A 57671-nucleotide genomic window follows, 5' to 3' on the forward strand; every position below is an offset into this window, starting at 1 on the left:
CGGATGGAGCTTCAAGGGTAAATTCCATCCTCTCCTGCAACCCTAACCCGTATGAAGCGAAATGTTGGAAAGGACAGCTGTAGTACGACTCAACCCTCGAAACGCTCGACACGAATGATTTGCCGTAAAGACCTTCCGTCATCTGTGGCATAAGCCGCTCGGTCTCATTCCGGTTTTCCATCGGCTTTGTAATGTATTGGAGTACTGAAGACCAAAGCGGATCCTCTTCATAATAGGCAAGCACTGCGCGCCATTCAGCCGAAAGTTCCCGCGTATGTTCGGCTTCCTTCACTTTCATCGAAACATACGGCAGAGACGTACGCGGATGGACGATATAGGTTGCTTCTTCATCTTTATTCAACAGTTCGGACGGATCCGTCACCGCAAGCTCCATTTCAATTCCCGGCAACATTTGCTGGATCCTTGGAATGTAGAGCGACGGCAACAGTGATTTCTCTTCCTCATCTGCAATCGGGTAGGAAATGAACAGCTTTTCCCTCGCCGACGTGAACGCCCGGTATGCCATATACGATTCATCCATCAATTTCATCTTCGAGGATGGCGCAAGCTCAAGTCCATTCATCGTGAACCATTCCCTGTCCGAATCGGATAGGATTCCTTCCGCATCGATTCGCTGCGGCAGTACGCCATCGTTGACGCCGATGACGAATGCAACGTCGATCTCCATAAGACTAGAAAGCTCAATCGTCGTTACGGTCACTTGGTCGAGCGATGGCGGGATGCGCGTAAATTCTAGGGTATCGAATCCTTCATCCAAAATCCGGGCAGCCTCTTTCAATTCCAGCTGCTTGTCCCCGAACATAAGGACAAATTGGTCAAGGACATTGATCCACGAATTCCATGCCTGCTCATGCTCCGTTGCATTCAATAGCCGGCCAGCACGCTCTTCCTCCGCCCGCAAGTCGATGATCTTATCAAACACTTGCAATGACTCCATGAATAAAAACATCGCTTCAGCGACATCACGGCCATTTTTGGAACGTTTCAACCTACCTTCGAACGCGGCAAGCGGCTCACGGATCAAATCCCTGATCATATGCAGCTCTCGTTCCAACTGCAACTCCTCGTCGGTCTGTACGGTCGTATGCAATTCCAATCCGCGGTATCTTTTCACCTTCCAGCGTGCATCGTCAAACCACCGATTCCCATAGATGCCATTCGCAAGCACGTAATTCTCCAGTTGGTCCGCACGCTCACGCCAGATGAGCTTGTCCTCTTGGTGCGGGAAAAACAGATCGGTTTTGACCGCACGAAAAACCGTTTCATACGTCCAACCCGATGTCACAGCTTCCAGAACTGAACGCGAAAACTCGATGAGCGGATGATGCAGCATCGGCTTTTTACGGCTGATGAAAACAGGAATATCATATTGCGAAAAAATCGTTTCAATCAACTCATCGTATTTATCGGGCTGACGGTACAAAATCGAAATATCCTTATACCGCTCCCCGTTCATCACTTGCTCACGGATTTTCCTAGCAACAGCATGGATTTCCGCTCTGCGATCCGTTGCCTCAATCAGCGTAATTGCTCCTTCTGATGCCCTTTCCGGAGAGGGATAAAGTTCAAACCCCTTCTCGAAATGCCGAAGCTCCTCATTTGTAAACCGAAGCGTTTCCACGAGATGGATTTCCCCTTCAACTTCCACCGCTTCATTGCGCGCAATCTCCCGCAACTTCATCGCCGTCCGGACAGGGTTGAAAAACAATTCATGATCCGCATGACCCGTCAAATCAGACTCCATCGGCAACACGACCGTCACCCGGTGCCCATGCTTCATCAATTCCGTTATGATCTCATACTCCCGTGCTGTAAAACTTTCAAATCCATCTATATACACGTCGGCATCTTTTATAAGTTCCGAGAATTTAATTTGCGAAGCCAATAACGCAAGATGCCCTTCACTGTCCACATAAGCTGTCCCAAGGCGTTCTTCGATTTTCGTGAGGAGCAATGCTAAATCGCTCACCTTGTCCTGCAACGTACGAGGAGCATTTCCCGCGGACAAGCCCTCCTGCAAACCAGCCAATGCTTCGTGATCCAAGCAATACCTGCTAAACTCCTTCATCAGATCCCCGATCCTCTCGGTGAACCCTCTTTTATTCGCAGCCTGGCGGAACAATTTCAGCTCATCCCGATTCTCCTCCAACACGCTGCGCACAAGCATCCGGTAACCGAAACCGTCCACTTCCTTGCGAGTAATGCCGCCCGTCTCCTGCAACACTCGCCAAGCAAGCCGCTTGAACGTCGACACTTGCGCCCGGATGATCCCGTTTAAACCGAAATTCACCGATAAACTATGCTCCATCGAATACGACATCTGATCCGGCACAATCAAAATAACCGCCGGCCCAAGCGGATCCCGCTCAAGCTCCTCTGCAATCTCCCGCTCCATCAACGTCGTCTTCCCCGTCCCGGCCCGGCCGGTCACAAAACGCAAAGTCATCGTCCTTTCCCTCCAATCAAAATAAAAATCCCTATCACCCTACCTTTCATTGTACCGAAAGAATAGAAGGACAGGAACTATTTAAGCAACACCTTTTCCGAAAGCACTGCGGGGTCTCACTTGTCCCGCTCATCCCACAGGAGTCGCCGCTCTGCACTCCAATCAACAGGACTCACCTGTATATAAAGTGAAATTGAAAACAGCGATCCATTTTCGAATTGGAGCACTGTTTTTATTGTATAATTAACAGATCAGCGACGGTGCCTGTCACCGCTTTTCATGCTTCTCCTCATCCTGAAATATTGAACTCGATTCCTCTTCCACCCGCTTATCGAGCCGCTTCTCGAACCACTTGCCGACAACCCATAACAAAACGATAATCGAAATGACAATCGCCGTCCGTATCGGCTGCGTCAACAGCGCTTTCAAATCATATCCGATAAAACTAATTGTAAAAATCATGACGAATTTCCCCGCCATCAGAATAGCTAAATAACTTTTCTTCTTCATATTCGACAAACCCGCCACAAGATTCACAAGTGCAGAAGGCGTAAATGGAAAACATATCAATAGAAACAACGGACCAAAACCATTCCGCTCTACCCATCCAATGAGCTGCTGCACTTTCGCATGCCTCGTCAAAAAACGCAAAAAACGATTCCGTCCGTATTTCCGTATAATCAAAAATACGGCATAGGAACCCGCAACCGTCCCCGCCCACGACAAGATGAAGCCATACCAAAGCCCATAAGCTCCTGCATTTGCAAAAACAAACACAAAGAGTGGTAAAAAAGGCAAAAACGACTCTATGAAAGGCAGCAAAAGACCAAAAAAGGGCCCCAATGCCTTATACTGTTCAGCCAACTCAATAATTTTATCAACATCCAACCAATCACCCATTTGCAACACCCTCGCCATGTCAACAATTGTTCCACTAATAGAATAATACTACCAATATTCCCTTTTCCCTTATAGAATACCACCAAAACGCAAAGTTATAGTATAATTTTAGTCATACATATGAGAAAGATGTGACAATATGAGAAAACACCAGTTCATCTCCGGGCTAAAAGCCGGACTCAGTATCGCGATCGGCTACTTTCCAATCGCTCTTACATTCGGATTACTCGCCAAAACAACGGGACTTTCACTCATCGAAGCAACGGCCATGAGCATGTTCGTCTATGCTGGCGCTTCACAATATATTGCACTCAGCCTCATTAATTTCGGAGTCGACCCGGTCACCATCGTCATCAACACATTCATCGTCAACATCCGTCACTTCCTTATGACGGCTTCACTGAATGAAAAGATGCATCGCGCTCCGAAATGGGTCAAAGCAATCTACGCGTTTGGCATTACAGACGAATCATTTTCAGTGCTAGCGACGAGAAAGGAAGAAAAAATCACAACCGCCTTCGCCTTCGGTGTCGCAACCATCGCCTATAGCAGCTGGGTCATCTTCACCGCGGTCGGCCATGTCGTCGGCGCAAACTTGCCCGAATTCCTGCAAGTCGCCATGTCCATCGCGCTATACGCCATGTTCATCGGCCTGCTCGTACCTGCGATGAAAGGTAACCGTAAAGTCATCATGCTCGCTAGTCTGGCAGCTGGCATCCATTGCATCATCTATTTCGGCGAACTGCTATCGACCGGCTGGGCCATACTCGTCTCCACACTAGCATCCGCAATTATCGTCGAAATCATATACACGCGAAGCGGCAAAAACCCCTCGCAAATATTTAAAAACAAGGAGGCAAACTAATGGGACCCACATACTGGTGGATGCTTTTCGGGATGGCACTCGTCACGTACATCCCGAGAATGGTGCCACTCACTTTCCTTGACGGCAAAGAATTGCCTCCAATCATTAGCGGCATCCTCAGCAACATTCCTTATGCCGTGCTCGGAGCACTTATCTTCCCAGCCATCCTCTTCGTACAGGAAGGCAACATCCTATTCGGCATCATCGGCGCAGCAACCGCCTTCCTTATTGCATTTCTCGGCGGCGGCGTCATGCCCGTCGTCCTTGGTACAATCGGCGTACTCGCCATCTACAGCCTTTTCATGTAGGTCAATACCGTTTATTTTGTTAATCGCGGTAGGATTCATTAGGGCTTCGCCCATTCAAGAGACTTCCGCACTCATTCAAAAAGCCGCCCCATAACCGGAGCGGCTTTTCATTATTTATTCGTCAACTTCATGCCCTTGCTTCTTCGCCCTTTTCACCATTCGCGTCGCATACCAGAAACCGACCGTCAGCGAAAGCGCATCCGCCACATACAAGATCCAGTTATGTGTGTAGCCTGCGTAAACGGAAGCGGCAATGAGCGCAATCGTCAAAGTAAGCCCGACAATATGGTGGAAAGTGACCCGCGTAAAGAACACGACGAGTAATCCGGGAAGAAACAACGCTAAAATTAATTTAGTTTCCAACAAAGCGATATCCATTTTAACCCTAACCTTCCGAATGGTTTAGCGGACAACGAGCAGTCCTAACCGATGATGATCATGTCGATACAGCACCTGTTGCATGAGGCGTACTTCTCCGTCACGGCCGATCACTTGCAGACGACAATGTGCCGCATTCACTTGAATCGCGTCGTACAATTCTTTTTCATTCGACACTTGGATGCCATTTACAGTACGGATGCATTCACCCGGCAGCAAACCAAGTTTGTCGCCAGGAGACTCAGGCAAAATTCCTGCAATGATAACACCTGTTGGTTTCGGAGCTGCAGCAAAACCGCCTTTGCGTTCACGGACAGCAACGATGATGGAAAGCATCACCCTTCCAATAACTCCGACCAGCAAAGCGGCCCAGCCTAAGATCGGCATCCACCAAGCGAAAGCGCCGATAACAACAACGATTGCGCCTATCGTAATGACAGCTTGTCCGATTTTCGGGAACAAGACGTCAGGGAAGCTCGCTCTCGCAATTTGCGAGAAGCCGATAATGATCGGAACAGGCAAAAAGCTGAAAGTAGTAGCGCCCAATGTCAACTGAGGCCAATACGGCGTAAATGCCAACATGAAGTCACCCGGTACAAGAAAAACGATTGGCAACAGCCAAAGCCGTTTCGCTTTGAAGGCGGCTGCCCGTAACCCCCGGTTTGTATTCGTTAAGAAAGGTGAAGCATAGCGAGCGATGTGGCGGCGAATAAGGACTCCTTCTGCAATAAGGAAAAGTCCAGCGATGACAGGAACCGTCAATGCCAAGTCGCCGAACAAGTCAAGATCGGCTACAGTCCAACCACGAAATGCAAAATCCGGAACGAATTGCTGAAGTGCATATAAGCCGAAAAATGCGATTGCCGCAAAATAAATCGGTGACGTCGCTTGATAATAAAATGAAATCATCGCTAAAATGGCAGCCGCCGAGAATAAGACGATCCATCCGATATCGACCGTCAAGCCGATCCCCGACAGCAACACCGATAATATCAGAGCTGGCAACCACGATTCAGCAAGCAGCCTTTTCATCTCCGTCAAACCGGGATGCAGGCGGACTAGGAAACTGCGCCTTTCCCGTTTCACCCGGAAATACCCCAACCCGACCGCTACTACAATAGCAATCAACCAAACTGGATTCAGGAAAAATAGTGCAATCGCCTTTAACAGATCTAAAATTACTTGCTCACCCATCAACCCATCACCATCCCATCCCCGAAAACATGATTATTCTCTATTGTATCAAAAGAATAGTCTTCAGTGTGAGACAATCAATAAAAAAAGCAGGTGCCTGCCCCCTAAACAATTCCGAATTCTACGGGTGACAGGCACCAGAACGATTCTGAATTCAATGGGTGGCAGGCACCGCGTTTTTATTCACTCAGTAAGTGATGGATATAGCCAATTGCGACTTGAAGTTGGATGTCGTTTGCTTTGTCTTTGCGATAGCTCTCTACTTTCTCTTGGAGGGCAGTGAAGAATTTACGGTCCATGATGCTTTCTGCGGACACTCCTGCATCGACCCGGAATGCGTGGACAGCTAGTGCCGTCGATTCATCGAAATAGCCATCATCCCTATCGAGCGAATAGCCGAGCCCCGCCAACAGACGTTGCCCATAAGCGATATCTTCATGGTAATCGCCCGCCGCATAGACATCTGTCGAGAATCGAATATGTTCGGTGAACAACTTATCTTGGATCGATTCAAGGTCGACCTCAACACCTTTGCCATGAATCCACGTTTCTTTTGGCGTGAGCCATTTATGAGTCGACAGCTTCATTTCACCACCATTAGAAAGTTCCATCGTATCTTGCACGGTCCCTTTGCCGAAACTAACTTGACCGATGATGAATCCCCTGCGTAAATCTTTCAATGCCCCGCTAAGCACCTCGCTTGCAGAAGCGCTTCCTTTATCCTGTAGCAACACAACCGGCAATTTTTTCAGCTTCTCATCGAAGGTAAACTCTTCTGAAGGCTCTACGACAAGTGGTGTCAATTGCCCTTTTGCATCTTGCATATAAGCGTAAATCGTATCATCCTGCAATAAACTGCCCGCCACTTTCTCAACAGCACGCAAATACCCGCCCGGATTACCGCGGACATCAATAATAAGCGCTTCAGCACCTCCGCTGATCATCGCATCGGTCGCTTTTTTCCACTCAGCAGCTGTCTCATCGCCGAACATCGTCAAAGCTATGTAACCGAATTTCTTCCCCCGATTTTCCATCAATTCAGCTGAAACGGTTTTCACAGGAATGACGTCCCGCAACACTTTCAGTTCAAGGTGTTTATTCAGATCCGGCCTGTAAATCGTCATCTCCACAGCCGTCCCTTCCTTGCCGCGGATTTTCTTGACGACATCCTGAAGTGTCATCCCGCCAAGCGCCTCTCCGTTGATCCGGACGATTTCGTCATAAGGCAGCAATCCCGCTTTTTCCGCTGGTGACCCTTTAACGGGAGCGACAATAATATACTTTCCGCCTGATCGAGTAATCTCCGCCCCGATTCCCACCTTTTCACCGGCAAGCGACTCCCGATGTGAAGCAGCTTCTTCCTCGGATAAATACGTCGAATACGGATCGCCGATGACATCCGCCATCCCGCGCAAGGCACCTTCAATGAGCCTGTCCCCTTCGACCGGGTACACCGTATTTTCCTGGATGACTCCATAAGCTTCACTAATGACCGGAAACGCCTCTTTCATCGCCCGATCCGCACTCTTTCCCTTATCCGCCGAGCAACCGTCCAATACCAAAAACACACCTGTCGCTATTACTGCTAACAATGCGAACACAAAAAAACGGCTTCTGCGCATCGATACCTTCCCTCCTCCGTTCACTATATGAACAAAGTGGGTCTGTTACGACAACAGAAAACCGTCTTTTCTCAATCAAGATCTTGAACGAGCCCCTCCATCGTCGACTCATCCATCGGTCCGATGATTTTATGGGCAATCGTCCCATCCGTGTTTAGCATATATGTCGTCGGAATCTGAAATGCCTGATACGAATCCCCGACATCTCCCAATTCATCCAAGGGAATCGGGAATGTTAACTCGTATGCGTCAACAAATTCTTGGACAGCTTTCACTCCCTTATTCTCTCCAGTCGTCAAATTGACGGCGACAATTTCAACGTTATCATTCTCTGCAGAGTTCCGATAATAATTCTGCATATGAGGCATTTCCGCCTTGCACGGTGGACACCACGTCGCCCAGAAATTCAAAATGACCTTTTTCCCTTGCAAATCGGATAGCTTTAGCGTTTCACCATTCAATGTCGTCAATTCGAAATCAGGGGGCAAGTATCCCTGTTCCAGTCCGACTTCCCCCGTCTCCACTTCAGCTTCTGTTCCCGAATCAATTTGAACGCCTGAACTATCGATAGGTTCCGCCTTCTTCAAATTCGTGTTGACCATGATCGCCACCATTGAGCCAATTAGCAGCGCGGCGATTACATAACCGATCACTTTCTTATTCAATGCTGCTCCCCCGTTCCGTTTGGATATTCATTGATTGATTCCTGAAGATTGCTATAAAAAATAGACTGACTAAAATTGTTACGAAAAGCGATGGGTTCATAAGCCCTTTCGGCTGAATGGATGCGACAAAAATATGCGCCGCCATAAATAGCAAAGGAAATTGCGCAACCACGGATCTTCCGTTATACACCCACACTACAATTGCTAGACCGATGAAAATGACGGCTGTACCAATACGTACGAATAAGCTTCCTTCATTCAACACGGTCATCATCACTTGGAAAACCGTCTGCACGAGAACTGCACTTGTGAATAAAATCGCAAGCACTTCCATCCCCAGACGCCCCTTTTTCCAATCATACCATGTCTTGCCTATGACAAACACCATTCCAAGTATGAAACCGACAAACCCACCGTTGAAATACACAATCGCAAGCGGTGAATGAATGACCGTCGTAAAATCGGTAAGGATCACAGACAATTTCCATATAATAATCACATAAAAAACAACATCACCGTACCGTTCTGCAGGGACCTTTCCGAATTTCAACCGGACAGCAATATATGCGAGAATGAAAGCGACAATGAGCGCAATCCAAGTGGACGGCACCGTAAAACTGCCAATCAAAAATAAATTCGTTACAGGCATCCCGACAAAACTCCTTTATCTTATATACCACCTATGGTATAGGAAAAAGGCTTAAGTTGCGAGCATATTGATTTCATTTTAACGGATCAAAGGGAACTTTTTGTGAAGTGGGGTTATTTAATAAAACAAGATTATTGAAGAGTTCTCGTTAAACGGCCGCGGAGTTCTCGTTTGCCACGGATGAGTTCTCATTCTGGACGCCGGAGTTCTCGTTTCGCCAGAAAGAGTTCTCATTTCCGCTAGTGAAGTTCTCGTTTACCATCGAAGTGTTCTCATTCCTGCAGCCGGCGTTCTCGCTCTGCCCCAAAATGTTCTCATTTCTTACAAAGGTCCATTCTTTACGACAAAAGCCCATTCTTTCGCTGCCAAGGTCCATTCTTCTCTGCTCTCTATAGTTCCCACCGATATATACTCATTTCACTCCCAACACCAATCTCACCTCAAAAAAAATCCGCCCTTTAAAGGACGGATTTCATTTAAAATGATACGTATCTTAATGGGTTCACAGCGCTTGGACCTGAAGCAGTCCAGTTGCCGATGTGAATTTCAAAATGGAGATGGGGTCCGGTCGAATTGCCCGTGTTGCCTGAGGCAGCGATACGTGTTCCTTTGTCGACGACCTGTCCTGTGCTCACGCCTATCTTAGAAAGATGGCCGTACACACTTGTCAAAATTTGGCCGTCCGACGAGTGGGTGATCATAATGACATTCCCGTAGCCGCCCATCTGTCCCGCGTATGAAACGACTCCATCTGCAGCTGCCACGACAGGAGTTCCGATCGGCGCGGCGATATCAGTTCCGCGGTGTTGGCGCTTCGTCTTGAAGATTGGATGTGTTCGCCATCCGAAATGGGAAGATAAACGCCCATTTGCAGGTCTTGTCCAGAAGCCGTTTGACACTTTTGGCAAGTTGCCCGGATTCGCTGCGGCTGCCGCTTCCCTTGCCTTCCGTTTACGCTCTTCCTCTTGACGCGCAAGTTCAGCCATCCGTTTCTGTTCGGCGATGACTTTCTCTTCAAGCGCCGCTTCCACTTCAATCGTTTCGTGGTATTCTTCCTCTAATTCATCCTTTTCAACCTTCAGCTTTTCCTGCTCGGCTTCCAATTCGTCGACCAGACCGCTTTTCTCTTTTTTCTTGGAAAGGAGAGATTCTTTGAGACGATCAAGTTTTTCTTTGCTCTCTTCCAGTTCAGCCAGTTTCTTCTCAACTAGCGCTTTTTCGGTTTCAAGCTGCTCAATGTCTTCCTGTTGCTTTCGCATAATATCACGGTCTGCATCCATCAGCGTTGACACAGCTGAAAAACGGTCAATGAAATCCGCAAAGCTGTTGGCACCGAGAAGTACATCGATATAGCTGACATTTCCGCCCTTCACTTGCATGGCCCGCACACGTTCGCGGAGCACGACATCACGTTCTGCTATTTTCTTCTCAAGATCAGCAATCGATGCTTTCAACTCAGTGATTTCTTCATTTGTTTTATTGATTTTATCAATGACGCGATTAATGTTTGCGTTTGTTTCTTCAATCTCTTTATTCAAAGCAGAAATCTGGCCTAAAATCTTTTCAATTCTATTCTCATTCGTCTTAATTTCATTAGACTTCTGATCCATATTTGCTTTGATATTACGTTTTTTCTGTTCAGTTTGTTTTTGCTCTTTTTTCAAATCACTTAATGTGCTTGCCAAGACTCCTGTTTCACCGACAACTGTTGTCAGTAAGAAAACAATCGCAAAGCTTGCTAAAATCCATCTGCGCTTAATCAAATTCTTATTTCCCCCTTTAAGCTTATGCTGCAGGTTGATTCAATCACGATTCGGCTGAGTGTGGGACAGCAGCAAGGTCCCTATAACGATAATCCAGCCTACTAGACTCTAAGAAATTTGCGTACAGACATGAAACTGCCCCAAACTCCGATAAATACGCCCATGAACAACAGAAGCCCATTTACTTGCAGGATGAAAGGCGTCGTACTCAATAGTTGGAAGAGTTCGTTTTGCAGACGCGGCTCCCATTGTGAATACAACTCATAATACGAGATTGATATGACAGCCATCGGAATGATGGAGCCGAGAACACCAAGCCAAACACCTTCTAATATGAACGGAATCCGCACGAAACTATTAGTTGCTCCAACTAGTTTCATAATCTCAATTTCTCGACCTCTCGCAACAATTGTAAGACGGATCGTATTCGAGATTAAGAACATTGCCGTGAACAATAATGCTAATATGAGCCCCATGCCAATGTTTCTGCTCATTTTCAGCACATTGAACAGCTTCTCAATTTTCCCTTCACCATAAACGACTTGATCCGTATTGTCATATGTACCGATTTCTTTTGCAATTTCGGCCGTCTGGTGTGGATCTTTCGCTTTCACATAAAACGCGTCCCCTAATGGGTTGCTTTGTTTATAAAGATTCAGTTCATCCCCGAAGGACTTGATCATCTTGTCCAGTTCTTCGTCCTTTGTCGCATGGATGACTTCACTTACACCGGGAGTTTCCCGGACTTGCTTCTCTAATATTTTGATTGCCTCGGCATCTGCTGCCGGCTCTGTAATGACTTTGATTTCAACGTCATTCTCAAGATTATCCGCCAATTGGTTCAAGTTCATCATGATAACGATGAACACCCCGACGAGCAGAAGTGTGACCGTAACTGCACTGACAGAGGCGAACGTCATCCAGCTGTTCCGGCCGAGGCTTTTCAGGCTTTCTCTGAGATGCCGCCCCATCGTCCTAGCTTTCATAACCGTATACCCCTTCATATTCATCTCTCGTAATCATCCCGCCATCGACAACGATGACACGATGTCTGATCGTATTGACAATCTCTTTATTATGCGTGGCCATGACGATTGTCGTGCCGCGCGCATTGATCTGTTCAAAAATTTTCATGATTTCCCAAGATGTTTCTGGATCCAAATTACCAGTAGGCTCGTCCGCAATGACAACTTTCGGAACGTTGACGATGGAACGCGCAATGGATACCCGTTGCTGCTCTCCGCCCGATAATTCATTCGGGAACATCCTCGCTTTTTGCGTCAATCCGACAAGCGCCAATACATCATTTACTTTTTTCCGGATTTGCTTCGGTGATTCCTCGATTACTTCTAGCGCAAATGCGACATTCTCGTAAACATTCAATTTAGGAAGTAGTTTAAAGTCTTGGAAGACGACGCCAATTTGCCTTCTTAAATAAGGAACTCGCTTATTCCTCAAGGTTGCAAGATTAATGCCATTAATGAATATGTCACCTTTTGTCGGGGCTTCCTCTCGGTACATCATTTTGATGAACGTCGATTTCCCCGCTCCACTCGGTCCAACGACATAAACAAACTCGCCTCGACCGATTTCGACGTTGATGCCATTTGCGGCAACAACCCCATTCGGGTATTTCTTATAAACATCTTTCATCACAATCATGTAAAAACCACCTGAATAATATTGTTTTCCTTATTTTTTGCCGACAAACATATTATAACATGCATAGGCTTGCTAAGTATTACAGATATGTTTCATTTAGTTCGACATATTTTGCCATCGTTTCAAAGTGTAATCCTTCGGCAATAAAGAAGGATGGTTTTTCCAATGGCGGAGGGTGGTAAATGAAAAAAAGAACGCAACAGCCAGTTTCAGCCATTGCGTTCTTTTCATTCACTTTATTTCTTTTCAGACAACCATTTTGCGACTGCATCCAATTCTTCCCCTTGGATCAAACCGCCAGGCATGCCGTTCGAAGTACCGTTTTCAATGATATCGTGGATTTCATCTTCAGACAGCTCGGATCCGATGTTCGCCAATGCCGGAGCATTTCCACGTCCTTCAAGATTTCCACCATGACAAGTTGCGCAGCTTGATTGGAAAACTTTATCCGCGTCTACACCAGCAGTACTGCCGTCCGTGCCGCTGTCGCTCGCTTTGTCTCCGCCGCCGCACGCACCAAGTACAAGCGTTGCACCAAAGATAACTGCTAAAAGCTTGTTTTTCATTCTTTTTCCTCCTGTCATATAATGCTGTGCTACATCCCTTAGTATACCAAAGGATCGGGATCGTAAACTGTGGTGGGAGTCGTCCATTTTTATCAAATTGATGACAAATTGGAAAGTTTTACACCAACAATCCCTTATTCACCTTTATCCTTTACTATAGACGTAAACGCGGATTTCAAACCTCCAGATTTGGGATGGAAGGTAAATAAAAAAAAGCGCACCGAAGTGCACTCTTTTAAATCAATCAAGCAATGCGCGAACGCAAATACGCGTTGATAAATAGATCGATTTCTCCGTCCATGACCGCGCCAACGTTTCCTGTTTCTTCGTTCGTGCGGTGGTCTTTCACCATGGAATACGGATGGAACACATAAGAACGGATTTGGCTGCCCCAACCGATTTCTTTTTGTTCACCGCGGATTTCAAGGAGTCTTGCTTCTTCCTCTTCGACCTTGATTTGATAAATTTTCGCTTTCAACAAGTTGATGGCGCGTTCCCGGTTTTTAATTTGCGAACGTTCCGTTTGGCATGTAACGATTGCCCCTGTTGGAATATGTGTCATACGAACGGCGGAATCAGTCGTGTTGACGTGCTGTCCACCCGCACCGCTTGAACGGTACGTATCGATTTTGACATCTTCCATTTTCAAATCAATGTCAACATCTCCGTCAAACTCAGGCATTACTTCAATCGAAGAGAATGATGTATGACGACGGCCTGAAGAATCGAATGGAGAAATTCGGACAAGACGGTGAACGCCTTTTTCCGCTTTTAAATAGCCATAAGCATTATGCCCTTTGATTGAAAGCGTGACGGATTTTACTCCCGCCTCATCGCCAGCTTGGTAATCAAGCGTTTCGACTTTAAAGCCTTGTTGCTCAGCCCAACGCGTGTACATGCGAAGCAGCATGGATGCCCAATCTTGGGATTCTGTTCCGCCTGCGCCTGAGTGAATTTCAAGGACTGCATTGTTTTTATCGTATTCATCGCTTAAAAGCATTTGCAAGTCGAAGTCTTCCATTTTTTTCTTGAACTCTTTTAGCTCGCTGAACAATTCTTCCTGTAATTCCTCATCAGCCTCTTCACGAAGCAATTCCAATGTCATTACAAGATTTTCTTGAGTGTCGTTCAGTTCGTTGAATTCGCCGACTGTATCTTTTAATGCGTTTGATTCTGAAATGACTTTTTGCGCAGATTCCTGATTATCCCAGAAGCCTGGTTCGAGCATCACTTCGTCTAGTTCTTGTATACGTGCCTCTTTGTTTTCTAAGTCAAAGAGACCCCCTAAAGTCCGCTAATTTCTTAGCTGTTTTGTCGAGTTCGTTGCGAACATCGGATAATTCCATCATAGTTGTTTCCTCCTGAAAGTAAATTCAATTTGATACAGGATTCCCGCTACAGACAGATGCTTTCCGCGGGCACGGCTTCAGCCGCTTCCCTCGCTGCCTTTCGCACCAATCCTTTGTAATGAACATAAAACGAAACTTCCATCAGCAAACGCATCGGGCGTTTACTGATGGGAGTTAGTATCTCATGATTTTGCCTCAGCAATCAAGCTTTGCCGTGACAGTTTTTGTATTTTTTGCCGCTTCCGCATGGGCAAGGATCGTTACGACCGATGTTGACCGCGCGGCGCACTGGCTTTTTCGTTACTTTTTCTCCGTCCTCTTTCGGGTTGACGGCCTGACCTTTTGCAACTTCCTCACGCTCTAGGTTGTTGCGGATTTCAGCTTTCATGACATATTTCGATGCATCATTTTCTATAGATGCGACCATGTCTTCGAACATTGCAAAGCCTTCGGATTGGTACTCACGAAGCGGATCCGTCTGGCCGTACGCACGCAAGTGAATTCCGTGACGCAATTGGTCCATCGCGTCGATATGATCGGTCCACTTCGAATCGATTGCCCGGAGCAAGACGACTTTTTCGAATTCGCGCATCCGGTCTTCCGACATTTCAGCTTCCTTCTCATTATATCGTTCAATGACCGCATCGTGAATCAATGCCGTCAAATCTTCAGCAGATTTTCCATCCATATCTTCCGCAGTTAAACGGCCTTCCGGCAAAAGGTTTGCGCCTAGGAAATCTTCAAGGCCTTTCAAGTTCCATTCTGTATCCTTTTCGTCCGGTGCATGCATTGCAACTACTCGGTCGATGACATTCGTCAACATGCCTTCAAGCACTTCACGAATATTTTCGGACGCCAATACTTCATTACGTTCTTTGTAAATGATTTCACGCTGCTGGCGCAAGACATCATCGTATTGAAGCAAACGTTTCCGGGAATCAAAGTTATTCCCCTCAACGCGTTTTTGAGCAGATTCCACGGAACGAGACACCATTTTCGACTGAATTGGCGTTGTATCGTCCATTCCAAGCTTCGTCATCATGCCTTTCATTTGCTCGGAACCGAAACGGCGCATCAATTCATCCTCAAGAGAAAGGTAGAACTGTGTCACACCTGGATCCCCTTGACGGCCTGAACGTCCGCGCAGCTGATTATCGATACGACGGGATTCATGCCGCTCTGTACCGATGACCGCTAATCCGCCAACTTCTTGGACGCCTTCGCCAAGCTTGATGTCCGTACCACGGCCCGCCATGTTCGTCGCAATTGTAACGGCGCCTTTTTGACCCGCTTCCAAAATGATTTCCGCTTCACGGCCATGGTTTTTCGCATTCAAAACATTATGCGGAATGCCATACTTCTTCAGGAAGTTCGAAATGATTTCAGACGTTTCAATCGCAACCGTACCGACAAGAACAGGCTGTCCCAACTTATGACGATCCCGGATGTCTTCAGCAACCGCTTTATATTTTCCATCCATTGATGAATAAATCAAATCCGGACGATCATCCCGCGCAATCGGGCGATTCGTCGGAATGGCGATGACATTCATATTGTAAATATTACGGAACTCTTCCTCTTCCGTTTTCGCAGTACCTGTCATTCCGGAAAGCTTGTCATACATACGGAAGAAGTTCTGGAACGTGATCGTCGCGAGCGTCATCGTTTCATTCTGAACTTCCAAGCCTTCCTTCGCCTCAATCGCCTGATGCAAGCCATCGCTGTAACGGCGGCCTTTCATAAGACGGCCTGTGAATGAATCGACGATAATTACTTCGCCCTCTTGGACGACGTAATCGACATCGATATGCATACTTGCATGCGCCTTCAACGATTGGTTGATGGCATGGTTTAATGTCACATGCTTCAAATCGAACAGGTTATCGATGCCAAAAGCTTTCTCCGCCTTATCGACACCAGATTCCGTCAACACGACACCTTTCGTCGACTCATCGTAGGAATAGTCCTCTTCCTTTTTCAACGTCGTCGCAAAACGGTTCGCCAAACGGTAAAGCTCCGCTGATTTTGCGGCTTGTCCTGAAATGATCAACGGTGTACGCGCCTCATCGATCAAAATGGAGTCAACTTCGTCAATGACCGCATAATGGAGCGGCCGCTGCACTTTATGCTCATCATACAACACCATATTGTCACGTAAGTAGTCGAACCCTAACTCATTGTTCGTTGTATACGTAATGTCAGCAGCGTATGCTTCGCGCTTTTCTTCTTTCGACAGGTCGTTCAAGTTCAAACCGACCGTCAAGCCAAGGTATTCAAATAGCTCACCCATCTCATTCGCATCACGGCTCGCTAGGTATTCGTTCACCGTTACGACATGGACGCCTTTTCCTTCAAGCGCATTCAAGTAAACCGAGAGCGTCGACGTTAACGTCTTCCCTTCCCCAGTCTTCATCTCCGCGATATTCCCTTCATTCAACGCGGCAGCACCCATAATTTGTACACGGAACGGATACATGCCAAGAACACGCCGGGATGCTTCACGGACGACAGCAAATGCTTCCGACTGGATATCTTCAATTGATGCTCCGTTCGCAATCCGTTCTTGGAATTCACCTGTCTTCGCTTTCAGCTGTTCGTCGGAAAGCTGTTCCATCTCCGTTGCATATTCTTCAACTCTATCTGCAATATTCTCTAGTCGTTTCAAATCTCTCTTATTCGGATCAAACATTTTATTCAATACGCCTAGCATATAAGTCACATCCTCATTAAGTTCACCCTCCATTTTAACATTGTAAAAAGCACCGTGCAAATAGTCGGAGCCATTTAGAAGGGATTTATTTATATAATTAAATTAAAAACGCATAAAAGACGAAAAAGGCGTATCCTCCCCCACATTTATGCAAACGTAATACTTAATAAGACGTTTAAACGCTTTTAACGTTGCAAACGTCCAGTAACATGTGACCATTGAAAAACCCCTAGACTTCTCCAGGGGTTTGAAAGGACTTATTTAATTCGTTTCAATCAAACCGTACTTCCCGTCTTTACGCTTGTAAACGATGTTTGTACCGTCTGATTCAGAATCCGTGAAAATGTAGAAGTTATGGCCGAGCATGTTCATTTGGAGGATAGCTTCCTCCTGATCCATCGGCTTCAAGTTGAACTGCTTTGTTCGGACTACAGAGAACTCAGTTTCTTCTTGAATCATATCTTCATTGTTGTTCTTATCTTTTTCAACGGATTGCAGGAAGGCTGCGACGCCTTCGCGTTCACGGAATTTCCGGTTCACTCTCGTCTTGTATTTTCGAATTTGACGTTCCAGCTTATCACCGATCAAGTCGATGGCTGCGTACATGTCATCATGGCGTTCTTCGGCGCGGAGTGTCAAATTTTTCATCGGGATTGTAATTTCCACTTTTGTTTGTTTGTCATTATACACTTTCAAATTCACATTTGCAGTTGCAACCGGATCCTCAGCGAAATACCGTTCTACCTTTTGGATCCTCTTCTCGACATACTCACGAATTGCTGGAGTTACCTCAATGTTTTCCCCTCGGATGTTAAAGTCTAGCATAAGAACTCCTCCTTTAATTAACCGTTAATATATACTTCTACATATCCATTTCAATCTCCTTCTTTTATTTGAAGGAAAAATTAAAATCTTGTCGATTTGTGACGAAAATGCATCACAATGGAGTTTTTCAGCTTTTCTTCCCGTCCGTCGGGCCAATTTCAGTTCGCCTGCGCAGTTTCAGCTCATCGACAATCAATTTGGCGACGGAAGGATCTTCAACAAAATCAATACCATATTGGAACCCATCGACTGTATGCTTTTTCCATGCAATCTTTCCATCAATATCGATCGGCGTTTCAAATAAGGTGAATTCAAGCTTTAGATGTATAGAGCCACTCATTCCCTCTACAGGCAAATCGAAACTTGAAATTATTTTCGAGCCGCCAGGGCTAATATCCAACAACAGGCATTTGCCTGGATTGGATTCATTTGTGGACCCTTCCACCAATATTCGAAACGTTGCTTCAAGCGGTGTTCCAAACGAATGCCTGAAATATTCATGGCGCTTGTACAGCATTTCCTTCACCTCATTCTTCATACATTCCTTACATTTAGTATACCAAATGTAAGAATATTTATCGAACTTCAGCCAACTCTTTTGTCCGTCGAATCGTGCCGTCAAGCGTCGAGACGATTTGCTCATTATCGGCGACCGTTGCATGCACGGTCGCATTCACTTCTTCAAGCGATGCGCTTGATTGCGCCAGCAGATCCGCAAATGTTCCAGTCATATGACCGATGTCAGAAGTCTCTTCTGTAACAACCTTCATTTGCGAATCAAACAGTTCGAACTTCTGATGTAACCCGCCCAATGTTTCATGCATTCCCTCGATTTTCTTTTCTGCATCACTCGTCATTGCACCTTGTGCTTTCAATTTCCCGGTGCTCGCCGTCAATATTTGCTGCGATTGGCTGTTCATTTCATTCACATCCATCAAGTTGCTATTGATCTCCAGTAAAGTTTCGGCTGTCATATTCGCCAACTTTCGGATCTCCTCAGCAACGACCGCAAAGCCTTTCCCATGACTTCCAGCACGAGCCGCTTCGATCGACGCATTCAAGGCTAATAAATTCGTCTGCTCCGTAATTGCCGCAATCGATTTCGCCAAACCGTTTGTCCGTTCAATATTTTGTGTAAGCGACCCGAAAGAGCCATTCAGTTCGCCTAACAGCTGCTCGACTTCCTCCATACCAGATCGTACATTGCGCATCAGCCCAACAATTCCGTCCGACTCAGTGCGCAATTCTGCAGCTTCCACATACATCGACTTCGTCTCTTCCCGCATGTCGGCAACGTCCGTTTGCGCCCGTTCCGCGTTTTCGGCAATCATGCCAATATGTTCCGCCTCACGCTCAACGCCCGCCGCAATCGCGTTCATAATTTCAAGCAACTCTTTTTGCGAAGCAAGGTGCCGTTCCGCAGTGTGCCCAATTGACACTAAATCATCTGCCACTTGCTCGACATTGTCATTCAAACTACTGTGCTTCCGTTCCTCTTCCAACGCCTGCGCCTCTCGTTCTGCCGTGAAGCGATTCACCCGTGCCTCCAGTTTCTTCGTCTGCTTAATTTGGATCAGCAGCCCAATTCCCATGAGAAGCAGTGGCAGGATAATACTTCCTTTGCTTGAAGCAATCTGGTCTTGGTAAGGATAGTTCATCAAAAAGACGAGCATTACTACAACCGATAAGCCAAAACCGTACGACATAATACGCATCGACACATGAACACTTGCAATTCCAGCAATGAAAAAAGCGATTCCCGCAGTCGCAATGGAAGGATCCCCGACGATTCCGTTGAAAATAGCTGCTGCCGAGGTGAACCCGATTATTACCCAAGGAAATACTTTTTCAAAAACCGCGGATCTTTTCGATAATAAAAAGAAGAGGATGGACGACAATAAAGGGACCGTCATGCTGATCGTCTTTAACGCATCCTGCCCGGTCAAAAAATAAAAAATCGTGCCGATTAAGCTTGAAGCACCGAGCGTACTAAATAATATGAAATTCTTCTTCGCAAATTGCTCTTGCATCAACTTATCCACATTCTCTGTGTTCACTACCCATTCCCCCTTACCGATTCAGGTAATCAATTTCCCATGTTTTCAATGTATCATGAATAGTCAATTTGTTCCATGTAAAAAAATAGCCCCGAAGAACCTCGGGGCTAGGAGTAAAGCCAACCAGAAAACACCTGATTGACCGCTTATTGCTTTGTATCGTAAAATGTTCCATCCCGCGCTACTTTGCCATACGGGTTGACGTAATTTTTCATATGATCTTTCTTCGATTGAGTCGCGGTAATATCGGAACGAATAAGCTTCATGAAAGCGGAAAGTTCTTTTACGACCTGCTGTTCAAGCGCAACGAGCGCCTTCCCCAATTCTTCTTCTTCCGGTGTGAAGGGAGCAGCAATCTCTGTCTGCAGGGAATCCCGCTCGTCCAAAAGCCGAGTGATTTCCTCAATGACGGCATCCCGATGCTCTTCACCGGTACGGCTCGTTGCCGATAGTAATTGCTGCGCCGTTTCCTGCCACCGGATCATCGCCGGCCGGATCATATTTCGTCCGTATTCGCGTACTGCTTCGTGCGATTGATCTGAATCACTTGCTTCCACGTATCGCGAAACTCCGTAATAATTCCAGCCGCCTCATCATACAGCGCACTGTCATTTTTAATATTGCCTTCAAGCAGGCGATTATTGACAAAATCATAAAGGACCATCATATTTTCGGAAACTTCCACTGACATGTCCAACGTGACCATTAGTTCGGACACAATGGCCTGCGCCTTTTGCGTCGCCGTATTCTTCTCCTCGATATTCCCTTGCTCCATCGCCTTCTTCGCCTGTTGAATAAACTTCAAACAACCATTATATAACATAAGCGTCAACTCGCCTGGCGTCGACGTATTCACCGAATTGTTCTGGTACGTTGCGTATGGATTGTTTATTGCCATAGGTTGCATATCTCCTTTTAAGGGATTGTCATGAAAAACAGATTCCCTCTTACTTGCTATTTTTACTGCCCGCCAAGTGCACTCATAAGACTTGCGGACTGAGCATTTGCTCTCTGAATAGCGGTTTCCATTGCCGTGAATTGCTTCCAAAGTCGATTTTCGGTCATTTTTAAACGGTCTTCAAAACGCTCGATTTGTTTGTTCATTTCGTTCAACGTCTTACCAAGTGTAAAGGTGTCATTAACAGCGCCAACTTTACCAGCACGTTTTGCAATGGAACTTTGAGCTTCATCAACAGCCGTACGTAATTGTCGGGCCAGCCCATTATTTTTAGTAGGATCCGCATCTTTACTAGCATCATTTGCAAATAGTTCGTGAACTTTATTCGGATCTTCAGCAATTGCTTTTTTCAATTCATCCTCATTGATAACCAATTTACCATTTTCCAAATAGGCAGATGAGGTCGTAATTCCAATATCCTTCAGAGACATTCCGTTCACTGAACCCATCATCGCAGTTCGCATTTTTGTAAGCATTGTGGAAATTTCTGAGTCATTACGCAATGTACCACTTTTCGCCTTTTCTTCCCAAAGCTCAATCTCTTTCTCTTTCATATCCTTTTTCTGTTCAGCGGAAAGCGGTTGGAAGTCACGATATTTTGGTTCACGGATTTGTTTATTCAAATCTTCGATGAGTTTATTATATTCGTCAACATATTTCACGACTGAATCAAAGATTTTGTCGGTGTCGGGAGATGAGTTGAAAGTGATTGTTTTACCACTCTCTGTTACTTGTTTTAAGTTTATTTCAAAACCATTGATTTGGAATGTGTTTGAAGAACGCTCTGTTTTTAGTCCGTTATAAGTGAAGCTTGCATTTTGCCCATTTGAAGATTCTTTATTGATCTTTAATGCTTCTGCAAGGTCCCCTTCGATTTTCAAAGTTCCTGATCCGCTTTGTTTAGCTGAAATAGCAATACTACCCGTGAATTCATCGTAAAAGGCACTCAACCCTGTAGTTTGATTGATTTGTGTAATTGCCGCTCCAATTGAATCATCTAAAGAAAGCTTCACTTCTTGTGCTTTATCTGAACCAGGTACCGATACGTTTAAAGTAACAAAACCATCCGTTGATTTAATTCCTTCAAGCGCTGATAATTTTGTTGTATTCACTTCATCCGATGTTAATTTCTTACCGCCGATTGTAATTTCTCCGCCTTGCAAAGTAGCATTCTTCGCCAATTGATGAATTTCAAGGGTTCCTGAGAAATCACTTGTAGAAGTTAAATTCTTTATAGACACGTGATCCGGCGATGAAACACTTACATTCTTCGCCTGAAAATTCGTCGAAAGAATCATGTTGCTGAACGTACTCTGGCTAAAATCAAACAATTGACGGTTCACTGCTCGATAATCATCCAACTGCCATTCCAAATACTGCTTCTTCTGTGTAATCTTATCCAACGGGATACGATTTGCTGTCATCATATCCTTGATAATTTGTTCTGTATCCATGCCTGTCGCTAATCCACTAATTCGCATTGTTTTTACTACCTCCTCAGATTTTACGGTCGATGAGCAATCCGACAAACTCCTTCATTGCTGCATAAATATCCATAAGCTTTTTCGAAGGAATCTCTCGGACTACTTCGTCTGTTTTTGAGTCAACAATTGTCACATAGTATTCTTTCAGTTCATCGTGCATTTTGAAACGTAATTGTGTGTTGACGCTCTCCAGGAACTTATTCATACTATCGGTCATTTGTTGCGCCTTTTCAACCGGTAGTTGTTTTTCTTCGGCCGATTGTTGCTGGACATTTGCTGAAATCGCTTGTACTTCCGCTACCGTTCCCCCCGTGTCCGGCGCTGCGCTTTCTACCTTTGCTCCGACTTGCTGTGTGACAGTTCCTCCCCCAATTCGTCCAACCATACATCCCAAACCTCCCTGTAATTAAGAAATTCATTACCTTTAATATCGGCTGACTCCCGAAAAAGTTGAGTATGTAGTTTGGAAAATCGGCAATAAAAAAGCGTTACCTTCTCCACCCTCCCAATTATTTCCTTAGTTTCTCTATAAAGTGTAGTGTTTTTATGCCGAAAATAAACTAGTGATTTATTATACAACAAAGAGAGGGATGAACAGCTGTGTTCAAATCCATTAAAACAAAGATCATAACGACGGTCATTGCCCTATTCCTCATCGGTATATCTGCAATTACTGTCAGCAATAATTACCAGGTGAAAGTAAAAACCCAAGACAGCGTAATTCAATCGAGCGAAGCGCTAGTCAATGGGATGAGCAATGCTGTTGAAAACTTCTTCGGTCAATACGGAAAAGGGATTGAGTATTTAGCGTCGACGAATACTTTACGAAATGATGAAGCGTTCAATTCCAGTGAAATGCGCGATACGATGCAACAATTCCTTTCCATCTATTCAGAAGCATTTTCGATTTATTACGCATTACCGAACAAGGAATTTATAGCTTATCCGTCTATGAAGGTCGGGAGTGATTTTGATCCCACAATTCGGGATTGGTATAAAGACGCGACACAATCGACGGATCAAGTGATTTGGTCACAGCCATATGAAGATGCATCGAGCAATGAACTAGTCGTCACTGCCTCGAAAGCCGTTCTTTCAAATGGCATTGTCGTTGGGGTCGTCGGCTTTGATATTAAGCTTTCTGTTTTAAATGATATGATCGCCAACAATGAACTCGGTCATGAAGGCATCCCTTATGTGCTCGACAGTGAAGGAAATGTCATCGTGCATCCGACCTTGCGTGGTGAAAACGTTAAAGAGCGTCCAGATATGAAAGAAGTTTATACTTCCGAGTCAGGCGAAGTCCGATTCACCGACTTGGACACAGGTATTGATAGACTTAATATTTTCGCGACGATACCAGGGTTAGATTGGAAGGTCGGGGCAGTTTACGAAGAAAAGAATATTAATGCATTGGCGAGTGAATTGCGTACGTCCATGCTGATTGTTTCAGCCGTTATGGTTATAGCGATCATTATTGCACTTTATTTCATCATCAATCGAATTGTAAAGCCGATCCGTTCGATTAAAGATATGATGAATACTGTTTCACATGGAGATTTAACCGTTCGCACGGAAATTAAAACAAAGGACGAGATCGGGGACTTAGGACTGCATTTTAATACGATGATCGATCACACGAACGCCATTATAACGACGGTTCATGAGTCTGCCAAAAATGTCATGATGAATTCCGAATCATTAAGTGCAGTGGCGGAAGAAACGAGCGCATCCAGTACGGAAGTTGCTTTTGCCGTCGCTGAAATTGCAAAAGGTGCCTCGAAATCGGCAGAAGATGCTGAACTGGTATCGGAGAGAGCCGAGCGTTTAGGGTCGCAAATCGAAAAAATCATCGAAAAAGCAGAAGTGATGAATGACATCGCTAGAAATACAGGAGCGATGAATACGGAAGGTCGAGGCCGGATGAATGAAATGAAATCTTCCTTCACCAATTGGCAAACCGATTTGCAATCAATGGCGAATGTAATCGGCACGTTAAGTGAAAAAGTGAAAGCGATCGGCGGAGTAATGGAAACAATCACAGAAATCTCCGCGCAAACGAACTTGCTCGCGTTAAATGCAAGTATCGAAGCGGCTCGTGCCGGCGAACATGGGAAAGGCTTCGCCGTCGTAGCGGAAGAAGTTCGGAAACTCGCAGAACAATCCGCCCGGTCAACGGATGAAGTAAAAGCAACTGTCCAAGAACTCCAGATGGAATCTACCATCGTCACCGAGAATATGAACACGACAATCCAGAATTTCAACCATCAGAGCTCTGTCGTTCAGGAGACTGAAATGGCGTTTGGCACAATTTCCTCTCTTATGGATGACATGCAAATCGCCATTGAAGAAGTGACAGGCGAAATCGAACGGGTCGCTACGTATAAGGATGAAGTGGCGCAAACAATCCAAACGATGGCAGCTACATCAGAAGAAACTGCCGCGGCTTGCGAAGAAGTGAGTGCTTCGACCGACGAACAACTACACGCAATTCAATCGGTAGCGAATTCAGCTGAAATCTTGACGAGGCTTAGCGAAGAACTAAGCGCCGCTGTCGAGCATTTCAAGATTTAATCATACAAAAGCATGTGGAGAAGATTTTCTTCACATGCTTTTTTGTTTATTAAAACTAAATCACTTCCCGCAAGCATTTACAAACGACTCGAAGACCCGCAGCGACATTGCATCACCATTCTTCGCCAACTCCTCCGGATGCCATTGCACGCCAATGACAAATGTATGCTCCGTGCTTTCCACAGCCTCTATGATGCCATCATTCGCCGCTGCCGAAGCGATGAGCGGCCTCGCGACATCCTTCACAGCTTGATGGTGGAATGAATTCACCCGAATCAAATCCTTCCCCGCAATCGCTTGCAGCTTTGTCTTCGGCTCGACTTTCACATCATGCGCTGCGTAACGTCTCTTCGACAACTGCTTATGCTGCACTAACGGTTTTTCATACTGCGCGGTCATGTCTTGATAAACTCCACCGCCAAACACAACATTCAACAACTGCATGCCGCGGCAAATTCCTAAAAGCGGCTTATTCGCATTCAGCATCTGCCTTGCAAGCAGCAACTCTGCCGAATCCCGTTCTGGTGTCACCTTCCCAAGTTGCGGATGCGGATCCTCCCCGAAATGAACCGGATCCACATCCTCCCCACCCGTCAACACCAACCCGTCAAGCACACTCGCCACCCGTTGAACGTCTTCGTCAATCCCAGTCGGCACAATGAACGGCACTCCCCCGGCCCGAACAATCGCCTCAATATAAGAAGACCCAAGCGTTTGCGTCCCCGCATCATTTACATCCGTTGTCACCCCAATGATCGGCTTCAATCCATTTCCCCCTTTGTCAAAAATGGCGGGTAGCCTCCAAAGAAGACTGCCCGCCAAGGTTGTTACTTACTATTGTAATCATTTTATTTCGAATTGTAAATTAGGTTCTGAGGGGGCTCTGCGGGTATCGATCATTTCCCGAGTTATATTGTCATTTTATGACCTTTGACCTACAAGGAAATATAATTAAAATGAAAACACCTCCTGCTCAGTTTCACTCGGAAACCGGGTAGGAGGTGTTTTGTTTCATTACTAATTTGCAATCGCTTTCTTTAAAACTTTCACATCTAATGTTAGTGCGTCTACTTGGGCAATGACAGATTTAGTTGGAACAGCGGATTCTTTAAACGTTGCAAGTTGCTCTTTAATTTCAACGATACTCTCAATATTCGCAGCAACTTGTGCGGAAATGGAATCCAATTTTGTATCCACTTCGGCAAATTTACTTCTCGTAAACGCTTCAAGTTTGTCGAACCGCTCATACAATGGTTGAATTGCTTCGTGAATAACAGACTGCAACATTTCTTTCAATTCATTACTCAAGATAATCCTCCTTTCTTATAGTATCTATTTGTTCAATCTCAGTTGTTCGTTATTATTTATCATAACATTTTCTTCATCAAAAACGGATATACAATATAAGGTATAAATCTATTCATCACCAAACCGCAATCGATCCATCCGTCCGCGCTTCAGTCCCTCCTGATAGGACGCCCGTTTCCGGGTCACGCCAAATGATTTGGCCTCGCCCGAAAGAACCACCGTCCAAAGTCGGAACGATTTGATGCCCTAACCGAGTTAGCGCCTGGGCGATATGGTTCGGGAAGTTCGGTTCAACAGTCACTTTATTCCCTTCAATCCATTGCCAACGCGGTGCGTCAAGCGTCGCCTGTGGATTCAGATGATAGTCGACCGTGTTGACGACGACTTGAAAATGGCCTTGCGGCTGCATGAATCCACCCATGATGCCGAACGGACCGACCGCTTGTCCATCCTTCGTCAAGAATCCAGGGATGATGGTGTTGTATGTACGTTTGCCTGGCTTCAAGACGTTTGGGTGCGTTGGATCTAGCGAAAAGTCCACACCGCGGTTTTGCATCGCGATGCCTGTCCCAGGTACGACGACTCCAGACCCGAAGCCCATATAATTCGACTGGATGAATGAAACCATATTGCCCTCTTCATCCGCAGTCGCCAAATAGATTGTTCCGCTTCTTGGCAGCTCGTACGGCTCGGGAACTGTTGCACGCGCTTTAATTTCCGCCGCCCGCTTTTTCGCATATTCCTTCGACAGCAATTGTTCCACGTCAATCGGCATATCTTTTTCTTCTGTAATGAAAGCTTTTCCGTCAATGAAAGCAAGTTTCATCGCCTCGATCTGTTCATGCAGCGACTGCACGTCACCAGAAATTGCCGGATTCATTTCAGAGAAGATATTAAGCGCCATGAGCGTCACTAACCCTTGCCCGTTCGGCGGAATTTCCCATACGTCATAGCCTTTATAATTCGTGGAAATCGGATCAACCCATTCAGCTTTGTAGTTTTCAAGGTCGGATTTCCGTAAATAACCGTTGTTTTCCGCAACATGCGCAGCGATTCGATCCGCAAGTTCCCCTCTGTAGAAGGACTCTGCATTCGTATCACCAATTGCCCGCAATGTTTGCGCGTGTCCTGGAGACTTCCACATTTCTCCGATTTCAGGAGCCCGCCCGTCCGGGGCAAACGTTTTGAACCATTCCTCGAATTCAGCGGAATCGAGCGATTTGAATCGATTATAAGCGATTTTCCAATACTTCCCCAAAATCGGCGTGAGTGGATACCCTTCTTCTGCATAGCGGATCGCAGGCGCAAGCGAATCGCTCAACGGCAGATTCCCGAACCGTTTCGCTAGCTCCGCCCAAGCTGCCGGGACTCCTGGAACTGTAATCGGTGTGAAGCCGAAAGTCGGAATTTTCTCGTGCCCCGCCGCTTTCATCGCGTCTAGCGTCAATGCTTCCGGCGCAGGTCCTGATGCATTCAAGCCGTACAGCTTATCTTTCATCCAAACAATCGCGAACGCATCGCCGCCGATTCCATTCGTTGTCGGCTCGACGACGGTTAGTGCTGCGGCCGTCGCAATCGCTGCATCTACTGCATTTCCGCCCTTCTGCATCACTTCAATGCCCGCTTGAGACGCCAGTGGCTGCGATGTCGCCACCATTCCTTTTCGTGCGAATACAGTGTGGCGCGTTGTCGTTGATGGGTTGTATAAATAATCCATGAAAACTCCCCCGTTTTTATTCTATTATACGATACTTTCCGACAAGTGGATTAAAACTTTAGAATAATTGATTTTTATTTAGAAATAAAAAAAATCCGCCAGATACAGATTGCATCTTTGCGGAATTGATTTTGAGAATAGCTAGACTATAAAACTTTTTTCAAACGATGGACTTCTGCTTGGGTTGATAAAAGTGATGAGTTTAAAACTTCAAATTTTGCATCGATTGTTCCCACTTTATCCTCTAGTCGTTTAACATCTTCTTTTAAGACCTTGACATCAGCTTTCACTTCTTGAATATCTTCTTTCAACTCAGTTTTTGTTTCTTTCAACTGGTGAGATAGCTCCAAAATCGCTTGTAAGATCGCTTCTTGGCTTACGGATGAACTCATTTTCTTCAGCTCCCTCTTCTCAATTTACGGACGTCTTTTCTGTCTATCCATCATAACACGAAATCTGATGACAATCCTCTATAAATCGACAAAAAAGGACGGCTAAAAAAGCCGTCCCTTCTATGTGATCTTCTTATTTTAAAAAGTCTGGTTGTGCAAAAGCAGGGTTTGGATATTTATAGAAACCTTCGCCTGTTTCCCGGCCAAGCTTTCCTTTATCGATATATTCTTCTTTCAAGAGATCAGCTACTTTCTGGGCTTCCGGGTTACCGGTCGCTTGAGCTTTTGCTGATACGATATTGTAGGCAGTCGTTACGCCGACAACGTCCAAAATAGCGAATGGGCCTAAAGGTGCCCCTGTCCCGATCATCCATGTTTTGTCGATCGTTTCGACATCAGCGATTTCCCTTGCGAGCAACGTCTGTCCAGCATCCAAAAATGGCACTAGAAGTGAGTTCAAAATATAGCCTGGCTGCTCTTTATGCAATGGCAATGCTACCATGCCAATCGCTTTTGCAAATTCAATGACTTCGTTGAACACTGATTCGTCCGTTCCCGGATGTTTCATCACTTCAGCTGTGTTGTTTTTCCAAATTTCATTTGCAAAGTGAAGTGCTAAAAACTTCGCAGGACGTCCTGTTGCTTCAGCGAACTGACTTGGCAATAAAGTCGATGAGTTCGTAGCGAACACTGTTTTTTCAGGTGCAACTTGTCCTAATTTCTCGTAAAAATCGGTTTTAATGCTGACAACTTCAGGAATCGCTTCAATCACAAGATCCGCGTTTTCAACAGCCTTTGCAAGATCGCTATTGAATGAAATTCGTCCAAATGCCGAATCTACATCTGCGTCTGTCGCGCTCATATCCGCCTTATAAACCTCTTTCAACTTCGTAATTCGTTCTTTCGCCTTATTCAACGCCTCGTCATTAATATCATAAACCGAAACATTGAAGCCTTTAAATGCTGTCTGATAAGCGATTTGGCTGCCTAAAACGCCGCTTCCTGCCACCGTGACATTTTTGAATTCCATCATTATCTGCTCCTTTCAATCTATAACCAACGAACTATTATCATTATATAACAATAATAATTCCTCGACATCTATTTTGCCTACGACTATCCGTTATCATTCATTCCCTTTTTGTAAAGATGTAACCTTCCTTGCAGTGACATCCATTTCTTCAGCCACGGTTCGACTATCGACAGTCAAATTATCGATGATTTTGCTCATCTCCTGCAAATTAGCAGAGTTCTCTTCTATAATCGCCGCAAAATTGTTCGTGGCATCTTCAATTTCCGAAGACTGCCCAATCATTTGATTGGAAGAAGAGGCGAATTGGACAAGCCCTTCATCCAAATGTTCGAGTGTTGATGTGATCTTTAAAATCTGGTTTGAAACCTGTTCTGTCGTCAGCGTATTTTGCTCAATTTTCTCGCTGCTCTCCGCCATTTTTGTAAAGGCAGCGCGATTGCTTACATTCAACTCGGATAAATTAGCTGTAATTTTCTCCGTCGTCTCATTCGTCACCTCAGCCAATTTCCGGATTTCTTCAGCGACGACCGCGAATCCTTTGCCTGCTTCCCCAGCCCGAGCCGCTTCAATCGACGCATTAAGGGCAAGTAAGTTCGTTTGTTCTGTAATTCCTTTAATAAGAGCCGTAAATTCATTCGTCTCTTTCAATTTATCGGATAAAGAAAGATACGTTTCGTGTAAATCAGCAATGTTTTTCTTCAATATAGCCATGTCTGTGGACAAAACGTCAATTTGCCTGTTCCCTTCAACTGCCACGCCATTCGCTTCACTTGAGTCTCTTTTTAAGCCATTCGCCAACTCGAACAGGGAAGCGATGCCATCTCTCATGGAGACAGAGTTTTGGGCAATCGCTGAAATTTGATCCGCCTGTGACTGGCTGCCGTCCGCCATCTCATCGACAACGACTGACATATTGTTCTGCGAAGCCATATTTTGCTGAATGCGTTCATTCATGCCTGAAATGCTGTCGATAATTCCCGCTACATTCTTTTCCAAAATAGCTTTTTCATTCTCCTGCCTTTTTGCATCTTCAGCAAACTCTTGCGTATAAGCCGCAACTTGCCTGAATTGTCCGGTTGTCAATCGCATAATGACGATGAACATGAACCCGAGAAGTATGTATAGAAGGAGAACATAACTGAATAATGACCTTACCAACTCTTCAGAAGTCGTCAACTGATTGGTGAACAACAGGACATACCCATAAATATAACCAAAAAGGAACGTTGGTAACTTCAACTGAACCGCAGAAAAAATCGCCAAGAACAGGACAATCACTATCGTCTTCATAGTCCCGCCATATACGATATTTACAATCAAAGCCATTGTGTACACATGAAAAATAACCGCGTACGGATACCAATTCGGTTTCTTCAAAAACTTAGCGAAAAGGAAATAATAAACGACGACACCCAAAAAATCGATACCATATATAATCGTCTGTCCTACATCTTTCGTCACAGCAGCCAACAAAACCGCTGCAAATAATGTGATTCCCATCGTAATCACCATTAACCGGTTCTTTTTCATCAAATCTTTCAAAACCAACTGCTCAATCGTCTGCACCATATTGCCCCCTTATTACTAGTCTATATTCTTATATCGGTATAACTTATAACTTCTAAAGACACAGGTAATATGTAACGCAATTCGAACAAGAGGTTTTATTGACAGGAGTTAGGAGGCAAACAGATTAAAGATCAAAAAGGGGACTGCCCAGATCGTCGACATTCATCGACTTCTGACCAGCCCCCAAATCTAAAACCGCCATATTTAGTTCATGATAATAAAAAAGTTAGATGCGCGTCTGGTAGATAGGTTAAATGTATTTACAACGCTTTTTTCAGCTTAACGACTTCTGCCTGTGTATCAAGCAAGCCTTTCGTAAACACATCCATCTTGGCATCGATGGTTTCAAGGCGCTCATCCGTCTTCACCATCCACTCTTTGATGCTTGCCACGTCTTCTTTTAATGTTGCGACATCCGATTTCAATGTCCCCACGTCTGACTTCAATGTTTCTACATCCGATTTCAGTGTTGCGACATCTGACTTTAATGTTGCGACATCTGATTTCAACAGACAAATTTCATCTTTGACTTCTTTGATGTCAGCCTTCCATTCGTTCCTGCTCTCCTTTACCTGAGCGGATAATTCAAGGATGGCTTGTAAAATGACTTCTTGGGTAACAGCTTGGCTCATTGTTTTCCCCTCCCTATTTTTTGATTGTATATAAAATGAAGGTCATAAGGTGCGATTGTTAAACGACATATTTCTATCAATTCCTTCTCATTCTATCATAAAAACAGGTATCTTACGAAAGGAAATGGGTAGTCATTTTATGCCATTTCGACATACAACTCTTACTCTGACAACTTCTCCATTTTGACAACTGCCTTCGTTTCATTTAAATATGTAATCCGGTAAGTGCCGACTACTGTGACGCGTCGATTTCTGAAAAGTGACAGCTCGCCTGTTGTCGTATGGAGCCACACCCGATTTGTTAAAGAATAGCGGGCTCTGTCCCAATCAATGCTAACTACGGCAACCTCTGTCACCTGCCAATCCTGATTGGCATACGACTGCATGTCCCGAATCGATTTTCCAGTTTCATTCACACAAAAAATGAGCAATGGAACCGTAAGCGCGAGCATCAAGATGCCGACAATGGCAAAATTAAAAACCTTGGATTTCTTGAGCCGCTGCGGGTTGAGGAAGACAACGACAAAAGAGGCATACAGAAAAAACGCGCAAATGGCCAATATAGCGATGTAAATGAAAGAAATGCCGATAAAGTGCAGAACGAATGCCGCAAAAAGGCTCACAGGCAAATACGTCGAAATGAGTACGGTCAGACCAAGCATGATACAGGCACCGGACAGGAGAATCATACGAATGACGATCCTTTCCCGTTTACTGTCTTTTTCATCCCTCTTAAAAGGCGTTTTCGTTTTTTTTCTCCCCATCCGTCTTCCTCCCTTTTTTCCGTTGTTCTTCAAATACGAAAAAGAGAGAGGAAGGTTTCAATTTCCTGTTAAGCTGCCGCACTCGTTGCGCCTCCATAGAAAAAAGGTTGCCCCAGAAGTAAGTTATAAACTTACCTCCTGGACAACCTACACTAACGCTTTCCTGAAAATCAATTCCCCATCCGAATCATACTCGTGAATAAACTCAAATCCCAAATCTTCATAAAGACGAATCGCTCCAGTGTTCTCCGCATACACACTCAAATAGATTGGCTGCTCGCCGTATTCCGACAGCATCCGCCCAATCAGCAGCTCCGTGAAACGCCTACCATATCCTTGCCGCTGAAACCGCTCATCTATGAGTAGCCGATCCATCCATAAATTGCGTCCGCCTTGACTATCCAGCAGCGCACCATACATCGCAAAGCCAACTAACGAGCCATCCGCATACAATCCAACAGGCCGAAATTCCGGCCAATCCTTAGCGTCTTGCAGACATTCTACAGGCGACTCAATGAAACCGAGCTGATCTTCAGCCATTCGGAGAGCGAGCACCTCGTCCTTGTTTGTCTCATCTACTATTCTTATTTCGTATTCCATGCTTCTCCCTCTTTCATCCGTGTCAATTACAAAGTGGTAAATACATTTTCATCTCTAGATACACAGTACAAGTAGGTATCCTTTCAACAACCTGATCTACAGTAATTTTGAAATGGACTAATATTTCCGCAAAAACACTTCCTTACCAATATTAATATATTAACCAAATTAAGAACACTATTATTATTTATTCCTAGCTAAACATTTATCATAATGATCCGAAATGAAAAGTTGTATGTGAATTTACCTATAGAAAGAGAAGGTGCGTCCATGTTTAAGTCTATTAAAACCAAAATCATCGTTACAGTATCTGTCTTGTTCATTATCGGCATGACTGTCATGACTGCACTTTCAAGTCTTCATGTGAAGGATAAAACAAGGGAAAACCTAATCATGCAAAGTGAAGTGCTTGTACATGAAGTAGGCTCTTTTGTTGAAAACTTCATAGATCTACATGAGAAAGGAATCACTCAGCTGGCCAATTCCTCTCACTTAACAGATTTTGCAAATGCAGACGGAAAGCTTGATGAATACATAACCGGAGTGGAACAAGAATTCAATTCATTCCTAACTTTATACGATAATACGTCTATGCTTTATTTCGCGTTGCCGTCGAAAGAGATGCTAACTGTTCCAAACGCTGATTTGGGCAGTGACTATAATCCAACTGAATATGAATGGTACCAAGAAGCGGCCGCAAAACCCGACAAAGTTTATTGGACAGAACCGCATATAGATCGTGCGACAGGCGAGTACACGATAAGCGCTATAAAAGCGGTACAAAAAAATGGTGAGCTTGTCGGTGTATTAGGTCTTGATATCCGGATGGATGAATTGGCAGCAGCCATTTCAACTAAAGATATTGGCCATAAAGGATTTATTGCACTTTTTGATACAAAAGGTACAGCAATGGTGCATCCAGAATCGGCAGGGGAAAATATAATCAACTTGCCCTACGTAGCTGAAATGTATGATTATCAAAGCGGTAGCGAACGTGGCGAATTTCAATACACTGATGACGGCGTTTCAAGGGTCAATACATTTGCCACTGTGTCCAGCTTAGGATGGAAGGTCGCTGCGATATACGATACGAGGGAAATTGATCTGTTAGCCAACTCTATGCGATTTGGCATGATTATTATTGCTGGCGGTATTTTAGTATTACTTATTGCAGTTCTTTATCCGATCATCAACCGTACAGTAAAACCAATTAGCAAGCTTAAAATGCTTATGCAAGCAGTTTCTAATGGTGATTTGACTGTCAGATCGACCATTAAAACAAAAGATGAAATCGGTGAACTTGGAAACTACTTCAATAAGATGCTTGAAGACACAAATGCTATAATCTCTGTCGTCAATCAATCTGCAGAGGACGTACGCACACGTTCCGAAAGCTTAAGTGCAACCGCCGAGGAAACAAACGCCTCCAGCAATGAAGTGGCGCACGCTGTCGGGGAAATCGCGAATGGTGCATCCCGCTCTGCTGAAGATGCTGAAGCAGTTACGGAGCAAGCTGAATTATTAGGTAAGGAAATCAATGGAATTGAGGAGAAGGCTGCGCAAATGCAGGAGCTTGCCACAAGGGCAAGCGACATGAATTCCAGTGGACAAACGCAACTGAATGAGCTAAAACAATCTTTTGCGGGCTGGGAAATTGAAATGCGATCCATGGCTGACGTCATTGACAGCCTCGAAGAAAAAGTGAAAGCAATCGGTGGCGTTATGGAAGGGATTACCGAGATTTCATCCCAAACAAATCTTTTAGCACTAAATGCAAGCATTGAAGCAGCTCGTGCAGGAGAATACGGCAAAGGCTTTGCAGTCGTTGCAGAAGAAGTCCGTAAATTGGCTGAACAATCGGCCCGATCGACAGAAGAGGTAAAAACGACTGTCATTGAATTACAGGAAGGCGCTAAACAAGTTGCCAAGCAAATGATTGATACAAGGGAAAACTTCCGTATGCAAGGCAACGTCGTCAACGACACCGAAGCAACTTTTGATCAATTAACTGCAGTAATGTCCGATATGGAAACATCGATCAACTCCATCTACGAGGAGATTCAAAAAGTTGCCGTCTACAAAGACGAAGTGAGCAAAACAATCCAAACTATGGCAGCCACTTCACAAGAAACCGCAGCAGCATGCGAAGAAGTAAGTGCGTCTTCAGATGAACAGTTACGCGCAATTCAAACAGTAACGGAGGCTTCGGAAACGTTGACTGAACTGAGCGAGGAATTGAGCCAAGCGGTAAATCGATTTACATTTTGATCTATTGTTAAGTATACAAAAAGCGTTCAGAAAATCGATTCATCGACTTTCTGGACGCCTTTTTATTTTACGATTGGTGCGTCCAAATCACGAGTTGCCGCAGAAGTAAGTTATCAACTTACCTCCTGGACAACCTACAATAACGCCTTCTTGAAAATCAATTCCCCATCCGAGTCATACTCGTGTATAAACTCAAATCCCAAATCTTCATAAAGACGAATCGCTCCGCTGTTCTCCGCATAGACACTCAAATAGATAGGTTGCTCGCCGTATTCCCTTAGCATCCGCTCGATTAGCAGCTCCGTAAAACGCTGACCATACCCTTGCCGCTGAAACCGTGCATCTATCAGCAGACGGTCCATCCACAAATTATGTCCGCCCTCACTATCCAGCAGTGCGCCATACATCGCAAAGCCAACTAACCTTCCATTGGCATATAACCCGACAGGCCGAAATTCCGGCCATTCCTTAGCGTCTTGCAAACATTCTGCAGGTGACTCAATAAAACCTCGCTGCTCGTCAGCCATACGGAGAGCCAACACCGCTTCCCTATTTGTCTCATCTACTATTCTTATTTCGTACTCCATGCCTCTCCCTCAATTCATCTCAGGTCGAATAACAAACTCGACCATTTCTGATTTAGCTGTAATCGGGATACGCGGGCCTTTAAATTCGAATGCTAAGCCTGACAGATCATCCGGAAGCGGTGGGGAGATGATATAAGTGTTGGTCATATGCCCCTCTGACCCACTGCCCCCGATATTCCGGCAGTCGTATTCCGGCGTGATGGACAGCTCCAACGCATAATGACGGTGCATGTCTTCCTCAGTAGAACTTGCAGTCGCATCATAATCGACATGCAACGAAAGCTCACTTGCATTTTCGTATTGGCGGATGAACGTCACGGAGAAGATAGCATCTTCCCACTCCACCGACTTCATAACCGACACATGCTTTCTGAATTTCTTTGGCTACGGAATTGGGCGGAACCTCTCATCATCCATAAGCAAACTGAAAACTGCATGTAAATAATCCGAATAGAAATCATACTTTCTCGACCACTCCTGGATTAAAGAAGGTGACGGAAAGCCCGGATCACCGCCAGACAAGTCCTTCCGCTTCTTCAGCAACTCCACAAGTTGTTCGTCTATCGGTTTTATTTCATCGTGATAAAAATCGGTCGGTGGTTCGAATGGCAGTCTACGCATGTCGATCTCCTTTAGGTTTAATTTTTATAAGTTTATCTTACTTTGAGAATTGAATGAATTATGTGATGCGCTTGAAATACCCGATCTTGGATGATTATCGTAATCCTATATAGAGCTCTTTTTAATCTTTATTATCCAACACCGGATAGAATTCCCTATGCTTTTATCACCATGCATTCAATCGGAAAGTTTTGTAGAATACATTACATAAGGGGGATGCAATCGATGAAAAAGATCATATGCACAGCGGGAGTGGCACTATTCATTCTCCTCGCGGGCTGTACACAATCAAATACAGCCACTTACATTTTCGAAGGACAATCGATGGCACCGACCATTGCAGACGGCGACAAATTTGTCGAGGAAATCGGATATTATGAAAAAGAAGAAATTTCCCGGGGAGATATCGTCGTTTATTCACGTGACGGACAAAAGCACGCAAAGCGAGTCGTCGCATTGCCCGGCGAATCAATCCGCTTCGAGGACGGAGCGTTGATCATTGACGGAAAGCCGATCGAAGATGAGTCAATTCTAACAGACAAAACAGTTTCAACTGAAGAAGTTAATCTATTAGAGGATGAATACTTCATAGTCGGCGACGGCAGTGAAAACAGTAGGGATAGCCGGCATTTCGGTCCTGTGAAAAAGGACGATATTTCGGGGAAAGTGATAGAGATTGTGCCGCAGTCTTGAATGGTTGATTGATGTCTGGTTACCTGCAGTTATTTCAAACAACTGAGGGTTCTTTTATGCGCGAACCTCCCACTTGAGGTTCGCGTATTATTGTTTGACTTGATAATTCAAACACCCTAACCCGAAAATCCCCAATCTTCCCCCTTCGTCAAATCGAACACGAACTCCTCCACTCGCTTCGGCAATTGAGTCACCTGTTTCCCACGCCATTCATTACCTTGAGTCATATACTCATTTCTTTCCTTCTTTTCTTTCATTACGTTCTTTACGTTCTTGTTAAATGTTATCTGTCTGTTATACGTCTGTTGGCCATCTGTTGAATCGTCTGTTGCAAGCCTGTCACCTTGTTGATAGACGTCCCAATTTACAATAGTGATAAGCCGATTTTGGCGTGTTGATTCATTTGTCAAAAATCCGTATCTTTCAAACCGCTTCAGTGCTGTCCGGATTTTCTGCACGGTCACATCTTTTCCGCACTTTTGCACAAGCGAGGGCAGGGATGTGATCAGTTGTCCCGGTTGCAATACATACTGCGTCCCTTTCCAATCCCACTGCCTTTTATCGTAGGCCGCCATCATCACCAACGTCATGAGCAGCACCTTCTGTTCAGCCGTCGCCTCCGTCCAAATCGGCTTATCCATAATTGTCCGATGCATCTTCACCCAACCCTTTTCCATTCTCCATCACCTCATCAAGTTATTTTCGCGATCAGTCGCTTACTAACTATATAGAGTGGTCAACGGGAAAAGGATACAGGTAGGTGAAATTTTTATCGACTTATCTTAATCGAATCAATAAAAATCTATAATAAATAAACGGACAGCCTCCATAGAAGCTGTCCACATCACACCATTTTAATTCAAATTCTTCCGCACAAACTCCGTATCAATCGTCTCTCCGAATTCCTTTTCCAACTGCTCAAAGATCGGCATGAATCCCTTTTTGAGGATAGTAGAAATTTCCCCGTTTTTCTTCTTTTCAACTGCCTTCCCAAGCTTCGATACCTCAGCTTGCATAGAAGATGTCAGCTGGTGAAACGTCTTCCAATTCGACGGGCGTTCTTTGCTATTGCAAACTACTTTCAACATATCATTCAGCCATTCTACACCGCCTAGCAGCATTTCAAGTCTGCCCCACGTTTCATTTGTCGGAACTCGGTTGAAATCATTGGCAAGCGAGCCCATACCCGGGATTGTCCGTTGCAAATATTCCTCTGCTGACAGAAGGACATCATTCATGAATTCCTTTTCTGTCTTAATGACAATCTTAAGTTCCATGATTTCATCCAAGTTGCTCTCCAAAAACTCCTCATGCTCATCATAAACTTCCGTACCATCGGAAATAAAATGGCTGAAATAATACCCTTCCGTCACGCTCTCATTAATCCGTTCAATCACTTCATCTGCTGATGGCTTTTCTTTATACTCAATATGTTGTTCACCGATAATCAATTTCAAATTGCATCCTCCATTAAATCCAAATTTGCGTTGCTAATGGTTTTATCGGTTAGTATGGGCATTCGTTCATCTTTTACCATCGTCTCTTTTTATTAAATTGCTCCTTGACTTGGATCACAATTAAGATTTCACACACCCAATCAGATAATCACTTCAAAAATAAAATATATTGTCGAAATAATATACATAAACAGAATTCACTAAGGGAAGGAAATTACTATGGCCAAATCACTTAAAACAAAAATCATCTTCGCAGCTCTAATTCTATTTTTCGCGGGAATTTTACTCATGGCTTTCATGCTCAATGGCCAAGTGAAGAAACGTTCGTTGGAAAGCGTTATCGATTCCAGCGACGCTATTTCAAACCAGATGGTGTACTCACTGGAAAACTTCCTTGCGCAATATTCGAAAGGAATCGATGCACTTACCGATTCGGATGAAATCATGAACTTCACTGGTCCTAGAGGTTCACTTGTAAGTGAACCGGAGTTAGTGCAAAGACTAGAAAAATTCTTGGACGTCTATACCGATGCAGTAGCAGTCTATTATGCTCAACCTTCCAAGCAAACGGTCATCTATCCAGTGTCGGATTTGAGCGGCTTTGATCCGACGAGCCGTCCATGGTATGAAAATGCGACTGCAGAACCGGGCAAGGTACAATGGTCGTCACCCTACATCGATGAAGTGAGCGGCGATTTCATGATCACTGCTTCCATTGCTGTTGAGAAGAACGGTACGTTAGCCGGGGTGGCAGGGGTTGACATCATGTTGACTGCCATCACTGATATTATGAATTCGGCATATATTCCGCATGATGGGCATGCCACACTTTTTGATGAAAATGGTACAGCGATTGCTCACCCGACAATGGGCGGGGAAAACTTGATGGAGATCGCCTATGTCAAAAACATGTATAGTTCCGACAAGGGGAATAAGACATTCAAGGACGAAGACGGCAAAAAGATGATCAGCGTCCATTCGACAATCCCTGACTTTGGTTGGAAGGTCAGTACAGTGTATGAAGAGAAAAACCTTATGGAAATGTCCCGTCAGCTGCTAATTTCCATTTTCATCATTTCAGCTATCACACTAGCTGTCGTCGGAATCGGCCTGTACTTCCTCATTAGCAGGATGCTGAAACCGATTGCACGTCTTCGCAGCTTGATGGATGAAGTAGCAGAAGGCGATCTGACCGTCCAATCGGATATCCGCGCGAAAGATGAGATCGGACAGCTTGGGGAAAACTTCAACAAGATGATTACCAACATGCATGACATCATTTCAATTGTCAATCAATCCGCCGACAACGTCCGGACAAACTCTGAAAGTTTGAGTGCCGTGGCAGAGGAGACGAGTGCATCAAGTTCTGAAGTCGCACATGCTGTCAATGAAATCGCACATGGCGCTTCCAGATCCGCAGAAGATGCTGAAACGGTTACCGAAAAGGCTGATGAACTTGGCCGCCAGATCAATGACATTACGGAACGCGCCCTTACAATGAAGACAATCGCGGAGCAGACAGGCAAGATGAACACGAACGGCCAAACGCAGATGCACAATCTACAACAGACCTTCGAATCATCAGGCACAAATCTGGAGTCAATGAACTACGCCATTGGCACCCTCGGCGAAAAGGTTAAAGAAATTGGCGGAGTTATGGAAACGATCACTGGCATTTCCTCACAGACAAACCTGCTTGCACTAAATGCAAGTATTGAAGCGGCGCGCGCAGGCGAACACGGAAAAGGCTTTGCAGTCGTCGCAGAAGAAGTCCGGAAACTTGCGGAAATGTCCACACGTGCTACGGAAGAAGTTAAAGAGACCGTCTTACAGTTGCAAGAGGAATCCCGTCTCGTAACAACCCAGATGGACGAAACAATCGCTACATTCCGAGACCAAGAAAATGTTGTCGAAGAAACGAAAAAGACATTCTCTCAACTTTCCGATTTGATGAGAACGATGCAGACTTCAATCGATTCGATTTCTCAAGAAATCCAAAGCGTAGCCCGCCATAAAGACGAAGTATCAATGACGATCCAGACGATGGCAGCTACATCCCAAGAAACCGCAGCTGCATGTGAAGAAGTCAGTGCGTCGACAGATGAGCAACTCCGGGCAATCCAGTCCATCGCCGACGCAGCGGAAACACTTACAGACCTAAGCGAGAAACTGAATTTGGCAATTGATCGGTTTAAAATGTGAATTGAAAAATCCGGTCAACGATGGATGGCATCTATTTCATTTTATAAACAAAAAAATCATTTGCATTAATCTGGAGTTCTTTATAAAACACAGTAAGAACACAGTTACCAAAAGACCTTCTGCGGAAGCAGAAGGTCTTTTGGTATTGGAAAAGATATTGGCTTGTCTACAAATAAACAAGGCAACGAAGCCTTTAGCATATCATGATTTGCACCTTAACATGACAATTGGAAGCTCAGTAAGGACCCCATTGCTCCTTACACCCTGATACTTAGCTAATTCCACTTCGGCTGTATGAAATCCTAACCGTGCTCCTACTTTACTTGCTACAAATCCGGCCCAGTGACCACCTGTTCCTTCAGTAAGAACCTTGAAAAGATACTTAGCAGGATCTTCAGAATCCTTGTCAGGTTCAAATAACCAAAATTTCGATTGAGGTCCTGAAGCCCGGCTTTTCTCATCTCGTATCCAGAGCGAAACATCAATCAATTGTCTTCTCTCTTCCACTAAAGTCGCTAGTATAGCGAACATATGACACATTGTCACTCAGAATATAAAAACACCAATGTTCACCAACCTGATCAGTAGAACGTTTCAATTCAATTCAAATTCTTCCGCACAAACTCCGAATCAATCGTCTCCCCAAACTTCTTCTCCAACTGCTCAAAGATCGGGAAGAAGCCCTTTTTGAGGATAGTGGCAATTTCCCCATTCTTCTTCTTTTCAACTGCCTTCCCCAGTTTCGAAACCTCGGCTTGTAAAGAAGATGTCAGCTCGTGGAATGTCTTCCAATTCGTCGGACGCTCCTCACTATTGCTCACCACTTGCAGCATATCATTCAGCCAACCCGCACCGCCTACAAGCAATTCAAATCGATCCCATGTATCCCCTGTCGGAACACGATTGAACTCGTCGGCAAGCACGCGAACCTCGGGAATCGCCCGTTTCAAATACTCCTCAGCCGACAAGAGGACATCATTCATGAATTCCTTTTCCGTCTTAATAATCACGTGCAACTCTTCAATCTCGCCCAATTTCCGCTCCAAAAACTCCTCATGCTCATCGTAAATCTCTTTCCCGTCCGCAACAAAATGGCTGAAGTAAAGGCCTTTCGCCAAGTTCTCATTAATTCGCTCAATCACATCTTCCGCTGTCGGCTGCCCTGTATACTCAAATTGTTGTTCCCCGATAATCAATTTCAAAATAATTTCCTCCATCTATTTCAAGTTTGTGTTCTACCCTATATATCGGCTGGATTGTCCGTTATTCAAATGATGGCTTATCTATAGAAAATTGATACAATAGGAATATACGTTCCTTAGGAGGGGTTGGAATGTCATTTACGTATTCGATATGTGGGAAGCTGCTAGGGGATGGCTGTATTACAAAACAGGATGGAAGAAAACCACGGTTTCAATTTATGCATCGTGTTGAGGACGTTGGATGGACACAGCATTGCTATGAACAATTAAAGAGGGACATCCCTGTGAATCCCCCTGCCTATCGGAAAGTACTTGATACCCGACTGAAAAAAGGATTTTCAGAAAGCTATGTCGTCCAATCAAAAACGCACGAAGCCATTACCGCGCTATATAAGATTTGGTATCCGAACGGAAAGAAAGTTTTGCCGAAGCAATGGATTCAACAACATTTGGATGAACGTTCACTTGCCTGGTGGTACCAAGATGATGGCCACTTGAAAATTGTTAAAGGGATTGCAAGCAAGATTTATTTATCAACCGACGGTTTTACAAAAGAAGAAAATGAATTTCTGATGCAATGGTTATGAAGTAAGTGAAAATTGTAATTCAAGATGGATGAGAAAAATCATTTAATCTTATAAGACAAATTTCAAATCCACTATTTCCTCAACCTTGTTTAACCATGGATGCATAAATCTATGAATAGAAAGGCATTGCCTGTGCAACCACTAACCCCCATCGCGAAAAGAACGACTAACTATATTCCCGCAACGTATCAAATTGAAAAGCCCACAACTTAAATAAACAAAAAGCTCTCTACCCACTATCACTTTTTATAGATCCAGCAACAAACACAGGTTACAATGAACATATTTTTCGCATGTTTCTACCGTTACGCACGGTACAAAGAGAAGTAGACAGCTACCAATTTTTCATAAAAGAAGAGCATAGGTTAAATCTTACTAAAACCCGGCAACAGACTGGATTGACAATTAGTCAGTTAGTTGAGTATTGCTTTGAGAAAAACAATTCGCAAATCATATTATAGTTCTTTTGAGTACTCTAGCCGCAACGATTGACCAATGACTTTAAATGATGCCTACTATAATACTAATCAAGCTACCGCTTTACTTATTTTGTAATATAAACTATTCAACATCGAAAGAAACTTAAGGATATAAAATAGTGCACAATTCGAAAACAGTATACGCACAATTATACGACGTATATAACTTCTTTATTCGTCATTTTAATCCTCCCCTCTTTTTCCAGCTTCACTAAAGTTCTTGTTAGTTCATTTTTGGTTAAAAATTCATCGTCTTCAATCAACTTTTCCCAAAGTGTATCAATATGAATAGGCATCTGACCGAAATTAGATATTATTGTGTTAAGTAATGCATTGGGCCCCCAAGCAGTAACAGTTGCGGGGATATCATGATTTTCAATAATTGCTTCTACATCCTTCATTACTTCATCTTTAAAGAAATTGAAATCTTCCACCGACCTTAACTCACGGAGTTCTAAATCCCTCTTTTCTAAGATTTTTTTAAGTTCCATAAAGTGGTTGATTTTATTGTTATTATCCATCTCTATTTTATCCCTAATAACTTCAAGGCTTTCAAGAGATTTTGTAAATACAATCAAGTCGTTCTTTATAACACTCACTTTTCCGGAAATATCCTCCAACTGATTCGAACTATGCGATGATTGGATAAAGGAGAATATTATAGCTATAATTGCTAATACTATGGATAATATTGTACTTGCTAAAGATAATTTCGAGTTGATTTTTTCAGGTTCAAGTTGAAACCCCACAAAAAAAAATACGGCGATGATTATAACAATTAAAATCCAATATGTTAAATCCTTATCACTCGGGAATGATCCTTTATATAAAACACTATCATTATTTTTCTTGGAAATCTTATAAAAAAACAAAAGTAGAATTGTAACGGAAAAAGTTATGAGCAGAGAAAATTCTTTTTCCAAGAAAGTGACATTGATACCATCCATCAGTGACATTATATAAAAAGACAACGTTAAGATTATTAGCGTTAAAATGGCAATAACTACTTCATATATGTTTTCATTCACTATTAAAGCACCCCATAAATTAGGTATTGTGTATTCAAATCAATTCGATTCATAACCTCGTTATAAAATAAATACCATTCAACAATAGCATATTTAAAGGTAGCAGAACGATATTACTACCAAACCTATTTTGCAATCCGCTGTACTAAGCAAGGTTCTTACTAATAGAAGAAATCATTTTCACGATATATGATCCGATATAGGGAAGCAAGTTCGGAAACATTAATACCGTTACTGCAATTGCTAAATTTGACAAATTAAGAACCCTTTGAATCATTTATCATTAGGTGTTTGAATAATGCGCATTATGCTATAATAGTAGAAGCAGACAATATTAATAATAGGATGTGAAAATGTGAATTTATCTGATGAACTCCTTTCACCAATCCAAAGAAACATCTTATTCGCAAGCATTCTGGGTGATGGAACATTGACCAAGATTTCAAAGAGAAGCCGGAGAGTCAACAGCAATTACCGTGAAAACTTTGGACAAGCTCAATTGTCATATCGCCAATGGAAAGTTTCTTTTTTGCAGGAACTGCTCTACTTCAACACAGCTCAGAGTGAAATCTTGTCTAAATCACAACCGTTATTTACAGCCCTCGAAAAAGAATTTTATGATGCTAACAGGATTAAACGGATTCCGCCAGATTTACTAAAGACATGCACGATGCCGCATTTCTTAGCCATTCTTTATATGGATGATGGCTCCCTGTCAATTTCGAGCCGAGTAAATCATCGATTAAAGAAAATTTATCTTACTCCCCACATCTACTTGTATCTACAATCCTTTCAAAAAACCGATTTCCAAATTCTTCAAGATCATATTAAAAGCAATTATAAAGCCTGCCTTACGCTGAGCACGAGGAAATATGGGTCTGGTTATGTTTTGAAAACAACAGCAGTCAAGGATACCTTCGATTTTCTGAATGCAATCCAACCCGCTATTCTTTCATGCCCGTCTATGTATTATAAAACAAACTGGAGTTATAGGTTTAACTTGGAAGTGACAAAATGGACCGCCAAGTATCCGGATTACGAAGTGATTACGAGTTCAAGTGATCGAACTCGCGCATATTCGAATGACGAGATATCGCTTCTGATAAACTTGAAACTGATTGGCTATACAGATAAAGAAATTGCCAATATTTTACGAAGGAGTTATTGGTCTGTTGTTTATAAATGGAGAGAGATTAATAAAGGATCAATAACTCTGTTAAACTCCTACCCATCATGATTTATAACTTTCTGTATGTTTACCAAGTGTCTATTTAGGTTATGCCCTGTATTAGGAGGTGAATTGGATGGTTCGGGAAAATGCTCTCTTTCTTGAAAACACTTGCCGGCGAACACTTAATTATGAAGATAGAGGAGCACTCAATGGTTTAGTGGATGCTGATCAATTAAACAGAGTTGGTACAGGATACTACGTTCTGGCAGCAGCACTTGCACCCTACTTCAAAGAGGGAAATTCTAGAGATCGTGAACTGATTAACAATTTTTTAGATGAGTTTTACTCATTGTCAGATTCTGAATTGACGTATGGCGACTATAATGAGTTGTTAGGCAGGGCACACGGTAATTTAAGGGAACTCCTAAATACTCTAACTGCTTGAAAAACAAGCATTGCCCTCTGTTCAATAATAACTATTGGAATTCAAAAAACAAACGCGATCCGAATAACCCCGGACCGCGTTTTATTAACCAGATTAACGTAGCAATTGAAGTACGCCTTGAGGTTGTTGGTTGGCTTGCTTTGCCGCCATGTCTTTCGATCATGGAATAGACTATATCTTCACCCTCAAGTTTCCTTGTAGGGGCTGGGCACTTCGAATGTTACGATTCGTAACAGCCTACAGATTTCATCGTCGTAGTCTTTGACCTTAGACGGTATATCCTAGTCGTTGAACGTTCCCCACGGTTTCCCGACAGGGGCTTCGCTGCTGATTGTCCAATCTCTTCGTTTTTCAGGCCGTCGCGTTTACCGTTTCCAGTTGCGCTGTGGCAGAAGAGCTCTTAGGAGGTTCCAGCAATTCACCCAGTGATGCTCTTAACCGTTACCAGTTAAGACGCCCGTACAACATTACCGAAGAAGTTGAAGAACTCCCTGCGGACTTTGCTGTGCTTGAGCCAACATTGCTTGTGCTGCTTGAGTCAAGATGTTGTTCTTTGTGAACTCCATCATTTCTTTCGCCATCGTGCGAACATTAGCTTTCACTAAAGACTAGACTATATCTTCACCCTTCGATTGCTCGGTAGGGGTCGGGCACTTCGGATCGGCAAGGTACTCAGTCTTGCGTTTCCTATGGGTTTCATCATCATGAGCTTACGCTTGTAGATGGTATACCCTAGTCGTTGAACCTTCTCCACTCTTTCGAGACAGGAGCTTGGCTGCTGATTGCCCAATCTCTCTTCTTTTCAGCCCATCACGCTTACTGTTTCCAGTTACGTTGTGGGGAAGAAAGCTTAAGGGGTTTCCAGCAATTCACCCGATCGTACTCACTGACCGTTACCAGTCAGGACGACTGTGTCTGTTACTGCTTATGCAGCAGGTAAGACATAATCCACGTCGCGGATACGTGATTCCGCAGCAGTTAAGTTTTCGGAAGAAGTTCCGAGGTTGTTAATTGTGTGCTCTAGGCGGTTTTGTGTTGCACCTAGCTTTGAGCGTTCTGCTGAAACTGTTTCAATAGCTTCATTTATTGTTTTAACTGCCGCAGAAGCTTTGTCTTGAGAAGAAATATTAATACCTTTTGTTGGATCTACAACGTTTGTTTCAGTTGACACTGCAACAGTACCACCTGTTCCAACTGTAGCAGTATCAGTACCTGTTACACCAGCAGCAAATACTGCTGTCAGCCCATCTACGCTATTAATTGCATTCAAAACATCGTTCTTAGTTGCTGTAATAGCACCTGCTGCAGCATCTCCAACACCAAGACCAGATTCATCAGTACCTGCTGCTTGTGCTAAAGTAATAGTTAATGTGTTTGTATCTTTGTCATAAACAGCACCGTTTGATACAGCAGCATTTCCAGTAGCTGTATCAGGATTAGTTGCAGCAGCTGTATAAGCAATTGTTACAGCTTCACCTTTCTCATTAGTGATCAAGTAATCTGTATCAATCGCTGTATTAGTTAGTTCTTTACCAATTACTTTTAGAGCTTCAGCACCCATATCATTAATTTTCAAATCAATACTTTGACCCTCATTAGCACCAATATGGAATTTTCCTTCAAATCCATTTGCGCCTAAAAGATTCTTCGTGTTAAATTCTGTGTTTTCTGAGATACGTGTAATTTCTTGTGCGAGTTGATCTACTTCTTTTTGTAGCTCTTTTCTGTCAGTACCATTGTTTGTATCGTTGGCAGATTGAACAGCAAGTTCACGCATTCTTTGAAGAATTGCATGTGTTTCATTAAGTGCACCTTCAGCTGTTTGAATTAATGAAATACCATCCTGTGCATTCTTTTGTGCCATATCCAAACCACGGATTTGACCACGCATTTTTTCAGAGATAGCAAGACCTGCTGCGTCGTCTCCTGCACGGTTGATTTTAAGACCAGAAGATAGTTTTTCTAAGTTTTTAGATGCTTGTGTGTTGTTAGCACCTAGTTGGCGGTGTGTGTTAAGTGCCGCGATGTTGTGGTTAATTCTCATGATTGATTTCCTCCTTGAGTGTGTATGGGTTCACGTCCTTGTGACCCGATATAATTTTGTTGCTCGCGGAGTAAGAGCCGGCCGAACTCTTTCTGTCGCTTACAATATTAGTATCGGACAAGTTGGTAGGGTGTTTAGCGTTTTCTTAAAGTTTTTTTGGATTTTGGATTAATTTGAGGAAAGTATGGTTCGAAGAGTGAAAATGGATGCCTGTGAGTATTTCAAGGCATCCATTTTGAGGTTTTATTGTTCTTTCATTGTGAGTTGTGAAAAGAGTGAGGCATCTAGTGTTTGTGCCTCGGTATTTGTTTCAGTAATGGATTGCACTAGTTCGCCTCGAAGGATGTCTACATTTTTCGGGGCTTCTATGCCAATTCGGATTGTGTCGCCTTTCACTTCAAGGATACGAAGTTCGATGTCGTCACCGATTTTGATTGTTTCGTTCGTTTTACGAGAGAGGACAAGCATGTCATTTTGCCTCCTTCGGTTGACCGATTGTGTGGCGGGTTGTGAAGCGGTTATCATTTAAGATCATTTGTTTAGCTGTTCGGTTGTTCATTTGGAAAATGAGCGGTGCTTGCAGGTTAATTGTCGACGATTCGAATGGTTGCTTCAGCGTGAGAATACCGAGCACGAAGATATCCTCCGGTTTTTCGATGTTGAGCAGTTCAATTGTCGGTTCGTCGATGTCGAATGAGTAGTCTGCGACGAGTGTGTATGGGTTGGTGACGATGAATGCGACAGTCGGTGTATTGGATGATTGCAGTACTTGGAAGATGTCGTTGCCTTCGATTGGGAGAAGGACGAATTCTTTTTCGCCTTCGAAGCCTGGAATGCCTTTCGGGAAGCTCCAGAGTTGGTCGGATTGAATGTCGATTTGGCCATGGAATTTTGTTTGGATGTTCATGTATGTCGCTCCTTTTCAAAAAGTCTTGTATATAACAAAAAAAGAACGGGAATCCGTTCTCAAACTTACTCTATTCCATCCTTATTTACTATATCACTTGATCTATTAATTGTAATTGAATGCTTATCCTTCAACAATCTTGCTATGTTGAGTACTGGTAATAGCAATGTTGGGAATTCATTTGACTTGGCAGTTATATCGGAAATGATGCTTCTTAAATACGGGAATAAAATTGCTATTGCATTTGTCGATAGGTAATCTTCAAAAGTCATGTCGATGTCTTCATCAGAAGATTTTTTGTACGTAAATTGTCCGCAAATTTCAGCTTGAACGATAAAAGGAGCATTTAATTTGTTATCTCCGATTTTCGTTTTCAAATATACACTAGCATTGCCCTCATCCATAATGATAATTTCTGCATCAAAGTCTGTATTCAAATGAGGTTTGCTATCCATATCAAATTGCTTGTTCTTCATGTAAGATAATGATTCTATCGTATAATCTTCAAAAAAGAGTTCAGACATATTCACGCTGCTCCTGTTAAGTTCGTATTCGTATTTACTGCAATCACATAGTTTTCCATTCCTTCGAAAGAAGCATAGTAGCTATTCTTCGTAGTTTTTCGGTTATCACCAACAGTGATCTCGATTTGTTCCAATTTCTGACTCTTATTTGGTAGGAAGTGGTTTCCAAATGTAACATTCAAGAAACTAGAATAGTTAAAATGGTAGTCCATTTCATTAGCTTCTTGATCAGCAAAAAACTCTTTCGTAAAATTCTTCGAAAGATCATCATACGTTAGATAATCAGATGTATTATCCTCACGAACAAAGTGCATGCCCGGATTTTCAGCATTTAGTTCAATTTGCAATCCTAACTTTTCAGCTGCCAACATGATTTTGTTAATATCAAACAAGATAATCACCTCACTACACTTTTTTCCAGACTGTTGAAATCCAATATTGACTGATCGTAGACACACAATTGATTTCCTTTATTATTCATAATACCATATGACATTAAGTCGTCAAACATATACGGTTTAGACGAATTAGGAAAAAGGTAGCAACTTGCTTTATAACCTTTTTCAATAGCAAGTAAATCCATCACAATGCATCTAAAGTAATGCTCTTGCTCGTCTTTCGATAAATTGGTTTCTGGAACTTTGATTGCTACTTTTTGGGCTTTTAAAAATTCAATAAACCCTTGTAGTATTCCCTGTCCACTTTCCGTATTTAAGTCAAGCACTTCATTACTTGCCGCATTTCCGTTTATGTATACTATGCAAGGAACCGCTTTCTCTCTTCTAGAAATGGTCTTTGCCCACCATTCGGCTTTCTCCCTGTCATCCAAAAAGAAATAGATTCCGTTGCCTAACCAGTGATTCTTCCTTTGATTATAAACGAACTTTCTGTCTTCATAGATATCTTCAAATCTGTTGGTAGTTGTGCCATGAAAGCAGTGAAACGACCGATTGTAATGCATTATGTATGAACCTCCATAACGGTCTAGTTGTATAACCGATAGCCAAAGTAGTATATGAGTATCATACCAGATTATGAATCATTATGTTCAGAAAACGGGTGTTTTTCACCTGTACGCTCCCTTTTATATTCTCCAATCAATCTGTACAGATGGATATTGCTCCATCATACCTGTCACTTTACCTTGCGTATAGGTATGAATTGGCTTGTTAATTTGCACGTTCAGGACAGGTTTTTGTGGTGTTGCATTGATGTTGAGTGAGCCTGGTTGGAACGACATTTGGATTTTGGTTCGTTCTGCTACAAATCGGATGCCGAGTGATTTTGGCGGTGGATAGGCGTTTTGCTTGGATATTTCGATGATCGGGTTGCCGCCGTTTTCGATTTCCATGAGTTGCTGGCCTTCTTGAGCTCTGCGTGCGATGCCTTGCATGAGTTGCTGCATGCCGTATTGCGCGTTTTCGTCCCCTCTTCGGAGTGGCCCTTTCAAGTCGATGTCTGCGCGCACTTCGGTTGAGTCGAGGGATAATTGTGAACGAGTCGTTGACATTTCTAAAATGGCAGCAGGTTGTTCTTGGTGAATGGTCGCTTTTGGCTGCTCAATTTCTTGGATCGGTTTGTCGATTTGAAGGCCAAGAATGCCGGATGTTGTTTGAATTAGAAGTTGTGGGATATTCATTCGCTTCACCTTTTAGAAAAGCGTTTGGTATAGGACCAAACGCTTTGAGTTTATTATCTTAAGAAATCTACTAGAGATGGTTGTATGATCCTTGCGCCGACGGATAGGGCTGCACGGTGGACCGATTCTTGTGTGATCATTTCCGTGATGACTTTTTCGTAGTCGATGTCTTCGTTTTCGGACATCTGTTTTTTCGAAATGACTTCTTGGCTGTCGAGACGGTTTTCCATCATTTCAGCGCGGTTTTGTCGAGCGCCGATGTCTGCGCGCTCTTCTAGGACTAGATTTTGCTTGGTGTCTATTTCCGCTAAAAATCCACCTATCGTTTCCCCAGTAACTTTATTATCTTTGACATCTGTAATAATTTTACTCATCATGTCATCTATAGCACTAAATAGATCATGGCCTTTTGTATTCACTACAAGTTCGACGCCATCGAAAACCTCAATGGAAACGTCTTTTTTAATACCTGTATTGTCATTCTCATCCGTCAAAACACCGTCTTTATAGAGCGGCGAACCAGTATTCGTTCCTGAGAATAGATATTTGTCACCGACTTTTGTGTTAGCCAAGTCCTGTATTTGTTTTTGGAGCTGTTCGATTTCTTTAAGGATTTTCTCCCTATCCTCTTGCGTCTTCGTGTCATTCGCAGCATCTGTCGTAAGTTCTTGAAGGCGTTTTAACGCTTCTCCCACGTGGTCCAGTGCATCGTCTGACGTGTCTAACCAGTTGTGGACTTCTCCAAGGTTACGCTTGTATTGGTCCACTTTGTCAACTTGCATGCGGTAGGCCATGCCCTTCATCGCGACGACCGGGTCGTCAGAAGGACGGTTCACTTTGCTTCCTGTCACTAACTGGTCCTGTAGCTTGCCCATTTTATTGTAGCTAGTCGATAAATTTCGAAGCATATTGTTTGAAAGCATAGATTGTGTAACACGCATTTAATTTCTTCCTCCCTATTATCTGCCGCCAACGCCCATCCCATTGATGATTTTATCCAACGTTTCATCAATGACGGTAATCATTCTTGCGGATGCGTTGTAAGCTTGCTGGAACTGAATCATGTTTGTCATTTCTTCATCCAATGAAACCGAGCTGATGGAAGCACGGCGGTGTTCGACGGCTCCTAGTAGAGTTGCTGTGTTAAATGCTAGTTTTTCAGCTTGTTGCCCGTCGACGCCTAGTTGGCCGATGATACCTTGGAAGTATGACTGGACAGTAGCACCGTCAATAAGTTCTGTGAATTGCATTCCCGCTAGTTTTTTGGCTATATTTCCGTTACCTTCTTCTTTCCCGTTTTTTGAATCAGAAGCTGCAACAAGTGATGGATCTTTTTCAAAGTCTGCATTTATAGTAATTTTACCCGCTGTCAATTCATTATCTTTAAAAACAAAGAAATCATCCCGGCCTGGATCTCCGTTCAAATCACTGCCGCTCCCATGAATTTCGTTAAATTTATTTGCAAATGCCAAAGCCATTTCATCCAACTTAGCAAGCATGTCCGGATAAAGTCCCTCGGGCCCATTTGCACCTTCAACCCCATATGAATTCATAAGTGATTTCAATTTACCAACATCTAACAATTCATCATGTGGAATAGTTTGCGTTCCACCGCCAGGTAGTTCGACAGATAATCCCTCAACACCGTTTTTCGGGTTAAGCGTAGAAGGATTTGTTGTAAGTTTAGCAAATTGATTTCCGTTAACTAAAGACACAGTGGCGCCATTTTTCATTTTTAACGATACTGTCACAGACCCTTCTGCAATATGTAATGCACGTCCGCCCGAAGGTTCATAGTTAAGCTCTATTGGTAAGTATTGTGAAAGTTGATCTAATAGTACGTCACGTGAATCATATAAGTCGTTCGGTAAGTAGCCGTTCGGCTCGACTTCGGAGATTTGGCGGTTTAATTCCCCAATTTGCTGTAAGAGTGAATTAATATCTTTTGTGCCGACTTCTTGTTCTTTGCCGATATTATTTTGAATTTCCGTTAAGGAATTGTACATATAGTTAAATGAATCAGCGACTGCCTGTCCACGTTGGATGACAACTTTACGTGCACCGCCGTTATCTGGGTTAACCGCAAGGTCATTTAAAGACTGCCAGAACACACTTAGTGATTTTTGCATTCCGTAATTGGATGGTTCATTCAATATGTCTTCCATCTGTGAGATGGATTTCGATCTCGATTCCCAATACCCAAGCTTATTCGATTCCTGTCTATATTGCTGGTCGACGAACGAGTCGCGGATCCGTTGAATTGAACCTGCTTCGACACCTGTTCCAAGGAATCCAGGCATCGTCGGCGTGTTAAGACCGACGCCAGGGAATCCTGCTGTTGCTTGCATATTAACACGTTGCCGCGAGTAGCCAAGTGTGTTGGCGTTACTGATGTTGTGTCCAGTTGTATAGAGCGCGGATTGTTGGGTGTAGAGTCCGCGTTTGTTTGTTTCGAGTCCCATGAATGTGGAGCGCATGTTGTTCCTCCTTAGGCTTGTGAGTCGAAATTCGGTATGTCCTTCGTCTCTTTTCTGCCGGTGATTTCAGTTTTTGAGTAAGTGGCCGATTCCGGACGTGGGCGGACCATGTCCAGCGACAGATTCACGAATTGAAGGGATTGGTAGGTCAGTTTTTGGTTTAGGTCGTTTTGCCATTTCAATTCATGAATCGCATGCAGGAGACGGTCCTTCGCCTCCACAAGTTGTTTGTTGTCCGGTTCGGGAGCTGCTTCGATCAGATTGGCGATTGTCGGGTTCATCGGTACAGGACGTCCTTGTCCTTTGAGGTATGCGATAACCGCTTTTTGCCGGTCTTTGTCCATTTGGACGATGGCGGCAAGGTGAGCCTGCTCGTCTTTTAGCAGCTGGTCAATGCCGTTCATGTCGCCATTTTTAATGAGTGCCGTTTTTTCGTTTGCGATGCGCAGCAGGCTCTTATGCAGTTTTTCCAAGTTGTCGAGTATGGAAAGAATTGTTTCGATGGACATAGGGATCCCCTGCTTTCATCTTCGTTAGTTTTTATAGTACTTGATCAAGCTAGCAGCGAGTTTTTCCGGTTCTACTTTATAAGTACCGGCTTCGACTTGCGCTTTCAGCTGTTGTACGCGTTCGTTACGTTCAAGCGTCACTGGTGATGTTTCGGAAAGTTGCTTCGCCTGCTGTGAAATTTCAAGTTTGTCTGTTTTGACTTTAGGCTGTTCTTTCGCTTGTTCCGCTTTCAGTTGGTTTGTTCGGTACGGGTTGACTGGCGGGATGTTAATTTTATTTATTTTCATCGTCTCGCTCCTTTCGGTTGATGATGCCATTACTTTATATTTCGGCAGATTTGTGACAAGGTTTAGGGTCTTTTGTAGGAAAACATGGATTGTGCTTTTTGCAGGGGGAGTCCTGTCTATATTATTTCCTTAAAAGGGAAGAAAAAACCGACGTTGGATGTCGGTTTTTGGATTATGCGTGATTTTGCTGATATATGCGTGTTCGCACAGATTTATGCTTATCTGGCCGTAGTTATGCTTGATTCTTAGGGTTTATGCGTTTTTAGACGACTATTTCTTTTTTCGATCAGCCAAGTACGTTCCAGTATCGCTTTTCGTTACAGCTTCGCGAAATTCTTGGGCGGCTTCGAATTGACGTAGTCCGCTTTTGAGGTCGTCTGTGCAGCTAATGCAAAGCTTCCCTTGCGTCGTTAGCTTGCCGCAGTTGTCGCATGGGTAGCCGAGGTTCGGGAACAGTGCTGGCTGTAGGCGGCCTTTTCTCACCCATTTATGAAGCAATGTTTCAGTGACGCCCGTTACTTCGACGATTCTTTCGATTGTCGCGGCACGGTTTTCACGTCTTCTTAGGAAACGATATACTTCCTCGTACATTTCTTCTTCTCCGCGTGCGCATTTGGCGCATACTTCGCGGATGCCTGTGTAATTGAAAAAGTCCCCGCATGTGGGGCAATTTTTTAGTTCTGCCATGTTGGCTTCCTCCTATCGTTCTGCACGGATGAGCGTAACTGCCTTCACTCGTTCGGCGCCTGCTTCCTTCAAGGCGGATGCGGCGTGCCGGAGTGTCGTGCCTGTTGTGAAAATGTCATCGACGAGTATGTATGTCGTTTTTCGGATGATGCTTTCGGGTTTTATTGTGAATAAAGGGCGCATCGCTAGGCGTTCTTCCTTTGTTTTCTCCCCCATTACTTCGGTGTTCGTTTTTTCAAGCAAGTCTTCGAATGGGATCTTTGCCGCTTTCAACAATTCATCGATATGCGCAAAGGTCCGCTCGATTTTCTTTGCTGGATGCATTGGGATCGGAACGATGATTGCGTCTTTCCGTTTCAGTTCGCTCCGTAATTCATTCGCAAATATTCCCGCGAGCGCGACGTCTTGCAGAAATTTGTATTGGTGCAGATATTCGCGCATCGATTCGTTGTATGTGTAAATGGAAGTGACATGATCGATGATGTCACCTTCTTCTTTTATGTCGACACGTTCGAACGTTTTTGAACAGCTTTCGCAAATTAAAGTTGTTTTTTCGATGGCAATTAATGACTGCCATGTTGGATTGGAAGCAAGCTGCTGTTCACAGAGCAAGCACTGTTTCATGCATGGACGCCCCCTTTATTCAACTTTTGAATTTCAGCTTTCGCCTCATCCATTGCGTACGTGACGCCGTTATGAAAGAGGGTGAAATCGCCTGTCGGGTAATCGACGGAACGCCCGACCCGGCCGCCGATCTGGATGAGGGCGCCTTTGTCGAAGATTTGCTGTTCGGCGCCGACGACTGCGACTTGGACGTTTTGGATTGTAATGCCCCGTTCTAGAATTGTTGTTGTGAGCAGCCCGGGAAGTTCTTTATTGCGCAGCGCTTGGACATGCTCTTTGCGATCTGGATGCGACGCATGGACAGAGCGGATGCGTGGATCGAGCAGTTGGAATAAAGGCTCCGCTTCCTCCATTAAACCGATGTGATGGAAGAAGATGAGGAAAGGTTCTTTTCGTGCAAGTCGTTCTTTTGTCCATTTTAAAAGTTTTTCAGGTAGTTTTCCTTTTCTAATTTGCTTTTCATAGTTCCATAGCGGTTCATAAGACGGTTCAGGCAGTGGGTAGCCATGGTAGCGGCGGTTGATGATTGAGACGAAGCCTGTCCGTTTTATTGTTGTGAGCAGTTGATCCGACGGGGTTGCGGTGACGTAATGGACGGGCGCACCCGGTTTCACCGCTTTTTGGACGGCTCGTTGTAATGTCTCGTCCGCTTTATACGGGAATGCGTCTGCTTCGTCGACATAGACGGCATCAAATGCGTGCCGGAATCGGTACAGCTGATGGGTTGTGGCTAGGATAAGCTGGGACGCTTCCATCGTCGGCTGCGCGCCTCCGTATAGCGATTCGACTTTTGTTTCCGGGAATGCAGCTTTCAGGCGCGGTTCAAGTTCAAGTATGACGTCGACGCGTGGGGCTGCAACGCAGACGCGTTTCCCTTCGGTTATTAGCTTATGTATTGGCGGGAAAAGGATTTCGGTTTTCCCGGAACCGCAAACTGCATAGATGAGATGGGATTTTTGTTGTTCTTGGCTGTTGGTCAGTTCATCTGACGCTTTTTGCTGATGCGGTGTGAGTGTTCCTTGCCAGGCGAGGGTATGTTTTGTCGGGTATGTCGGTGGTTCGCCATTCCAAATAATGAGTTCAGTGCAGGACGAAACGCGCCCCATTTTTATGCATTGCCTGCAATAGGAACATGGCCCTTCACATTTTGCGCAATGGAATGTTGTGAAGCGTGATGGGTCTTCGTTTTCACAACGGTTGCAGACGTGTCGCTTTTGCTTCATGAAAGCTGGAGTTGTTTCAATCCCTTTGATTGTTTGGATATGTCCTGCATCGATATGGGCGTCAATTTCTTCGCGCAGAAAAGGGGTGTGCAGGCGCAGCCAAATGCGGCCGTTCAGGAAGTCCCTGATCGCCGGATTGAATGGTTTTGCCATGTATCACACCCCCAGTTTGTTTTTGGAAAATGCTATGGTCGCGGTGAAGCTGCTATTTACTAGATAAGAGATTGACGCGCTGAATGCCTTTGACAATATAGAGAAATGATTGAGCCGGTTTGTGATTTATTGAGCCGTTCTTGAATTAAATGAGCCGTTGGGCAATTAAATGAGCCGTTCTCGAATTAAACTAGCCGTTGCACGATTTAATGAGCCGTTCTTGAATTAAACGAGCCGTTGCGCGATTTAATGAGCCGTTGTCCGATTAAATGAGCCGTTCTCGAATTAAATGAGCCCCCGCATCATGCTCACCGCTTCACCCATCCAAGCCCCATTGATCCTTCGCCTAGATGCGTGCCGATGACTGGGCCGAAGTGGCTGATTGTGAAGTCGATGTCAGGTAGGCGTTCTGATAGTTCTTGCCGCCATGCTTCCGCTTCTTCTGGGCGGTTTGCATGGATGATTGCTGCTTCCAGTGGCAACTTTTCCGCGTCCTCCGCTAGCATGTCCGCGATTCGTTTCATCGCTTTTTTGCGTGTGCGGATCTTTTCGAATGGGACGATCACTTTATTGTGGAAATGAAGGATTGGCTTCACTTGGAGTAGGCCTCCAATCAATGCTTGTGCGCTCGACAATCTACCGCCGCGCTGCAAATGTGCGAGGTCGTCCGCCATGAAGTAGGCGCGCATCGTCTTTTTCATTTCATTGAGCTCTGCCATGATTTCGTCGGGCGTTGCACCCTCTTTTGCCATTTTTGCGGCGCGGATGACGTAAAATCCTTGGATATAGCATGAAAGTTCCGAGTCGAAAGCGCGCACATCGATGCCTTCTGTCATTTCACCTGC

61 protein-coding genes and 1 pseudogene (2 of these 62 cut by a window edge) are annotated in these 57671 nt (G+C 44.1%); 9 read left to right on the forward strand and 53 right to left on the reverse strand.

The window, feature by feature from the left end; all coding sequences use genetic code 11:
* Positions 1–2467: the 5' portion of a helicase-exonuclease AddAB subunit AddB gene (gene addB, locus SLU01_RS06285; RefSeq protein ID WP_147056415.1), read on the reverse strand. Its footprint begins 1031 nt before the window's first position; 2467 of the gene's 3498 nt are visible here — the first part of the coding sequence; its start codon is at positions 2465–2467; its stop codon lies off the left edge, out of view.
* Positions 2468–2734: 267 nt separating this feature from the next.
* A complete protein-coding gene (locus tag SLU01_RS06290; RefSeq protein WP_147056627.1) occupies positions 2735–3367 on the reverse strand; it encodes a TVP38/TMEM64 family protein in 633 nt (210 codons plus the stop codon).
* A 139-nt stretch (positions 3368–3506) separates the two neighbouring features.
* Between SLU01_RS06290 and SLU01_RS06295 the strand changes: the two genes are divergently transcribed.
* Positions 3507–4232, forward strand: a complete 726-nt coding sequence (locus SLU01_RS06295) for an AzlC family ABC transporter permease (protein ID WP_147056417.1) — start codon at positions 3507–3509, stop codon at positions 4230–4232.
* The gene (locus SLU01_RS06300) at positions 4232–4540 is read left to right on the forward strand and encodes an AzlD domain-containing protein (protein ID WP_147056418.1); all 309 of its coding nucleotides are present in this window, start codon (positions 4232–4234) and stop codon (positions 4538–4540) included. The genes SLU01_RS06295 and SLU01_RS06300 overlap by 1 nt, the downstream gene beginning before the upstream one ends.
* Before the next feature lie 114 nt (positions 4541–4654).
* On the opposite strand, the gene SLU01_RS06305 is transcribed toward SLU01_RS06300, so the two are convergent.
* The 18 genes from SLU01_RS06305 to flaG form a co-directional block, all read right to left on the reverse strand.
* Complete coding sequence (locus SLU01_RS06305) at positions 4655–4918, reverse strand: CsbA family protein (RefSeq protein ID WP_147056420.1); 264 nt, start codon at positions 4916–4918, stop codon at positions 4655–4657.
* Between the two features lie 24 nt (positions 4919–4942).
* Positions 4943–6112 carry a PDZ domain-containing protein gene (locus SLU01_RS06310; RefSeq protein WP_147056422.1) on the reverse strand — a complete coding sequence of 390 codons (1170 nt, stop codon included), beginning with the start codon at positions 6110–6112 and terminating at the stop codon, positions 4943–4945.
* Between the two features lie 179 nt (positions 6113–6291).
* Positions 6292–7734 (reverse strand): S41 family peptidase, encoded by a 1443-nt coding sequence (locus SLU01_RS06315; protein WP_147056424.1) that lies wholly within the window; start codon positions 7732–7734, stop codon positions 6292–6294.
* Positions 7735–7805: 71 nt separating this feature from the next.
* Positions 7806–8399: a peroxiredoxin family protein gene (locus SLU01_RS06320; RefSeq protein ID WP_147056426.1), complete on the reverse strand. Its 594-nt coding sequence runs from the start codon at positions 8397–8399 to the stop codon at positions 7806–7808.
* Complete coding sequence (locus SLU01_RS06325; RefSeq protein WP_147056428.1) at positions 8392–9048, reverse strand: hypothetical protein; 657 nt, start codon at positions 9046–9048, stop codon at positions 8392–8394. Before SLU01_RS06325 ends, SLU01_RS06320 begins: the two co-directional genes overlap by 8 nt.
* A 476-nt stretch (positions 9049–9524) precedes the next feature.
* A complete protein-coding gene (locus tag SLU01_RS06330) occupies positions 9525–10811 on the reverse strand; it encodes a murein hydrolase activator EnvC family protein (RefSeq protein WP_246110902.1) in 1287 nt (428 codons plus the stop codon).
* Positions 10812–10912: 101 nt separating this feature from the next.
* Positions 10913–11797, reverse strand: a complete 885-nt coding sequence (gene ftsX / locus SLU01_RS06335) for a permease-like cell division protein FtsX (protein WP_147056430.1) — start codon at positions 11795–11797, stop codon at positions 10913–10915.
* Positions 11787–12473 carry a cell division ATP-binding protein FtsE gene (gene ftsE / locus SLU01_RS06340; RefSeq protein ID WP_147056432.1) on the reverse strand — a complete coding sequence of 229 codons (687 nt, stop codon included), beginning with the start codon at positions 12471–12473 and terminating at the stop codon, positions 11787–11789. Before ftsE ends, ftsX begins: the two co-directional genes overlap by 11 nt.
* Before the next feature lie 236 nt (positions 12474–12709).
* Positions 12710–13039, reverse strand: coding sequence for a cytochrome c551 (gene cccB, locus SLU01_RS06350; RefSeq protein WP_147056436.1), 330 nt, complete (start codon positions 13037–13039; stop codon positions 12710–12712).
* Between the two features lie 244 nt (positions 13040–13283).
* Positions 13284–14385 (reverse strand): peptide chain release factor 2 gene (gene prfB, locus SLU01_RS06355; RefSeq protein WP_147056631.1). Its coding sequence is split into 2 segments (ribosomal slippage): positions 13284–14312 and positions 14314–14385, totalling 1101 coding nucleotides; the frame shifts between segments, so codons are not numbered across the junction.
* A gap of 205 nt (positions 14386–14590) precedes the next feature.
* Positions 14591–17098, reverse strand: a complete 2508-nt coding sequence (gene secA / locus SLU01_RS06360; protein ID WP_147056438.1) for a preprotein translocase subunit SecA — start codon at positions 17096–17098, stop codon at positions 14591–14593.
* A gap of 261 nt (positions 17099–17359) precedes the next feature.
* Positions 17360–17923 (reverse strand): ribosome hibernation-promoting factor, HPF/YfiA family, encoded by a 564-nt coding sequence (gene hpf / locus SLU01_RS06365; protein WP_147056440.1) that lies wholly within the window; start codon positions 17921–17923, stop codon positions 17360–17362.
* 127 nt (positions 17924–18050) lie between these two features.
* Positions 18051–18440, reverse strand: a complete 390-nt coding sequence (locus SLU01_RS06370; RefSeq protein WP_170232612.1) for a PilZ domain-containing protein — start codon at positions 18438–18440, stop codon at positions 18051–18053.
* A gap of 58 nt (positions 18441–18498) precedes the next feature.
* Complete coding sequence (locus tag SLU01_RS06375; protein ID WP_147056444.1) at positions 18499–19980, reverse strand: methyl-accepting chemotaxis protein; 1482 nt, start codon at positions 19978–19980, stop codon at positions 18499–18501.
* A gap of 146 nt (positions 19981–20126) precedes the next feature.
* On the reverse strand, positions 20127–20537 hold the full coding sequence (gene fliT, locus SLU01_RS06380; protein WP_147056446.1) for a flagellar protein FliT: 411 nt from the start codon (positions 20535–20537) through the stop codon (positions 20127–20129).
* Entirely contained in the window at positions 20477–20878 is a 402-nt protein-coding gene (gene fliS / locus SLU01_RS06385; RefSeq protein ID WP_147056448.1) for a flagellar export chaperone FliS, read from the reverse strand. Before fliS ends, fliT begins: the two co-directional genes overlap by 61 nt.
* A 62-nt stretch (positions 20879–20940) precedes the next feature.
* Complete coding sequence (locus SLU01_RS06390; RefSeq protein WP_147056449.1) at positions 20941–22419, reverse strand: flagellar hook-associated protein 2; 1479 nt, start codon at positions 22417–22419, stop codon at positions 20941–20943.
* Positions 22420–22435: 16 nt separating this feature from the next.
* Complete coding sequence (flaG, locus tag SLU01_RS06395; protein ID WP_147056450.1) at positions 22436–22807, reverse strand: flagellar protein FlaG; 372 nt, start codon at positions 22805–22807, stop codon at positions 22436–22438.
* A 215-nt stretch (positions 22808–23022) separates the two neighbouring features.
* Here flaG and SLU01_RS06400 point away from each other — a divergent pair, with 215 nt between their 5' ends.
* Entirely contained in the window at positions 23023–24996 is a 1974-nt protein-coding gene (locus SLU01_RS06400) for a methyl-accepting chemotaxis protein (protein WP_147056451.1), read from the forward strand.
* Positions 24997–25056: 60 nt separating this feature from the next.
* Here the strand turns inward: SLU01_RS06400 and SLU01_RS06405 are convergent, their stop codons facing one another.
* From SLU01_RS06405 to SLU01_RS06445, 9 genes are all read right to left on the reverse strand, one after another.
* The gene (locus SLU01_RS06405; protein ID WP_147056452.1) at positions 25057–25761 is read right to left on the reverse strand and encodes a gamma-glutamyl-gamma-aminobutyrate hydrolase family protein; all 705 of its coding nucleotides are present in this window, start codon (positions 25759–25761) and stop codon (positions 25057–25059) included.
* Between the two features lie 252 nt (positions 25762–26013).
* On the reverse strand, positions 26014–26304 hold the full coding sequence (locus SLU01_RS06410) for a hypothetical protein (RefSeq protein ID WP_147056455.1): 291 nt from the start codon (positions 26302–26304) through the stop codon (positions 26014–26016).
* A gap of 115 nt (positions 26305–26419) precedes the next feature.
* Positions 26420–28021 (reverse strand): gamma-glutamyltransferase family protein, encoded by a 1602-nt coding sequence (locus SLU01_RS06415; protein ID WP_147056457.1) that lies wholly within the window; start codon positions 28019–28021, stop codon positions 26420–26422.
* A gap of 146 nt (positions 28022–28167) precedes the next feature.
* Entirely contained in the window at positions 28168–28413 is a 246-nt protein-coding gene (locus SLU01_RS06420; protein WP_147056459.1) for a hypothetical protein, read from the reverse strand.
* Between the two features lie 133 nt (positions 28414–28546).
* Complete coding sequence (locus SLU01_RS06425; protein WP_147056461.1) at positions 28547–29443, reverse strand: 3-hydroxyacyl-CoA dehydrogenase; 897 nt, start codon at positions 29441–29443, stop codon at positions 28547–28549.
* A 96-nt stretch (positions 29444–29539) separates the two neighbouring features.
* Positions 29540–31015 carry a methyl-accepting chemotaxis protein gene (locus tag SLU01_RS06430; protein WP_147056463.1) on the reverse strand — a complete coding sequence of 492 codons (1476 nt, stop codon included), beginning with the start codon at positions 31013–31015 and terminating at the stop codon, positions 29540–29542.
* Positions 31016–31275: 260 nt separating this feature from the next.
* Positions 31276–31647 (reverse strand): CCDC90 family protein, encoded by a 372-nt coding sequence (locus SLU01_RS06435; RefSeq protein ID WP_147056465.1) that lies wholly within the window; start codon positions 31645–31647, stop codon positions 31276–31278.
* A gap of 161 nt (positions 31648–31808) precedes the next feature.
* Complete coding sequence (locus tag SLU01_RS06440) at positions 31809–32411, reverse strand: hypothetical protein (RefSeq protein WP_147056467.1); 603 nt, start codon at positions 32409–32411, stop codon at positions 31809–31811.
* Positions 32412–32558: 147 nt separating this feature from the next.
* Entirely contained in the window at positions 32559–33011 is a 453-nt protein-coding gene (locus SLU01_RS06445; RefSeq protein ID WP_147056468.1) for a GNAT family N-acetyltransferase, read from the reverse strand.
* A gap of 270 nt (positions 33012–33281) precedes the next feature.
* On the opposite strand from SLU01_RS06445, the gene SLU01_RS06450 reads away from it, so the two are divergent.
* Positions 33282–35279 (forward strand): methyl-accepting chemotaxis protein, encoded by a 1998-nt coding sequence (locus SLU01_RS06450; RefSeq protein WP_170232613.1) that lies wholly within the window; start codon positions 33282–33284, stop codon positions 35277–35279.
* A gap of 134 nt (positions 35280–35413) precedes the next feature.
* On the opposite strand, the gene SLU01_RS06455 is transcribed toward SLU01_RS06450, so the two are convergent.
* The 3 genes from SLU01_RS06455 to SLU01_RS06465 are packed head-to-tail and all read right to left on the reverse strand — an operon-like array spanning position 35414 to position 36487.
* Positions 35414–35866 carry a GNAT family N-acetyltransferase gene (locus SLU01_RS06455; protein WP_147056472.1) on the reverse strand — a complete coding sequence of 151 codons (453 nt, stop codon included), beginning with the start codon at positions 35864–35866 and terminating at the stop codon, positions 35414–35416.
* A 9-nt stretch (positions 35867–35875) separates the two neighbouring features.
* Positions 35876–36220, reverse strand: coding sequence for a hypothetical protein (locus SLU01_RS06460; RefSeq protein ID WP_147056473.1), 345 nt, complete (start codon positions 36218–36220; stop codon positions 35876–35878).
* 30 nt (positions 36221–36250) lie between these two features.
* Positions 36251–36487: a hypothetical protein gene (locus SLU01_RS06465; protein WP_147056475.1), complete on the reverse strand. Its 237-nt coding sequence runs from the start codon at positions 36485–36487 to the stop codon at positions 36251–36253.
* 225 nt (positions 36488–36712) lie between these two features.
* On the opposite strand from SLU01_RS06465, the gene lepB reads away from it, so the two are divergent.
* Positions 36713–37180: a signal peptidase I gene (gene lepB / locus SLU01_RS06470; protein WP_170232614.1), complete on the forward strand. Its 468-nt coding sequence runs from the start codon at positions 36713–36715 to the stop codon at positions 37178–37180.
* A 116-nt stretch (positions 37181–37296) separates the two neighbouring features.
* Here the strand turns inward: lepB and SLU01_RS06475 are convergent, their stop codons facing one another.
* A complete protein-coding gene (locus tag SLU01_RS06475) occupies positions 37297–37857 on the reverse strand; it encodes a hypothetical protein (RefSeq protein ID WP_147056479.1) in 561 nt (186 codons plus the stop codon).
* A gap of 177 nt (positions 37858–38034) precedes the next feature.
* Positions 38035–38637: a DUF8042 domain-containing protein gene (locus SLU01_RS06480; RefSeq protein ID WP_147056481.1), complete on the reverse strand. Its 603-nt coding sequence runs from the start codon at positions 38635–38637 to the stop codon at positions 38035–38037.
* Positions 38638–38856: 219 nt separating this feature from the next.
* On the opposite strand from SLU01_RS06480, the gene SLU01_RS06485 reads away from it, so the two are divergent.
* Positions 38857–40839, forward strand: a complete 1983-nt coding sequence (locus SLU01_RS06485) for a methyl-accepting chemotaxis protein (protein WP_147056483.1) — start codon at positions 38857–38859, stop codon at positions 40837–40839.
* A gap of 201 nt (positions 40840–41040) precedes the next feature.
* On the opposite strand, the gene SLU01_RS06490 is transcribed toward SLU01_RS06485, so the two are convergent.
* Together SLU01_RS06490 and SLU01_RS06495 are read right to left on the reverse strand one after the other, a co-directional pair.
* A complete protein-coding gene (locus SLU01_RS06490; protein WP_147056485.1) occupies positions 41041–41328 on the reverse strand; it encodes a hypothetical protein in 288 nt (95 codons plus the stop codon).
* A gap of 110 nt (positions 41329–41438) precedes the next feature.
* Positions 41439–42041 (reverse strand): DUF8042 domain-containing protein, encoded by a 603-nt coding sequence (locus SLU01_RS06495; RefSeq protein ID WP_147056487.1) that lies wholly within the window; start codon positions 42039–42041, stop codon positions 41439–41441.
* A gap of 131 nt (positions 42042–42172) precedes the next feature.
* Between SLU01_RS06495 and SLU01_RS06500 the strand changes: the two genes are divergently transcribed.
* Entirely contained in the window at positions 42173–42628 is a 456-nt protein-coding gene (locus tag SLU01_RS06500) for a hypothetical protein (protein ID WP_147056490.1), read from the forward strand.
* A gap of 628 nt (positions 42629–43256) precedes the next feature.
* Here the strand turns inward: SLU01_RS06500 and SLU01_RS06505 are convergent.
* The gene (locus SLU01_RS06505; protein WP_147056492.1) at positions 43257–44135 is read right to left on the reverse strand and encodes a hypothetical protein; all 879 of its coding nucleotides are present in this window, start codon (positions 44133–44135) and stop codon (positions 43257–43259) included.
* Positions 44136–44490: 355 nt separating this feature from the next.
* On the opposite strand from SLU01_RS06505, the gene SLU01_RS06510 reads away from it, so the two are divergent.
* Both SLU01_RS06510 and SLU01_RS06515 read left to right on the forward strand, forming a co-directional pair.
* Positions 44491–45372, forward strand: a complete 882-nt coding sequence (locus SLU01_RS06510) for a DNA endonuclease (RefSeq protein ID WP_170232615.1) — start codon at positions 44491–44493, stop codon at positions 45370–45372.
* Positions 45373–45439: 67 nt separating this feature from the next.
* Positions 45440–45751 (forward strand): hypothetical protein, encoded by a 312-nt coding sequence (locus SLU01_RS06515; RefSeq protein ID WP_147056493.1) that lies wholly within the window; start codon positions 45440–45442, stop codon positions 45749–45751.
* 467 nt (positions 45752–46218) lie between these two features.
* On the opposite strand, the pseudogene SLU01_RS06520 reads toward SLU01_RS06515, so the two are convergent.
* The 16 genes and pseudogenes from SLU01_RS06520 to fakB form a co-directional block, all read right to left on the reverse strand.
* Positions 46219–46332: pseudogene (locus tag SLU01_RS06520) on the reverse strand (flagellin); the annotation flags it as partial.
* Between the two features lie 344 nt (positions 46333–46676).
* Positions 46677–47795 carry a flagellin N-terminal helical domain-containing protein gene (locus SLU01_RS06525; RefSeq protein ID WP_147056495.1) on the reverse strand — a complete coding sequence of 373 codons (1119 nt, stop codon included), beginning with the start codon at positions 47793–47795 and terminating at the stop codon, positions 46677–46679.
* A 243-nt stretch (positions 47796–48038) separates the two neighbouring features.
* On the reverse strand, positions 48039–48263 hold the full coding sequence (gene csrA / locus SLU01_RS06530; RefSeq protein WP_147056497.1) for a carbon storage regulator CsrA: 225 nt from the start codon (positions 48261–48263) through the stop codon (positions 48039–48041).
* A 1-nt stretch (position 48264) separates the two neighbouring features.
* On the reverse strand, positions 48265–48702 hold the full coding sequence (gene fliW / locus SLU01_RS06535) for a flagellar assembly protein FliW (RefSeq protein WP_147056499.1): 438 nt from the start codon (positions 48700–48702) through the stop codon (positions 48265–48267).
* A gap of 65 nt (positions 48703–48767) precedes the next feature.
* Positions 48768–49226 carry a protein-export chaperone SecB gene (locus tag SLU01_RS06540; protein WP_147056501.1) on the reverse strand — a complete coding sequence of 153 codons (459 nt, stop codon included), beginning with the start codon at positions 49224–49226 and terminating at the stop codon, positions 48768–48770.
* 2 nt (positions 49227–49228) lie between these two features.
* Positions 49229–49618, reverse strand: coding sequence for a hypothetical protein (locus SLU01_RS06545; protein ID WP_170232616.1), 390 nt, complete (start codon positions 49616–49618; stop codon positions 49229–49231).
* A gap of 5 nt (positions 49619–49623) precedes the next feature.
* Positions 49624–50187, reverse strand: coding sequence for a hypothetical protein (locus SLU01_RS06550; RefSeq protein WP_170232617.1), 564 nt, complete (start codon positions 50185–50187; stop codon positions 49624–49626).
* Between the two features lie 123 nt (positions 50188–50310).
* Complete coding sequence (locus SLU01_RS06555) at positions 50311–50865, reverse strand: DUF6470 family protein (protein ID WP_147056507.1); 555 nt, start codon at positions 50863–50865, stop codon at positions 50311–50313.
* A gap of 53 nt (positions 50866–50918) precedes the next feature.
* On the reverse strand, positions 50919–51806 hold the full coding sequence (flgL, locus tag SLU01_RS06560; protein WP_147056509.1) for a flagellar hook-associated protein FlgL: 888 nt from the start codon (positions 51804–51806) through the stop codon (positions 50919–50921).
* 18 nt (positions 51807–51824) lie between these two features.
* Entirely contained in the window at positions 51825–53342 is a 1518-nt protein-coding gene (gene flgK / locus SLU01_RS06565) for a flagellar hook-associated protein FlgK (RefSeq protein ID WP_147056511.1), read from the reverse strand.
* An 11-nt stretch (positions 53343–53353) separates the two neighbouring features.
* The gene (locus SLU01_RS06570) at positions 53354–53851 is read right to left on the reverse strand and encodes a flagellar protein FlgN (protein ID WP_147056513.1); all 498 of its coding nucleotides are present in this window, start codon (positions 53849–53851) and stop codon (positions 53354–53356) included.
* Between the two features lie 24 nt (positions 53852–53875).
* Positions 53876–54139 (reverse strand): flagellar biosynthesis anti-sigma factor FlgM, encoded by a 264-nt coding sequence (gene flgM, locus SLU01_RS06575; RefSeq protein WP_170232618.1) that lies wholly within the window; start codon positions 54137–54139, stop codon positions 53876–53878.
* Between the two features lie 270 nt (positions 54140–54409).
* Positions 54410–54826: a TIGR03826 family flagellar region protein gene (locus tag SLU01_RS06580; protein ID WP_147056517.1), complete on the reverse strand. Its 417-nt coding sequence runs from the start codon at positions 54824–54826 to the stop codon at positions 54410–54412.
* Positions 54827–54838: 12 nt separating this feature from the next.
* Positions 54839–55450: a ComF family protein gene (locus SLU01_RS06585; RefSeq protein ID WP_147056519.1), complete on the reverse strand. Its 612-nt coding sequence runs from the start codon at positions 55448–55450 to the stop codon at positions 54839–54841.
* Positions 55447–56826: an ATP-dependent helicase ComFA gene (locus SLU01_RS06590; protein WP_147056521.1), complete on the reverse strand. Its 1380-nt coding sequence runs from the start codon at positions 56824–56826 to the stop codon at positions 55447–55449. Before SLU01_RS06590 ends, SLU01_RS06585 begins: the two co-directional genes overlap by 4 nt.
* A gap of 308 nt (positions 56827–57134) precedes the next feature.
* On the reverse strand, positions 57135–57671 hold the 3' portion of the coding sequence (fakB, locus tag SLU01_RS06595) for a DegV family protein (RefSeq protein WP_147056523.1). It continues 303 nt past the right edge of the window; the window shows 537 of its 840 coding nt (coding positions 304–840); its start codon lies beyond the right edge, outside the window; its stop codon occupies positions 57135–57137.

This window comes from Sporosarcina luteola (assembly GCF_007991495.1).
GTDB lineage: Bacteria > Bacillota > Bacilli > Bacillales_A > Planococcaceae > Sporosarcina > Sporosarcina luteola.

Excerpts from the sequence above, each read along its gene's own strand:
- SLU01_RS06485 (WP_147056483.1), top strand. The coding sequence starts at position 38,857 with ATGGCCAAATCACTTAAAACAAAAATCATCTTCGCAGCTCTAATTCTA.
- SLU01_RS06585 (WP_147056519.1), bottom strand. The coding sequence starts at position 55,450 with ATGAAACAGTGCTTGCTCTGTGAACAGCAGCTTGCTTCCAATCCAACA.
- SLU01_RS06440 (WP_147056467.1), bottom strand. The coding sequence starts at position 32,411 with ATGGGGAGAAAAAAAACGAAAACGCCTTTTAAGAGGGATGAAAAAGAC.
- SLU01_RS06445 (WP_147056468.1), bottom strand. The coding sequence starts at position 33,011 with ATGGAATACGAAATAAGAATAGTAGATGAGACAAACAAGGACGAGGTG.
- SLU01_RS06290 (WP_147056627.1), bottom strand. The coding sequence starts at position 3,367 with ATGGGTGATTGGTTGGATGTTGATAAAATTATTGAGTTGGCTGAACAG.
- SLU01_RS06460 (WP_147056473.1), bottom strand. The coding sequence starts at position 36,220 with ATGAAGTCGGTGGAGTGGGAAGATGCTATCTTCTCCGTGACGTTCATC.
- SLU01_RS06295 (WP_147056417.1), top strand. The coding sequence starts at position 3,507 with ATGAGAAAACACCAGTTCATCTCCGGGCTAAAAGCCGGACTCAGTATC.
- SLU01_RS06430 (WP_147056463.1), bottom strand. The coding sequence starts at position 31,015 with ATGGTGCAGACGATTGAGCAGTTGGTTTTGAAAGATTTGATGAAAAAG.
- SLU01_RS06515 (WP_147056493.1), top strand. The coding sequence starts at position 45,440 with ATGGTTCGGGAAAATGCTCTCTTTCTTGAAAACACTTGCCGGCGAACA.
- SLU01_RS06435 (WP_147056465.1), bottom strand. The coding sequence starts at position 31,647 with ATGAGCCAAGCTGTTACCCAAGAAGTCATTTTACAAGCCATCCTTGAA.
- SLU01_RS06525 (WP_147056495.1), bottom strand. The coding sequence starts at position 47,795 with ATGAGAATTAACCACAACATCGCGGCACTTAACACACACCGCCAACTA.
- SLU01_RS06590 (WP_147056521.1), bottom strand. The coding sequence starts at position 56,826 with ATGGCAAAACCATTCAATCCGGCGATCAGGGACTTCCTGAACGGCCGC.
- SLU01_RS06370 (WP_170232612.1), bottom strand. The coding sequence starts at position 18,440 with ATGCTGTACAAGCGCCATGAATATTTCAGGCATTCGTTTGGAACACCG.
- SLU01_RS06415 (WP_147056457.1), bottom strand. The coding sequence starts at position 28,021 with ATGGATTATTTATACAACCCATCAACGACAACGCGCCACACTGTATTC.
- SLU01_RS06475 (WP_147056479.1), bottom strand. The coding sequence starts at position 37,857 with ATGGAAAAGGGTTGGGTGAAGATGCATCGGACAATTATGGATAAGCCG.
- SLU01_RS06425 (WP_147056461.1), bottom strand. The coding sequence starts at position 29,443 with ATGGAATTCAAAAATGTCACGGTGGCAGGAAGCGGCGTTTTAGGCAGC.
- flgL (WP_147056509.1), bottom strand. The coding sequence starts at position 51,806 with ATGCGTGTTACACAATCTATGCTTTCAAACAATATGCTTCGAAATTTA.
- SLU01_RS06580 (WP_147056517.1), bottom strand. The coding sequence starts at position 54,826 with ATGGCAGAACTAAAAAATTGCCCCACATGCGGGGACTTTTTCAATTAC.
- flaG (WP_147056450.1), bottom strand. The coding sequence starts at position 22,807 with ATGGTTGGACGAATTGGGGGAGGAACTGTCACACAGCAAGTCGGAGCA.
- SLU01_RS06500 (WP_147056490.1), top strand. The coding sequence starts at position 42,173 with ATGTCATTTACGTATTCGATATGTGGGAAGCTGCTAGGGGATGGCTGT.
- cccB (WP_147056436.1), bottom strand. The coding sequence starts at position 13,039 with ATGAAAAACAAGCTTTTAGCAGTTATCTTTGGTGCAACGCTTGTACTT.
- fliS (WP_147056448.1), bottom strand. The coding sequence starts at position 20,878 with ATGGCAATAAACAATCCATACGCAACGTACCAGAACAATTCGGTGAAT.
- SLU01_RS06325 (WP_147056428.1), bottom strand. The coding sequence starts at position 9,048 with ATGCCTGTAACGAATTTATTTTTGATTGGCAGTTTTACGGTGCCGTCC.
- flgK (WP_147056511.1), bottom strand. The coding sequence starts at position 53,342 with ATGCGCTCCACATTCATGGGACTCGAAACAAACAAACGCGGACTCTAC.
- fliW (WP_147056499.1), bottom strand. The coding sequence starts at position 48,702 with ATGAACATCCAAACAAAATTCCATGGCCAAATCGACATTCAATCCGAC.
- flgM (WP_170232618.1), bottom strand. The coding sequence starts at position 54,139 with ATGAAAATAAATAAAATTAACATCCCGCCAGTCAACCCGTACCGAACA.
- SLU01_RS06450 (WP_170232613.1), top strand. The coding sequence starts at position 33,282 with ATGTTTAAGTCTATTAAAACCAAAATCATCGTTACAGTATCTGTCTTG.
- SLU01_RS06310 (WP_147056422.1), bottom strand. The coding sequence starts at position 6,112 with ATGGGTGAGCAAGTAATTTTAGATCTGTTAAAGGCGATTGCACTATTT.
- lepB (WP_170232614.1), top strand. The coding sequence starts at position 36,713 with ATGAAAAAGATCATATGCACAGCGGGAGTGGCACTATTCATTCTCCTC.
- csrA (WP_147056497.1), bottom strand. The coding sequence starts at position 48,263 with ATGCTTGTCCTCTCTCGTAAAACGAACGAAACAATCAAAATCGGTGAC.
- SLU01_RS06455 (WP_147056472.1), bottom strand. The coding sequence starts at position 35,866 with ATGGAGTACGAAATAAGAATAGTAGATGAGACAAATAGGGAAGCGGTG.
- SLU01_RS06465 (WP_147056475.1), bottom strand. The coding sequence starts at position 36,487 with ATGCGTAGACTGCCATTCGAACCACCGACCGATTTTTATCACGATGAA.
- secA (WP_147056438.1), bottom strand. The coding sequence starts at position 17,098 with ATGCTAGGCGTATTGAATAAAATGTTTGATCCGAATAAGAGAGATTTG.
- SLU01_RS06550 (WP_170232617.1), bottom strand. The coding sequence starts at position 50,187 with ATGCATTACAATCGGTCGTTTCACTGCTTTCATGGCACAACTACCAAC.
- ftsE (WP_147056432.1), bottom strand. The coding sequence starts at position 12,473 with ATGATTGTGATGAAAGATGTTTATAAGAAATACCCGAATGGGGTTGTT.
- SLU01_RS06555 (WP_147056507.1), bottom strand. The coding sequence starts at position 50,865 with ATGAATATCCCACAACTTCTAATTCAAACAACATCCGGCATTCTTGGC.
- ftsX (WP_147056430.1), bottom strand. The coding sequence starts at position 11,797 with ATGAAAGCTAGGACGATGGGGCGGCATCTCAGAGAAAGCCTGAAAAGC.
- SLU01_RS06540 (WP_147056501.1), bottom strand. The coding sequence starts at position 49,226 with ATGTCTGAACTCTTTTTTGAAGATTATACGATAGAATCATTATCTTAC.
- SLU01_RS06300 (WP_147056418.1), top strand. The coding sequence starts at position 4,232 with ATGGGACCCACATACTGGTGGATGCTTTTCGGGATGGCACTCGTCACG.
- SLU01_RS06315 (WP_147056424.1), bottom strand. The coding sequence starts at position 7,734 with ATGCGCAGAAGCCGTTTTTTTGTGTTCGCATTGTTAGCAGTAATAGCG.
- hpf (WP_147056440.1), bottom strand. The coding sequence starts at position 17,923 with ATGCTAGACTTTAACATCCGAGGGGAAAACATTGAGGTAACTCCAGCA.
- SLU01_RS06570 (WP_147056513.1), bottom strand. The coding sequence starts at position 53,851 with ATGTCCATCGAAACAATTCTTTCCATACTCGACAACTTGGAAAAACTG.
- SLU01_RS06420 (WP_147056459.1), bottom strand. The coding sequence starts at position 28,413 with ATGAGTTCATCCGTAAGCCAAGAAGCGATCTTACAAGCGATTTTGGAG.
- SLU01_RS06390 (WP_147056449.1), bottom strand. The coding sequence starts at position 22,419 with ATGCGAATTAGTGGATTAGCGACAGGCATGGATACAGAACAAATTATC.
- SLU01_RS06305 (WP_147056420.1), bottom strand. The coding sequence starts at position 4,918 with ATGGATATCGCTTTGTTGGAAACTAAATTAATTTTAGCGTTGTTTCTT.